We start from the raw sequence: 50319 nt of genomic DNA on the forward strand, positions 1-50319 counted from the left end.
CACCACCCGGGGCAGAACGGGACGGCGGCCGTCCCCCTCACGGTCGAGCCGGCGACGGTACCGCGGCAGTCGGAGGGGGCGTCCGAGGAACAGGATGCCGATCCCCGGCCGGGCCCGGCCGAAGCCCCCGCCGGAGCGGCCCCGGGCACGGCGGCCGACCCGCTCGACCATCCCGATCCGCTGATGGCCGCCGACGCGGGAGCGGTCGAGAACCTCCTGCGCTGCTGGGTCAGGGAGAACGACCTCCCCAGGCCCACCGAGGGGCACTTGCGCATTCCGCTCCACGCCAGCGGCACGGCCCTGCTCGTCCCCGTCCTCCACTGGTCCCTCACCGGCTGGCACCGTTTCGGACTTCCCCGACTGGAGGGTGCTCCGGCGGAGGCACCTCCGGCCGACGCCGTCACCGTCGCGGTCCTCCTCACCCGTGAGCCGGGCGCCGACGGCAGCGCACCGGGATCCGGGAGCCGTGTACGAAAGGACGGTGAAGGCCGCCGGTCCGAAGCGGTCGACCTCGCCGGACGCGTCGCGGACTCCGTCCGCCGTACGGCCGGCTTCATCGACGACCGGCGGCGGCGCCCCGCCCCTCGGCACGGAGCCGACCTCTTTCTGACCGCCGAACAGTCACTGATCCTGGGCCATCCGCTTCACCCCACTCCCAAGAGCCGCGAAGGGCTCTCCGACGCCGAAGCCCGGCTCTACTCACCGGAGTTGTACGGCTCCTTCCCTCTCCACTGGCTGGCTGTCGACCGGGACGTGCTGTCCGGCGACTCGGCCTGGACCGAAGAAGGCCGCACGGTGCCCGCCGAACAGCTCACCTCCCGGCTCGCCGGAGACCTCACCCTCCCTCCCGGAACCGTTGCCCTGCCGCTGCATCCCTGGCAGGCCCGCGAAGTGACCCACCGCCCCGAGGTGGCCGCGCTGTTCGACGCGGGACTGCTCCACGACCTGGGTCCCGCCGGTGAACCCTGGCACCCCACCTCGTCCGTCCGCACCGTGCATCAGCCCGGCGCACCGGCCATGCTCAAGCTCTCCCTCGGCGTGCGCATCACCAACTCCCGCCGTGAGAACCTCCGCAAGGAACTTCACCGAGGTGTGGAGGTCCACCGCCTCCTCCGCAGCGGCCTGGGCGCACAGTGGCGGACCGCGCACCCCCGCTTCGACATCGTCCGTGACCCCGCTTGGCTCGCCGTGGACACCCCGGACGGAGCGCCGCTGCCCGGCATCGACGTCATGATCCGGCACAACCCGTTCGGCGCCGGCGACGACGCCGTCTGCCTCGCGGGCCTCACCGCTCCCCGGCCCTGGCCGGGCCGGACGGGCAGCCACTCGCGTCTCGCCGAGGTCATCGGCGGCCTCGCCGCCCGCACGGGCCGCCCCACCGGTGCCGTCGCCGCCGAATGGTTCCTGCGCTACCTCGACCAGGTCGTGCGCCCGGTGCTGTGGCTCGATGCCACGGCCGGCGTCGCCCTCGAAGCCCACCAGCAGAACACCTTGGTGATCATCGATCCGCAGGGCTGGCCCGTCGGCGGCCGCTACCGTGACAACCAGGGCTACTACTTCCGAGAGTCCCGCCGCGCCGAACTCGACCGCCGGCTTCCCGGCATCGGCATCCGCAGCGAGACCTTCGTCGACGACACCGTCACGGACGAACGCTTCGCCTACTACCTCGGCATCAACAACGTCCTCGGCCTCGTCGGAGCCTTCGGCTCGCAACGGCTGGCCGACGAACGCGTGCTCGTCGCCGCCTTCCGCCGCTTCCTCGACTCCGTCCGCCACCTCGGCTCGCCGCTGCCCGCGCAGCTCCTGGAGTACCCCACCCTGCGCTGCAAGGCGAATCTCCTCACCCGGCTGCACGGCCTCGACGAGCTCGTCGGTCCCGTCGACACCCAGTCCGTCTACGTCACCATCACCAACCCCCTCCACTCCTGAACGACATCAGTCCCGGCGGAGGTCCGGTCTCCGGAGGAACCGGCCGGCCGTGACCGGCACCACCGACGACCGACCTGTCCGAACTGCCGAGAGGAGAGCGCCACCCATGCCCCCCACCGACGCGAGCGCCGACGCCAGCGGCTCCATCCCCTCCACCGGCGGAGAGGTGGAGGACACCCTCGAACTGCGGCTGCCCGAGGAACTCTCGGCGCTCTTCGAACAGGACCGGCAGCCGGGATCCCGGACGGCGGTGGACCAGGGCCCCCCGGCCGCGACGCCCGCGGAGGGTCCCGAGGGCAAGCACCCCGACCACGCGCTCTTCCCCGGCGAGGACCTGCTGGACGCCCTCTCCGACTGGGGGGCCGTGCCCACCCCCATCGGCTCCTTCCGGCTCGTGCCCGTCCGGATCGAGCGCGATCTGCGGCTGATCAGCCGTTGGATGAACGACCCCGCCGTCGCGGCCTTCTGGGAGCTGGCCGGACCGGAGTCCGTCACCGAGGCCCACCTCGGCAGTCAGCTGGCGGGGGACGGCCGCAGCGTCCCCTGCCTCGGCGTGCTCGACGGTGTGCCGACGGGCTACTTCGAGATCTACCGGGCCGACCTCGACCCGCTCGCACGCCACTACCCGGCCCGGCCCCATGACACCGGCATCCACCTGCTCATCGGGGGCGTCGCCGACCGCGGCCGCGGCGTCGGTACGACCCTGCTCCGGGCCGCGGCCGATCACGTGCTCGACCACCGGCCCCGCTGCGGACGCGTCGTCGCCGAACCCGACCTGCGCAACACCCCTTCCGTCTCCGCCTTCCTCAGCGCCGGCTTCCGCTTCTCCGCCGAAGTCGACCTGCCCGACAAGCGAGCCGCGCTCATGGTCCGCGACAGAGCGCTGAGCAAAGTGCTGTGACCGACCCGCTGTCTCACGTACACCGCTCGAACCGCATCGGTTCCATCCGAGGAGTCCCCGTGCCGAAGTCCCCTGCCACCTCAGACTCCGACGAGCCGTCCGCCCTGCTCGCGCCGGCCGAGCTCAACCCGGAGACCTGGCAACGGGCATCCGTCCGCCTGCTCGCCAAGACGCTCGGTGAATTCGCCTACGAAGAGATCATCGAGCCGCTGCCCCAGGGCCACGACGACGGCTACGCACTCCGCCTCGACGAAGGGGAGAACCTCACCTTCCGGGCCCGGCGCGGCGCGTACGGCAGCTGGAGGGTCGACCCCGACTCCGTCCGGTGCGACGGAACCCCGTTCACCGATCCACTCCGCTTCCTGACGGCCGCCCGCCACCTCCTGGCGCTCGACGGCGCCACGCTCGGCCACCTCGTACGCGAGCTGAGCACGACCCTGGCCGCAGACTGCAGGCTCGACCACACCGCACTTCCCGCCGCCCGGCTCGCCGACCTCGACTACGCCTCCCTGGAGGGCCACCAGACCGGCCACCCCTGGCTGGTCCTCAACAAGGGCCGCCTCGGCTTCTCCGGCCGGGACGCAGCCCGCTGGGCCCCGGAGGCGCGGAATCCGGCCCGACTCCCGTGGATCGCCGTCAGTACCCGCCTCGCCGCCTACCGAGGCGTGCGGGGACTCGACACCCCCGAGCTCCTCTACGCCACGGAGCTCGACGCTCCGGTGCGCGGGGCCTTCACCGCCAAGCTGAGGGACCGCGGCCTCGACCCCTCCGACTACCTCCTGCTGCCCGTGCACCCCTGGCAGTGGGACCAGGTGCTCCTGCCCCTCTACGCCCCCTCGATCGCCCGCGGCGAGATCGTCCCGCTCACCACGGACGGCGACCTGCGGCTTCCACAGCAGTCCATCCGCACCTTCCTCAACACCAGCCGCCCCGACCGGCACACCGTCAAGCTCCCGCTGTCCGTGCTCAATACACTCGTCTGGCGGGGACTGCCGACCGAGCGCACACTCGCCGCGCCTGCCGTCACCTCATGGGTCCACGGACTGCGCGACCACGACCCCTTCCTCCGCGACGAGTGCGGAGTGATCCTGCTGGGGGAGGTGGCCTCGGTCACCGTCGAGCACCCGCACTACGACCGGCTGCCCGAGGTGCCCTACCAGTACAAGGAACTGCTCGGCGCCATCTGGCGGGAGCCCTTGCGGCTGCCCGCCGGGGAGCGCGCCCGCACCCTCGCCTCGCTCCTGCACACCGACCCCGCGGGGCGGGCCTTCACCGCCGAACTGGTCGAACGCTCCGGGCTGGCCCCCGCCACCTGGCTGCGTCACCTCTTCGCCGCCCTGCTCCCGCCCCTGCTGCACTTCCTCTACCGCTACGGCACGGTCTTCTCCCCTCACGGCGAGAACGCCATCGTGGTCTTCGACGACCACGACGTGCCCGTACGTCTCGCGATCAAGGACTTCGTGGACGACGTGAACGTCAGCGCCAGGGCCCTGCCGGAGCTGGGCACCATGCCCGACGACGTGCGTGCGGTCCTGCTCACGGAGGAGCCCGCCTTCCTCACCCAGTTCATCCACTCCGGTCTGTTCGTTGGGGTGTTCCGCCATCTCGCCCCGCTGTGCGAGGAGCAACTGGGCCTACCCGAGGCCGAGTTCTGGTCCCTCGTCCGTGCGGAGATCCTGCGGCACCAGTCGCGCTTCCCCGAGCTCAAGGACCGCTACGAGCTGTTCGACCTGCTCACTCCGCGTATCGAGCGCCTCTGCCTGAACCGCAACCGGCTCCACCTCGACGGCTACCGCGACCGCCCGCAGCGCCCGCACGCCGCCGTACACGGCACGGTCCGCAACCCTCTGAGCATGTGACGACGCAGTGCTCCGGCCGGGAGCGGACCGCACTGTCAGCGGCGCCCCGTAGGGTGGGCGCTCTATGACGAAGCCATCCCTCCCCGAGCTCCTCCACGCCGCGGTCGCCGCCGTCGGCGGCGTCGAAAGGCCTGGCCAGGTCACCATGGCCGAGTCCGTCTCCCAGGCCATCGACGACGGGTCCCATCTGCTCATCCAGGCCGGCACCGGCACGGGCAAGTCCCTCGGGTATCTCGTGCCCGCCCTGGCCCACGGGGACCGCGTGGTGGTCGCCACGGCGACGCTCGCGCTGCAGCGCCAGCTTGTGGAGCGGGACCTTCCGCGGACGGTGGACGCCCTGCATCCGCTACTCCGCCGCAGGCCGGAGTTCGCCATGCTCAAGGGCCGGTCGAACTATCTGTGTCTGCACCGCCTCCACGAGGGTGTGCCCCAGGAAGAGGAGGACGGGCTCTTCGACCATCCCCTGGCCTTCGGCATGGGGGACCCCACCTCGGCGGCCGCCCCCACCAGCAAGCTGGGCCAGGACCTGATGCGCCTGCGCGACTGGTCCGACGAGACCGAGACCGGCGACCGGGACGACCTCACCCCCGGCGTGTCCGACCGGGCGTGGTCCCAGGTCTCCGTGTCCTCCCGGGAGTGCCTCGGCGCGAGCAAGTGCGCCTACGGGGCGGAGTGCTTCGCGGAGATGGCGCGGGAGCGTGCCAAGCTCGCCGAGGTCGTCGTGACGAACCACGCCCTGCTCGCCATCGACGCGATCGAGGGCGCCCCGGTGCTTCCGCAGCACGAGGTGCTGATCGTGGACGAGGCGCATGAGCTGGTCTCGCGCGTCACCGGCGTCGCCACGGGCGAACTCACTCCCGGTCAGGTCAATCGTGCGGTGCGACGCGCCGCCAGACTGGTCAACGAGAAGGCGGCCGATCAGCTGCAGACGGCCGCCGAGGGCTTCGAGAGGCTGATGGAGCTGGCGTTGCCCGGCCGCCTCGAGGAGATCCCGGAGGACCTGGGGTACGCACTGCTGGCGCTGCGCGACGCCGCCCGCACGGTGATCTCGGCGCTGGGCGCCACCCGCGACAAGTCCGTCCAGGACGAGGACGTCGTCCGCAAGCAGGCGCTTGCCTCGATCGAGTCCGTCCACGAAGTCGCCGAGCGGATCAGCCACGGCTCCGAGTACGACGTGGTCTGGTACGAGCGCCACGACCGCTTCGGAGCGTCCCTGCGCGTCGCCCCGCTCTCGGTATCGGGTCTGCTGCGGGAGAAGCTCTTCGCCGACCGCTCGGTGGTGCTCACCTCGGCGACGCTGAAACTGGGCGGCGATTTCAACGGTGTGGGCGCGTCGCTCGGGCTGGCCCCCGAGGGCGCCGAGGGCGAGGAGCTTCCCGTCTGGAAGGGCGTCGACGTCGGCTCGCCGTTCGACTACCCGAAGCAGGGAATCCTCTACGTCGCGAAGCATCTGTCCCGTCCGGTGCGGGACGGCGGACGGGACGACATGCTCGACGAGCTCACCGAGCTGATCCAGGCCGCCGGAGGCCGCACGCTCGGCCTGTTCTCCTCCATGCGGGCGGCCCAGCTCGCGGCCGAGGAGCTGCGTTCCCGCATCCCCGAGTTCCCGATCCTGCTCCAGGGAGAGGAGACGCTCGGGGAGCTGATCAAGAACTTCGCGGCCGATCCGAAGACCTGTCTGTTCGGCACGCTCTCCCTCTGGCAGGGAGTCGACGTCCCCGGTCCGAGCTGCCAGCTGGTGGTGATGGACAAGATCCCGTTCCCGCGCCCGGACGACCCCCTGATGAGCGCCCGCCAGAAGGCTGTGGAGGACGCGGGCGGGAACGGCTTCATGGCCGTGGCGGCAACCCATGCCGCGCTGCTGATGGCCCAGGGCGCCGGCCGGCTCGTACGGGCCACGGGAGACCGCGGTGTGGTCGCCGTGCTCGACCAGCGGCTGGCCACGGCGCGGTACGGGAGCTATCTGAAGGCGTCGCTCCCCGATTTCTGGTACACGACGGACCGTAATCAGGTGCGCCGCTCCCTTGCGGCCATCGACGCGACGGCGAGGGCGGACGGGAAGTAGGACAGGAGGAGCGGCGGACAGGCGCCGGGTCGCTTCGCGAGGCGGCGCGGGCGGTCCCTTGCGACGGGGACGTCAGACGGTCCGGCTCCCGTGGACACAACAGGGCCCCGGAACCGGCGCAGTGGGTCCCGGGGCCCGGCCAGAGCCGACGGAGTGTGCTCACACCCGCCGGAGTACCGCCACCACCTTGCCGAGGATCGTCGCCTCGTCCCCGGGGATCGGCTGGTACGCCGCGTTGTGGGGGAGCAGCCATACGTGGCCGTCCTCGCGCTTGAAGCGCTTGACCGTGGCTTCGCCGTCCAGCATGGCTGCCACGATGTCGCCGTTCTCGGCGACCGGCTGACGGCGGACCGTGACCCAGTCGCCGTCGCAGATCGCGGCCTCGATCATCGAGTCACCGACGACCTTCAGGACGAACAGCTCGCCGTCGCCGACCAGCTGCCGGGGGAGTGGGAAGACGTCCTCGACCGACTCCTCGGCGAGGATGGGGCCACCGGCGGCGATACGGCCGATCAGGGGTACGTACGAGGCGGCGGGCTTGCCCGTGGTGTCCGTGGGCTGCGTGGCCGGCTGGTCCGAGCCGCGCACCTCGTAGGCCCGCGGCCGGTGGGGGTCGCGCCGGAGGAAGCCCTTCCGCTCCAGAGCCATGAGCTGATGGGCCACGGACGACGTGCTGGAGAGGCCAACCGCCTGGCCGATCTCACGCATCGACGGCGGGTATCCGCGGCGCTGCACCGAGTCACGGATGACCTCGATGACCCGGCGCTGGCGGTCCGTGAGGCCGGAGCTGTCCGCGCGGATCCCTGGAGGTCGACCGGGCAGCGAACGAGCGGGGCGCCCGGGCTCTGCGCCCTCCGGGGGCGTGGCTGCGTCATTCATGGCATGCATCGGCTCGAATCGGTTCTGGGAGCGGTCCTGGGTGGTGATGGTGGCACTGTCAGCGGTGGTGGTCACGTCGGCCCCTCTCGAGATGGTCTCCCTAGCTGGACAACGGTAATTGCTTTCGAAAGGTTGCGCCAAACACACGTTCGAGTGAAAAACCGCAGATCACCTTACGCTCGCATGTGGCTGGGTGTATAGGCGGTCGCGCCGGTGGTCCGGGTCGCCGCGGCCGCCCTCGCGGCCGGGCGTGAGCCGCGGGGCCGTCCATCGCCAGTCTGTCATCCGGGGCGCCGGAAAGCGGTGACCGCGGCCCCCGGAATCGGATGCGCCGGGCCCCTCCCGTAATCTCGTGGCCGCCCCGCCGGGGCGGCCACGAGATTACGGGGCGCACGCTCCCGAAGCGCGACACGCGTCGGTGCGGGATTGGCGGCCGAACCCCAGATCTAGTGGTTGGATTGTCCCAGCCGCCTAGAAGTTGTGGTCCCGGGTCCATCAAGGTCGCGGCGATCGCCTATGCTTGTGGCTGCTTCGAGGGGGCCGACGCGCCCCTGCGGGGCTGTTCAGTCGTGCTGTCGAGGAGGGTTGGGAACCATGCACTGCCCCTTCTGCAGGCACCCTGACAGTCGTGTCGTCGACAGCCGGACCACCGACGACGGCACGTCGATCCGGCGCCGCCGCCAGTGCCCCGACTGCTCCCGTCGATTCACGACGGTCGAGACGGCGTCCCTGATGGTGATCAAGCGCAGCGGGGTGACCGAGCCCTTCAGCCGCAACAAGGTTATCTCCGGCGTGCGCAAGGCGTGCCAGGGGCGGCCCGTCACCGAGGACGCCCTCGCCCAGCTCGGCCAGCGGGTCGAGGAGGCGGTGCGCGCCACCGGCAGTGCCGAGCTGACCACCCACGACGTGGGTCTGGCCATACTCGGCCCCCTGCAGGAGCTCGACCTCGTCGCGTACCTGCGCTTCGCGTCCGTGTACCGAGCGTTCGACTCGCTCGAAGACTTCGAGGCCGCCATCGCGGAGCTGCGCGAGCAGCGGCAACCAGCAGAGGAGAGCGGGCCCGGTGCGACCCACGAGGTCCCCGAGCCCGCCAGAGCCGCCGACTGATCCAACGGCCCCGCGGGGGCGGGGGTCGGTCGCAGAGCGGCTGAGGAGACCTGTCACGGGTGCTGCGCGCGGCGCTGTGTCCGTGATGACAGACAGAAGACCGTGCCACGGGAAGAACTGGGCACTTCAGGGCGTTTTCGCCCGTATGGGAGGCGGCATGACAGAGACGACGAGCGGCCCGGCACGAGGGTCCCGAGCCAAGGGATCCAAGGCTGCCGCGGCCCGGCAGGGCCTGCGTGTCGAGCGCGTCCACACCACACCCGGCGTGCACCCGTACGACGAGGTGGTCTGGGAGCGCCGTGACGTCGTCATGACCAACTGGCGCGACGGCTCGGTCAACTTCGAGCAGCGTGGCGTCGAGTTCCCCGACTTCTGGTCGGTGAACGCGGTCAACATCGTCACCAGCAAGTACTTCCGCGGGGCGGTCGGCACCCCGCAGCGCGAGGTGAGCCTGAAGCAGCTCATCGACCGCATCGTGAAGACGTACCGCAAGGCCGGTGAGGACTACAAGTACTTCGCCTCGCCCGCCGACGCGGAGATCTTCGAGCACGAGCTGGCGTACGCCCTTCTGCACCAGATCTTCAGCTTCAACTCGCCGGTGTGGTTCAACGTCGGCACGCCCCAGCCGCAGCAGGTCTCCGCCTGTTTCATCCTGTCCGTCGACGACTCCATGGAGTCGATCCTCGACTGGTACAAGGAAGAGGGCATGATCTTCAAGGGCGGCTCCGGAGCCGGTCTGAACCTCTCCCGGATCCGCTCCTCCAAGGAACTGCTCTCCTCCGGCGGGAACGCCTCCGGACCGGTCTCCTTCATGCGCGGGGCCGACGCCTCCGCCGGAACGATCAAGTCCGGTGGTGCGACGCGGCGGGCCGCCAAGATGGTCATCCTCGACGTCGACCACCCCGACATCGAGGACTTCATCGAGACCAAGGTCAAGGAGGAGGAGAAGATCCGCGCGCTGCGCGACGCGGGCTTCGACATGGACCTGGGCGGTGACGACATCACGTCCGTCCAGTACCAGAACGCCAACAACTCCGTCCGCGTGAACGACGAGTTCATGAAGGCCGTCGAGGCCGGCGGGAAGTTCGGCCTGCGTGCCCGGATGACCGGCGAGGTCATCGAGGAGGTCGACGCGAAGTCGCTCTTCCGCAAGATGGCCGAGGCGGCGTGGGCCTGTGCCGACCCGGGCATCCAGTACGACGACACCATCAACCACTGGCACACCTGCCCCGAGTCGGGCCGGATCAACGGCTCGAACCCGTGCAGCGAGTACATGCACCTGGACAACACGTCCTGCAACCTGGCCTCGCTGAACCTGATGAAGTTCCTGAAGGACGACGGCAGGGGCAACCAGTCCTTCGACGTCGAGCGCTTCCAGAAGGTCGTGGAGCTCGTCATCACGGCGATGGACATCTCCATCTGCTTCGCGGACTTCCCGACCCAGAAGATCGGCGAGAACACCCGCGCCTTCCGTCAGCTCGGCATCGGCTACGCCAACCTGGGCGCCCTGCTGATGGCGACCGGCCACGCGTACGACTCCGACGGCGGCCGGTCCCTGGCCGGTGCCGTCACCTCGCTGATGACGGGCACCTCCTACCGGCGCTCCGCCGAGCTCGCCGCGGTCGTCGGCCCGTACGACGGCTACGCCCGAAATGCCGAACCGCACCAGCGGGTGATGAAGCAGCACGCCGACGCCAACGGCACGGCCGTCCGCGTGGACGACCTGGACACCCCGATCTGGGCCGCGGCCACCGAGGCCTGGCAGGACGTGGTGCGCCTCGGCGGGAAGAACGGTTTCCGCAACGCGCAGGCGTCCGTCATCGCCCCGACCGGCACGATCGGTCTCGCGATGTCCTGCGACACCACCGGTCTGGAGCCGGACCTCGCACTGGTCAAGTTCAAGAAGCTCGTCGGCGGCGGCTCGATGCAGATCGTCAATGGCACCGTGCCGCAGGCGCTGCGCCGTCTCGGCTACCAGGAAGAGCAGATCGAGGCGATCGTCGCCCACATCTCCGAGCACGGCAACGTGATCGACGCTCCGGGTCTGAAGCCCGGGCACTACGAGGTCTTCGACTGCGCGATGGGCGAGCGCGCCATCTCCCCGATGGGCCACGTCCGGATGATGGCCGCGATCCAGCCGTGGATCTCCGGCGCCCTGTCCAAGACGGTCAACATGCCGGAGACGGCGACCGTCGAGGAGGTCGAGGAGATCTACTTCGAGGCCTGGAAGATGGGCGTCAAGGCCCTCGCGATCTACCGGGACAACTGCAAGGTCGGCCAGCCGCTCTCCGCCAAGAAGAAGGAGGAGAAGCAGGAGATCGCCGAGAAGGCCGAGGAGGCCATCCGTACCGCGGTCGAGAAGGTCGTCGAGTACCGCCCGGTCCGCAAGCGCCTGCCCAAGGGCCGTCCCGGCATCACGACCTCCTTCACGGTCGGCGGCGCCGAGGGCTACATGACCGCCAACTCCTACCCGGACGACGGTCTCGGCGAGGTCTTCCTGAAGATGTCGAAGCAGGGCTCCACCCTCGCGGGCATGATGGACGCCTTCTCCATCGCCGTCTCGGTCGGCCTGCAGTACGGCGTGCCGCTGGAGACCTACGTCTCGAAGTTCACGAACATGCGCTTCGAGCCGGCCGGCATGACGGACGACCCGGACGTGCGGATGGCGCAGTCGATCGTCGACTACATCTTCCGCCGCCTGGCGCTCGACTTCCTGCCCTTCGAGACCCGCTCGGCGCTCGGCATCCACTCGGCCGAGGAGCGCCAGCGGCACCTGGAGACGGGTTCGTACGAGCCCGCCGAGGACGAGGTGGACGTCGAGGGCCTGGCCCAGTCCGCCCCGCGCCAGCAGGAGAGCCTGAAGCCGGTCTCCGACCCGAAGGCCGGGACTCCGGCCCCGCAACAGGCCCACACCTCCGCCGAACTGGTGGAGATGCAGCTCGGCATCAGCGCCGACGCGCCGCTGTGCTTCTCCTGCGGCACGAAGATGCAGCGTGCGGGTTCCTGCTACATCTGCGAGGGCTGCGGTTCGACGAGCGGCTGCAGTTGACACCGGGCGGCCGGCGCCGGGTGTGACGCCCGGCGCCGGCCGAACCCGAGGCGTGGGATCCGGGGGAGGGACACCGGCGACGAGCCGGTGTCCCTCCCCCGGTCCCCGCCCCTCGCCGTCGCACGGGCGGACCGGGCCGGCCCGGTCCGCCCCTCCGGCCGGCGGTGGGCGACGAGGGACGGGTAGCAGCGGTCGCCCGGGGCGGGTGCCGCGGCCGTGGCCGGGCCCGCCGCGGAGGCTCCCCTCAGGTCGGCGTGCCCATCAGCTCGGCGAACTCGGCCGGGTCGGCGCTGAAACCGCGCAGGACCGGACGCAGTTGCCACGCTCCCGCGTCGTCCCGGGTGAACTCCGCGATCGTGGCGGCCGAGGCGTCCGGGACGCCCGACAGGTCGTGGCTCGCCAGCTCCACCGGACCGTCGAGTATCCGGACTCCGGTGTTGGGGACGTCGGCGAAGGACTTCTCCGCGTTCCGCTGCTGGATGACGACGCCGACAACGACCCTCGCGTAGGCAGCCGCCAGCCGTTCGAGTTCGAGGGTCATCACCTCGTCCGCGCCGAAGCCCTGACCGGTACGGCTGTCCCGGTCCAGGGTGATGGTGCCGTCGGGCGACCGGCTGTCGAAGTGCACGAGATAGGCGGGCGCGCCGTGCGGGGCGTCCGCCCTGTAGGTGGCGGCGACGATGTCCAGGTCGTGGGCGGCCGCTCCGATGGGGCTGGGGTCCCACTTGAGCGTCACCTGGACCTTCCGGAGCCCTTTGCTGAGACTGCTCACCCGAATTCCCTTCCTCTCGGACGGCGGAGGCCCGCCAGGACCGTGGTCCGGCCGTCAACTCCGAGCGTCACGTGCGAGTTGTCATCGTGTCATGTGATCGGTGACGTCCGTGGCCGCCCGGGAGGGGCGGCTCGAACCGGTCGGGCCGTTGACCGGAGGCGTACCTTCACCCGGGAGAGTGACCAAGGCCACGTCCTCTGGCCGTACGATGGCGCGGTGCTGGTCAAGTGGATTCGCTGCACTGTCGTGGACCGTCGGGGGTTCGAACGCGGGCAGCGGAAATGGGCGGGGCTGCTGGGGGAGCCGGGCTTCCGGGGGCAGGGTGGCGGCTGGAGCAGAGGGCGGCCGGATGTCGCGCACGTGTTCGCGTTCTGGGAGTCCCGCGCGTTCTACGACTCCTTCATGGCGCGGTCGCACGACCGCCTCGCGTCCGCCCAGTCGGGCACGTACAGGAACCCCCGGGCGAAGCTCTTCGACCACCGCTTCGACGTGAAGACCGGATTCGAGCCGCGCTTCACGGATGCCGACGTGGTGCGCGTGGCGCACTGCAAGGTGCACGAGCACCGGGTCGAGCACTTCTCCCTGATGCAGGAGAAGGTGTGGAACCCTGCGATGGCGGGGTCCCCGGGAATGGTGCGGGGGCTCTTCGGCGAGGCTCCGGGGAACGAGTTTCTGGTGCTGTCCATGTGGCAGTCGGCCGCCGAGCACGGCAAGTACCGGGTGGAGCGGGTGGAACGGCTCTCCCTGAGAGCGCAGACGGAGGCGGACATCGCGGCGCTGTCCGGCGACGTCGTGGAGCTTCAGTCGTCCTGGACCGTGTGACCGCCCGAGCGGGCGGGGACGGACGAACCGCCGGCGGACGCCGCCACCGCGGACGGAGCGGAAGACCGTTGCCCGCCCCGGACCGGCCCGGCCCCGTGGATGTGTGCGCGTCATGTGAGGACACGCCGCAGCCGTGCGGTCGGGCTCCGCGTGCGGGGCCGCTCCGATCTAGGGTTTGTCCTATGGCACGACCACGGCGCATCGTCCTCGTCCGGCACGGCGAGTCGGAGGGCAACGCCGACGACTCGGTCTACGAGCGCAAACCCGATCATGCGCTGAGCCTCACCGACCGGGGGTGGCACCAGGCCGAGGAGACCGGCAACCGGCTGCGCGGGCTGTTCGGCCATGAGCGCGTCAGTGTCTATGTGTCGCCTTATCGACGTACCCACCAGACCCTCCACGCGCTCCGGCTCGACCCCCGGCTCGTCCGGGTCAGGGAGGAGCCGCGGCTGCGCGAGCAGGACTGGGGGAACTGGCAGGAGAGGGACGCCGTGCGGTTGCAGAAGGCCTACCGCGATGCCTACGGCCACTTCTTCTACCGCTTTCCGCAGGGCGAGTCGGGAGCCGATGTGTACGACAGGGTGGGGGCGTTCCTGGAGAGCCTCTACCGGAGCTTCGAATCGCCCGAGCACCCGCCCAACGTCCTGCTCGTCACCCACGGACTGACCATGCGCCTCTTCTGCATGCGCTGGTTCCACTGGACGGTGCCCGAATTCGAGTCGCTGTCGAATCCCGACAACGGAGAGACGCGGGTGCTGCTGCTCGGCGAGGACGGCCGGTACACGCTGGACAGGCCCTTCGAGCGCTGGTGCACTCCCGAGTGGTACGGGATCACCGGTTAGAGTGGCGGTGCGATGACCGCTGACTCCTCTCTCGACCGGCGCCTCGACCGCGCCCTGGCCAGCCTGCGCGGGCTGTCCGTGGGAGACGCCCTGGGCTCCCAGTTCTTCGTACCCTCCAACTATCCGCTGCTGAAACGGCGCGCGCTGCCGTCGGGACCCTGGCAGTGGACCGACGACACCGAGATGGCCTGCTCGGTGGTGGCCGTGCTGGCCGCCCACAGCCGGATCGACCAGGACGCCCTCGCGCGGTCCTTCGCCGACCACCACGACTTCGACCGGGGTTACGGGCCCGCCGTGAACCGGATGCTGCGGCTGATCCGCGAGGGCGGCGACTGGCGCGAGCTGGCCTCGCAGCTCTTCAACGGCCAGGGCTCGTGGGGCAACGGCGCGGCGATGCGTATCGCCCCGCTCGGCGCCTGGTACGCCGACGACCCCGAGCAGGCCACCCATCAGGCGGAGATCTCCGCGTACACGACGCACCAGCACCGCGAGGCCGTCGTCGGCAGCATGGCGGTCGCGGCGGCGGCGGCGCTCGCGGCCGCCCCGGGCGGGCCTCCGCCGCCCGCCGACCTGCTCGACGGCGTGATCGCGCTCGTGCCGCGCAGCGCGGTGGGGCAGGGGCTCCGGCGCGCGCGCGACATGCTCGACTACGGCGATGCCGGCACGGTCGCGGCGGTGCTCGGCCGGGGACGGCGCACGAGCGCGCACGACACCGTTCCGTTCGCGCTCTGGTCCGCGGCACGGGCGCTCGGGGACTTCGAGAAGACCTTCTGGACCACTGCTCAGGTCGGCGGCGACGTCGACACGACCTGCGCCATCGCGGGGGGAGTGGTCGCGGCGGCCGGGGCCGGGGCTCCGCCCGCGGCCTGGCTGGCGCAGACCGAGGCCCTGCCGGACTGGCTGCCCGCCCAGGTTGCCTGACCGGCGGAGGCTCCCGGGTGGGGGCCTTGCTCCCGGCCGTCCCGCCGCTCTGTCACGGTCCTGCCACAACCCGGCCGCGACGGGGCGTCCCCCGGTGTCCGGGGCTAACGTGTCGGCCACGCCGCAGCGTTGATCATGACGGGCGTGCGCCGATGAGACGCCGGGACGGCGGGACGGCGGGACGGCACTGGCTGCCCCACCCGCGGTGCCCGGTCGGGAGGGGGTCCCGTGCCAGACGTACCGTCCACACCGCAAACCCCGGACACCGGGCCCGGGTCGGAGGAGCGAGCCGGATCCGGGGAAGAATCGTTCGTCCAGGACCGGGTCCCGGAGCGGGACGACGATCCCCGCGACGGCTCCGGGCCGCCTGCGGATCCCGCGGATCCGGTCACGGCCCTGACGCCGGCAGGGAAGCGGGAGCGGCATCGGGACGGCGGTCGCGAGCGGACCACGCACGAGACCGGTGACGCCCGGCCTCGTGGAGACGGGGGAAGGCCACCCGAGTCGGGACGGTCACCGGAGTCGGGCGGGCCCGCGGAGACAGCCGGGCCCGCGACCGGCGGTGCGCCGGCGGAGGGAGGTCCGCTCGGTTCCGCGCCCCGCGATGCCGTCGGCGGTGCTCCGGGCTCCGGGGCCCCCGGGCCACCGGGCATGCCCGGGGCCGCACAGGGCCACGGTCCGTCGGCCGGCCCCGGCCGCGCCCAGGCGCACACGCAGCACGGACAGCCCTGGCGTCCACCGGTCGAACGGCCCGAGCCCCGGCTCGCCTCCATCCGCCCCGCCCGGCGCGAGCCCGCTCGTGTGGCGACGCTCTGGTGTGCCCTCGCCACCGCACTGCTCAGCGCATTGCTGCTCGGTGACGGGCTCGGGGTGAACCTGCTGATCGTCGCGGCGCCGGCCACGCTCGCCGCGTACTTCGCCGCCCGAGCCGCGGGCCGACGGCTGCGCCCCTGGACGGCCGTCTGGGCGGTCGGCGGCCTCGCGCTGCTGCTCGTCCCGGCCCTGCGCGACGCGGGCTGGCCGACGTTCCTGGCCGTGGTCTCGGCGATGGCCGTCGGCTCGCTCGCCCTTCACGGGGGCCGCACCTGGCCGGGCGTCGTCCTCGGCCCGGTCGGCGTGCTGGACTCGCTGGTGACCGGTCCGGTGTGGGGGTGGCGCGGACTCCGCGAACGTGCGGCCGGTTCGAGGGGCCGCTGGGGTCCCGTGCTGCGCGCGAGCGCGGTGGCCGTCTTGCTGCTCCTCGTGTTCGGCGCGCTGTTCGCGGGCGCCGACGCGGCGTTCGCCGATCTGCTCGGCCAGCTGACACCGGACGTCTCGGGTGTCCATGCCCCCTGGCGCTTCCTGCTGTTCCTCGTCGGACTGGCCGGGGCACTCGCGGCGGCGCACACCGCAGCGGCGCCGCTGCGCTGGGACCGCCTCACCCTGCGACAGGGCAGAGCGAGGGGCAGGTTCGAGTGGGCTCTTCCCCTGATCGTCCTGGACCTGCTCTTCGCGGCCTTCATCGCCGTCCAGCTGGCCGTCCTCTTCGGCGGGTACGACAAGGTGCTCCGCGAGACGGGACTCACCTACGCCGAGTACGCGCGGCAGGGTTTCTGGCAGCTGCTGTGGGCCACTCTGCTCACCCTCGTCGTCATCGGGCTGGCGCTGCGCTGGGCGCCGCGCGGAGAGGCCCGCGACAGCGCCCTCGTCCGCGCGGTGCTCGGCACGCTGTGCGTGCTCACCCTGGTGGTGGTGGCCTCGGCGTTGCGCAGGATGGACCTCTACGTCGACGCGTACGGGCTGACGCGGCTGCGGATCTCGGTCGCCGCGATGGAGCTGTGGCTGGGACTCGTACTGGTGCTGATCATCGCCGCGGGGCTCCTCGGGAGCCGCTGGCTGCCGCGCGCCGTCGCGGGCAGTGCCGCCGCCGCGGTCCTGGCCTTCGGCCTCGGCTCGCCCGACGCGCTGGTCGCCGAGCGCAACGTCCAGCGCTTCGAGAGCACGGGGAAGATCGACGTCCGGTACCTGCGCGATCTTTCGGCGGACGCCGTCCCCGCTCTCGACGCGCTTCCCGAGCCGGTGCGCTCCTGCGCGCTGAAGGACATCGAAAGCGCCCTGCGGGAGTCGGAGCAGTCCTGGTACGACACGAGCTGGGGGCAGGCCCGGGCGAGGGAGATCCTGGAGAAGCGGCCGGCATCGGCGGGCGGTTCGTCCTGCCCGGAGTACGGGCGGTACGGAGGGGGCGGGGACGAGTACACCCGTGACGGGTACGGGGAGGACGCCGACCTCGACGACTTCGACCCCGGTACCGGCATGGACTGACGGTGCCGTCCGCCCGGGCGCGTACCTGGCGCTGCCCGGTGCGCCGTCCGCCCGCACGATCCGCCTTGCCGCGAGGTGCGGTCCGCTCCCCGTCGGCGCGAGCGACGTCGGCGAGGCGATCGCGCCCCGGCGCTCTGGAGCACTCGCGCCGAGAGCAACTGCCGGGGCCGCCGGGCGAGTCCGCCCAGCAGGCGAGGCGAGCGTGACGACCAGAGGCCGGTCGTGAACACCCGGCGCCGCCCGATGACACCGCCGGCCCGGCACCCGGTCGCCGACGCCTCGGAGGCCGGGCTGCCGTTCGCCGGGAGACGCGCCGGATCACGGAAGCGTTCGTGAGGACCTCTGCCAACTGGCCTGCCGCACACGGGTGGTGACGTAGTCGGCGGCCGGATGCGGCCTGCGCGCGGTCCTTCACGAATGCGATACGTCGACGGTCGAGCGCTTCCAAGGGCTGATCGTCAGCGGCGCCATCGAGTCGTCGACGCATCTCCTCCGGTAGGTGCACGGCGGGGTGCGGCCCGGGATGACGTGTGTTCGGACGCGATGGACGAGATGGTCTTCGGCGCGATTCCGGCGATGATGACGCACCGATCCAAAGTGTGCGGAAGCGAATGGTGGGACGGTGGCATCGCCGGCATGCTCGATCGGGCCGCGAGGCCGCCGCTGCGCCGGCGCGGCGGTGGACGGCGGGCGCGTCCGGGAGAAGGGGAGCCGGGGTGTCGCGGCAGCGCCGCGCGGCGTAATCTGTCTGGCGCCATGCCGTACGAACCACCCACCCACACCGTTGAGCGCTCACTCCGCGCCACCACCGGTGCCAAGATCATCGCTGGTGTCGACGAGGTCGGGCGAGGGGCGTGGGCAGGTCCTGTCACGGTGTGCGCGGCCGTCACGGGTCTGCGCAGGCCCCCCGAGGGGCTGACCGACTCCAAGCTGATCACTCCCAAGCGCCGCGCCGTCCTGGCCGCGGAGCTGGAGAGATGGGTCACCTGTCATGCGCTCGGGCACGCCTCCCCGGAGGAGATCGACGACCTGGGAATGACGGCGGCCCTGCGGCTGGCGGCCGTGCGGGCTCTGGACGGGCTTCCCGTCCGGCCCGACGCGGTCATCCTGGACGGCAAGCACGACTACCTCGGCGCGCCCTGGCGGGTCCGGACGGTCATCAAGGGCGATCAGTCCTGTATCGCCGTGGCGGCCGCCTCGGTGATCGCCAAGGTGCGGCGGGACGCGCTGATGGCCGAGCTCGGACTGGAAGCGGCGGCCTTCGAGCCGTACGCCTTCGGAGAGAACGCCGGCTACCCGTCGCCCGTGCACAAGGCGGCGCTGCACGAGCTCGGTCCCACCCCCTTCCACCGGCTTTCCTGGGCCTACCTCGACGCGATGCCGCGCTGGCGGCATCTGAGGAAGGTCCGGCTCCCGGTGGAGACGGCCGCACTGGAAAGCGGGGGCCAACTCGGCTTCGACTTCTGAACCGGCCGTACCGGGAGTACTGTGCCGACCGGCCTCACGACCGGTCGCACTTATGTGCCACCCGCCGGTGCTCGTCGCACCGGCGTTTGATAGATATCCACCCATGCCTCTCATCCCCGAGGAGCCTCAGATTCACGAGAGTGCCCAGGGTCCCCGCGCTGCATCGGCCGCAGGCCGCACCGCGCCGACCCCTCGTCCCGTACCCGGTCCGCGTGGCGCGGCCGCACCCCGTCCCGGGCGCCCCGGCCCCGGTCCGGCCAGGCCCGCTCCGCCGGCGCAGCGCGCGCACGGCTCCACCGCCACGGCGTCGCCGCGGCAGGAGAATCGTTCCGCGCCGCAGATCCAGCTCATCCCCGCCTCCGCCGACGGCGCGCTCGACGCCGCCGGTGAGGCCGTCGACCTGCTCCTCGACTCGGGGCGCGCCCCGGGCGAGATCCTCGTGCTGACCACGGGTGAGCAGCACCCCTGGGCGGCCCATGAGCTGTCCTTCGGTGAGACGGCCTACTGGGCCCAGCACGACGCCGCCGACGACGTCTTCTACGCGGACGCCGCCTCGGTGGACCGTGCCTCGTCCCGGCCCGTGGTCGTCGTCGCCGTGAACGGCGGCAACGACGACGACGCGGAGCGGACGCTGCCCATCGCCATGGGGCGCGCGCGTGCGCTGCTGATCGTGTGCGGTGATCCGCAGCGGATCAACGCGGCGCTCGGCGCGGGCGTCTGAGCCGGACGGCGGCGCGCACATCCGGACCGGGCGCGACACACTGCCCGTCCGGGTGCGACGCTCTCGCCCGGTGCCGTCGTCCGGCCCTGCGCGGTGCGGGGCGTACCGTGCGGCCGTGCTGTGCTCCCTGCGCGGCACCGCCGACGGGTGGGCGCCGGCTTCCCTGCCCGCGGGTTGCGCCCCCGCACGCCGCCGAGTCGCGCGTACGGGGTCGTGGCCGTCGAACGGGGACGGTGCACCGGAACGCCGTCCGAGGCCCGGTCGCCGGCGCGGAGCCGGGAAGCAGGCTGTTCGCGCCTGTCAGCGGGCCGCCGTACGGCGCAGCGCCTCGGCGGCGCCGCTCGCCGTACGCAGGGGTGCGCCCCCCGTCCCCGGAACCAGATCCGCGAAACCGTTCGACCGCGAGTCGGAGCTGGGCCGACGGCCGCCGCGTCCTTCGCCCAGCACCTGCCACCCGCCGCGCGTCAGTGTGATGTAGGCGCCGCAGCGCAGGCCGTGCAAGGTGCAGGCGTCTCGCAGCCCCCACATCCAGGCGCCGTCCTCCTCCGTCCAACGCTCGTCGCCCTCACGGCAGTAGAGCAGCACGGCGGTGCGGACCGGTGAACGGCGGCGCAGGTCGTGCGGGATGACCCGCCGCAGCTGTGCCAGCAGCGCGTTGCGGAAGTCCCAGCCGTCGGCCGGGGCGGCCCGCCGGGCGAACGAGGCGCTGGCGATGAGCCGTTCCTCGGGATCGAGCACGGCGACGACGGCCGTCGACGGCGTGGGCTCATGACGGACGTGCAGGCCGCTCACGATCTCGCGTGGGTTGCGCAGGAGAGGTATCCCCGCTTCCGCCCACTCCGCGGGTTCCAGCAGTCTGGCAAGGCGACTGGCGGAGCCGGCCGATCCATCGAACGCAGTGGCTGCGGACGAGGCGAATCCGAAGGTCACGGTCCTCCCTTCGCATACGCGCCCACAATGCGGGCAGGGTCGGGTGAGGGCGCACCGCGGCATAGCCCTTTGTGGACCGCGATCGGACCGGGCGGGGGCGGTGGTTCCAATTCTTGCGGGCTCAGGGGCGGGCGGCAACGAGCAATTGAGGCCGCTGACGGGAATGCGTGGAAATGGTGCTCATATCCCTGCCCGCCGCTGCGCGGTGTCACGCTCCCCTCACGCCTGAACTGCCAGGACCAGCGGAAACACCCCCTCAGCTCCCGCTCGCCGCAACAGACGTGACGCGACGGCGAGGGTCCAGCCGCTGTCCGAAAGATCGTCCACGAGCAGCACCGGACCGCCCGCCTCGACCACCGTCCGCGCCAGCTCCGTTGGGACGACGAGGGATTCGTGCAGTCCTCGCACCCGCTGAGCGCTGTTCGTACGCGAGATGTGCCGGTCCTCCGAACCGGCCGTGTACTCGACGGCGCCGAGGAGGGGCATCCTCCCGACCTCCGCGATGCGGGCTCCGAGCGAGCCGACGAGGCGCGGTCTGCGGCGCGAGGCGACGGTCACCACACCGACGGGACGGGCCGGTGCGTCAGCGGCTCCGGAGGACCAACCACCCGGGCCCCTGGCCCAGTCGGCGAGGACGCTGACGACCGCATCGGCCACATCGGCGGGCACCGGACCGTCCGGAGCCTGCGCGGCCATCATCGGCCGCAGCCGGTTGCCCCAGCCGATGTCGGAGAGCCGGCCCAGTGCCCGGCCCGTGAAAGCCTGTTCGCCCATGGGAATCCGCCCCTTGAGGTCCACGCCGACCGCCGGAAGACCGGTGGGCCACATCTTGCGTGGCTCCACCTCCACGCCGGGGCGCCCCAGTTCACCGCGCGCGGCATCCAGCGCGGCCGCGGACACCGAGGCGTCGAAGCGGGAGCCGGCGCAGTTGTCGCAGCGGCCGCACGGGACGGCCTCCTCGTCGTCCAGCTGCCGGCGCAGGAACTCCATCCGGCAGCCCACGGCCGAGGCGTAGTCGCGCATCGCCTGCTGCTCGGTTTCGCGCTGACGCGCCACCCACGCGTAGCGCTGGGAGTCGTACACCCACGGCCGGCCGGTCGTCGTCCAGCCGCCCTTGACCCGGCGCACCGCTCCGTCCACGTCGAGGACCTTGAGCATCGTCTCCAGCCGTGTGCGGCGCAGCTCGACGAGCGGTTCCAGCGCGGGCAGGGACAGGGGCCGCCCGGCCTGCGCCAGCACGTCGAGGGTGCGGCGCACGAGGTCCTCCGGAGGGAAGGCGACCGAGGCGAAGTACTGCCAGATCGCCTCGTCCTCCTTGCCGGGCAGGAGCAGCACCTCGGCGTGCTCCACGCCGCGGCCGGCCCGGCCCACCTGCTGGTAGTAGGCGATGGGCGAGGAGGGCGACCCGAGGTGCACCACGAAGCCGAGGTCCGGCTTGTCGAACCCCATCCCGAGCGCGGAGGTGGCGACCAGGGCCTTGACCCGGTTGGCGAGCAGGTCGTCCTCCGCCTGTTGCCGGTCCGCGTTCTCCGTGCGGCCCGTGTACGACGCCACCGTGTGCCCGCAGTGCCTCAGATACGCCGTCACCTCCTCGGCGGCGGCGACCGTGAGCGCGTAGATGATCCCCGAGCCGGGGAGCTCACCGAGATGATCGGCCAGCCAGGCCAGCCGGTGGGCGGCGTCGGGGAGTTGGAGCACGCCGAGGCTGAGGCTCTCCCGGTCCAGCGGCCCGCGCAGCACCAGCGCGTCGGTACCCGCACCCGTGCCCAGTTGCTCCGCCACGTCGGCGGTCACACGAGCGTTGGCCGTCGCGGTCGTGGCCAGCACCGGGACACCGGGCGCCAGATCGGCGAGCATCGTGCGCAACCGCCGGTAGTCGGGGCGGAAGTCGTGGCCCCAGTCCGAGATGCAGTGCGCCTCGTCCACCACGAGCAGGCCGGTCGCCGCGGCGAGCTTCGGCAGCACCTGGTCCCGGAAGTCCGGGTTGTTCAGCCGCTCGGGACTGACCAGCAGTACGTCGACCGCGCCGGCGGCCACCTCATCCTGGACGGTCTCCCACTCCTCCGTGTTCGACGAGTTGATCGTCCTGGCCCGGATACCCGCCCGAGCGGCGGCCTCCACCTGGTTCCGCATGAGCGCGAGCAGCGGCGAGACGATCACCGTCGGACCGCTGCCCCGCTCACGCAGCAGTGACGTGGCGACGAAGTACACGGCGGACTTGCCCCAGCCGGTCCGCTGCACGACCAGCGCCCTGCGCTTGTCGGCGACGAGCGCCTCGATGGCCCGCCACTGGTCCTCGCGCAGTTGGGCGGCGCCGGTGGCGTCCCCGACGAGACGTGCGAGTACGGCGTCGGCCGATGCCCTGAGTTCTGCGCGGTCTGCGTTGGTCATGCCCCCATGCAACCCGATGGCAAGGACAATCCGCGAACGAGCCGGTCAGCCTGTGGATAACGTTATCCACAGGGGTCGCGGTGCCGGGGTGGTCCGCGGGACCGTCGTGCCATGAACAAGCACCACGAACCCACCGGGCCGGCCGACGGCGAGCAGCAGCAGATCACCTTGCGCGGGCCTGCCGAACTCGTCGACGCCCTGCCGTACATGCTGGGCTTCCACCCGACCGACTCGATCGTGCTCGTCGCGCTCCACGGCAGGCAGGGCCGCTTCGGCGGGCGGCTCCGCCTGGGCATCCCCGAATCCCCGCGCGAGTGGCTGCCCGTCTCCCGGCAGCTCGCCGAGTGCCTCGTCGAGGGCAGCGAGCGCCGCGGCTCGAGGCCGGACGGAATCGTCGTCTTCCTGTGCCAGGACCCCGCGGAGGGGGAGACCGGCCGGGCGGTGATGGAGCGGCTGCGCCCCCTGGCGCAGTGGCTGCGCACCTCCTGCGGCGCGCTGGACGTCCCGGTCCCCGAGGCGCTGTGCGTTTCCGGCGGCCGCTTCTGGAGCTACTGCTGTCCGGATTCCCGCTGCTGCCCGGCGGAGGGTACGGCGACGGCGATCTCCGGCACCTCGGTCATGGCCGCGGCCGCGGCGTACGCGGGCATCCAGGTCCGGGGCTCGCTGCGGGAGATGGAGTCGCGCCTCGAGCCGCTGCGGACCCCGTCCATGGCCGACCAGGAGCGGGCCCTGGACTCCGCGGGTGCGGCCCTGCTCCCGAGGATCCTGCACGGAGGGAGCAGGGGGCAGGTCGGGGCCGAGACCCTGAGGCTCGCCCGTCGGCTGATGAAGCGCCTGGGGGAGAGGGCGACGCTCGACATGGGCCCGTCCTCGGCGGACACCCGCGACGACAGGCTGATCTCCCACGCCGAGGCGGCCGCGGTGATTCTCGGGCTCCAGGACCGCGAAACCCGGGACCGGGCCGCCGCGTGGATGGAGGGTCCGCAGGCCCATCGCGCGCTCAGGCTGTGGCGGGCGCTGGCCCGTCGTTGCGTCGGACCCTACGCGGAGCATGCGGCCGCCCCGCTCTCGCTGGCCGGCTGGGTGTCCTGGTCCACGGGCGACGAGCCGAGCGCGCGGGTCGCCCTCAGCCTCGCCCTCCGGGTGGATCCGGAGTACGTCTTCGCGCGCCTGCTCCACCAGGCGTGCAACGACGGGGTGGATCCCGAGGAGCTGCGCCGCTGCCTTCGGACCCACGGCACGGTGCCGGTGCCGGGTGCTCCGGCACCGGTGACGTCCGAGGGCGGTTCCGCAGGCGGTTCGGCGGGGAGCGAATCGGGCGCCGCGGGGCTCACGGCCGGTTCCGCGGGGTGCGGGCCGGCTGCCGCCCAGCTCACGGCCGGGGGCGAGCCGGCTTCCGCCGGACCCTCCACGCAGTCGGCCGCGGCACGGGCGGCCGCATCCCATTCCACGCCCGCGGCCGCCTCCGCGCGGGGCTCCGCACCCGGGGCCGAGCCCTCCGCTCCGGGCCAGGACACCACGGTCGGTCGGTCCGCTCGTCCGGGGCCGGCTCCGGACGCGGCTCTGGACGCGGCGGCGCACGACGCGTCGCGGGCGCCCGGCCCGATGCACCCCCCATGTCACGGGACCGAGGGCGCGCGCCGGCCCGGGTCCCGCCCCCGCCTTTCGCGTCCGGGGTCCCAGGTGCGGCCGGGGGGCCGGAAGAGGGGCATCGCGCCCGGCCCGGCTGCTCCGGGAGCGGCCTTGCCCACCAGGCGGCGCGTTTCGAACGCCGAGGGCGGCGCCGAGGCACCGAGCCCGGCCCGCCAGGGCGGGCCGGGTACCGCGGAAAGGGAACCGGCGGGGGAGCGTGATCGGCCGGCGTCGCCGCGGGTGGCTCCGCCCGGGGGAGCGGCGCCGTCGTAGGGGCCGCGTTGCCCCGCCGCCCGGTCCGCGAGGCCGAGCCAACCGGTCCCGGTCTTCTCCGTCGCCGTACCGTCCCGTCACCGCCCAGCCCCGGAGCCCTGCCCTCCCGGCCCGTTCTGGCGCGGTTCCGTGCCGACCTTCACCGGCTCCGTCCACTTCCGACGTGTCGCCGGGTCCGGCCGGGCCAGGGCCGGACCGGGCACGGCCCCGTCCGGGCGGGGCCGGCGAGGACCGGAGCGGCTCGGAGTCCGGATCGGCGGAGCCGGTCCCCGGAGGAGGGGAGAGCCACCGCAGGGGCGTAGTTGAGGGGTGACGACGACCGGCCCGGCACACGGCGGGGCCGCCGATCCGGAGCACCAAGAAGTCGTGGTTCTGATCAGGAAGGGAGTGTTTATCGTCAGGAAGACGACTATGATCGCGGCATGCCCTACGACCCGTCGGCCTTCCCGCCCTTCGCTGTCACCGTCGACCTGGTCGTGCTCACCGTGCGGCGCGACGCGCTGTGCGCTCTGGTCGTGCGACGCGGCGAGCAGCCGTACCAGGGGCGGTGGGCGCTGCCCGGAGGATTCGTCAGGGCGGACGAGGACCTCACGGCCGCGGCGGCGCGCGAACTCGTCGAGGAGACGGGGCTCTGCGTGCACGACCCCCACTCGCCCGCGCCCGACAACGGTGCGCACCTCGAACAGCTCGCCACCTACGGCGATCCGAAGCGGGACCCGCGGATGCGTGTGGTGAGCGTCGCGCATCTGGCACTCGCGCCGGACCTCCCCGCGCCGCGCGCCGGCGGTGACGCGAGCAATGCGCGCTGGGCGCCCGTCGAGACGCTGCTGGGTCCGGAGGGGGGTGCGCGCGACGAGGACCAGTCCGGCCGGCTGGCCTTCGACCACACACAGATCCTGGCGGACGGCGTGGAGCGGGCCCGTTCCAAGATCGAGTATTCGTCGCTGGCCACGGCGTTCTGTCCGCCGGAGTTCACGGTCGGCGAGCTGCGGCGGGTGTACGAGGCGGTGTGGGGTGTCGCCCTGGACCCGCGCAACTTCCATCGCAAGGTGACCGGCACCCCCGGCTTCCTGGTGCCGGCCGGCGGCACGACGACCCGCCAGGGCGGGCGTCCGGCACAGCTCTTCCGGGCCGGCGGCGCGCCCCTGCTCAATCCGCCGATGCTGCGTCCCGAGGTCTGACGTCCGGGCGGCCGCGCTCGTGAGCCGCACCGTCGCCCTGACACCCGGCGTCACGAGGCTGCCGAGAAAGTCCGAAATGTCGCGTTATCGTGCTGCGGTATCCGCACCCGTCGTGCACCCGCCCAGCCGCCGAGCGGTCTCACCTCCGCAAGGGAAGCGATGCTCCAGGCCATCGGACTCACCAGCACCTCCCGCCGGTACCTCGCGCCCGCTGTGGACGATCTGACCTTCGAGGCGAGACCGGGCGACGTCACCGCCCTTCTCGGAGCGCGGGGTTCGGGTAAGAGCACGGCCCTGCGGCTGATGCTCGGACTCGAGGAGGGCCGTGGCGTCACCTACTTCCGCGGACGCCCTCTCCATGGCATCGCGAGCCCCGCCCGGGAGGTGGGCGTGCTGCTGGGCGATGTCCCGGGGCATCCCGCCCGTACCGCGCGGGGTCAGCTCCGGATGCTCTGTGCCGCTGCCGGGGTGCCGGTGTCCCGAGCGGACGACATGCTCGACCTCGTGGGTATCGCCGCGCTGCGGGACGCACGCCTCGGTTCGCTGTCCCTCGGCATGGATCGCAGGCTGGGTCTGGCCGCCGCGCTGGTGGGGGACCCGCACACCCTGCTGCTCGACGCCCCCTCCCGGGACTCTCACCGCGCGAGCACAGCTGGCTGTTCGGCCTGCTGCGTGCTCACGCCGCACACGGCGGGACGGTCCTCTACGCGACCGCTGACCCCAAGGAGGCGGCCAGGACCGCGGATCGGGTGGTCACCATCGACAAGGGCCGGCTCGTCGCCGACCAGGACGTGGCCGACTTCGCCCGGACCCGGCTCCGGCCGCGCGTCGCCGTCCTGAGTCCGCACGCCGTCCGGCTCGCCGCGGCGCTGAGTCATGAGTCGCGGGCCGCACGCCGCTCCGTCGAAGTCGTCGCCGAAGGCGGCAACCGGCTCTCCGTGTACGGGAGCAGCTGTGCGGAGATCGGTGACGCCGCCTTCCGCCACGGCGTGCTCGTCCACCAACTCGCCGACGAGATCGGTGACGCGGGGCCCCGCGCGGTACCCCCGCGCGCTCCGGGCTCCGATGACCTGACCGGCGCCGTCCCCGGTGTGCCCGCTCCCGGCGCCGCGCCCGCCCCGGGCGGTGCCGCCGGTCGAGGGCTCGCCGCACAGGACACCTCCGCTTCGCGGGTATTCCCCGACGGCGCCCAGGCGCATGCGGCCGCGCACGGTCCGGCACCTCGTCCCGCTGCCCCGCACGCCCCCGGCCACCCCCCGGCCGCGCCGCACCCGGTGAGTGCCTCCTTCCCGGCCGGGCACCGCTCCACCCTCGCCCCGGCCCTGGCCGCCCCGCCCCTTGCACGCCCGCCCCTTGCGCGCCCGCGCCGCGGCGCATCCCGCGCCGGGCGTGCTCCGTCGCAGCCGCTCCAGCCGTTGCGGTACGAACTGCGCCGCATGCTCGGGGTCCGGACGACGTATCTGGTCACGGCGGCCGTTCTCGTCTCATCCGCCGTTCTCTCCGTCCTGCTCGCGTACGCGGGCCGCACCTCGCTCCCGGACCTGCTCGCGGCCTGGCCCGGGGCATGGCCCCTGCCGCCCGCCGCCTTCGGCGCGGGGGTCCTCGGCGCCCTCTCCTTCGGGGACGAGTTCCGCTATCCCGCGCTGGCGGCCGCGCGCGGGACCGTTCCCCGCAGGCTGGGCCTGCTCCTCGCCAAGCTCACGGTGACGGCCGTGGCGGCTCTCCTGCTCGGTGGTGCCGTCGTCGTGCTCGACGCCCAGGCGCTGTGGCTCCTCTACGGGGCCGATCCCCTGCCCGTGATCCGGAACTGGCCTGTAGTCGCTCTGAGTTGGGCCGGGCTCCTGGTCGGCTGCGCATGGTCGGGCCTGCTCGCCGCGGGAACCTTCCGCCTCACGGCCGCGGGTGTGGCCGCCGTCCTCGCCGTCCCGGTGGCGGTCGTCCCCCTCGTGCAGCGGGCGTTCGCGAGTGCGTCGGGGCGCTCGGTCACGGGATTCCCGGCGCGCTTGAGGGAGCTGACCTGGCTGCAGTGGCCGTATGAGGTGGACCGCTGGTTGCTCGCGGTGCTGCGGACGCTCGTCCAACCAGTGGGAACGGCACTGGCGTTGTCCCTCTCCGCCCTGTTCTGCTCGTACCTGGTCGTCGGTCTCCGCAGTAAAGTTCATCGATGACAGAATTCGATCACGATGCGATGAGCTGCCCGTAACTCCCCGAAGAATGACCGTTTCTTCCCGATAAGGCGTCAATTGTAGGGTGAGCGCCGATCACCCTTTCGTGTGCTTTTCACCAAAGACCTCAAGGGTGGCTGAGGGCGCGCCGACAAAGGATGCGTGAGTACCCTTGCGCACACCATGATGACCGCCGCCCGCCCCGTCGAGTCCGGCCTCGCCGGCCCGGGCGATCTCGACCGATACCCGTACCCGGAGGTGCCCGGCGTCGACCGGGTCGGCCCTCCGGCCTGGGACACCGCGGAAAGCGAGTTGGGCCGCGTCGGCCGCCGTGCCGCGGGCAGCCGGGGCCGCGGGCTCCACGGTCAACTCGTCCAGCAGCTCGGCCAGATGATCGTCTCCGGGGATCTCGGGGCCGACCGTCCGCTCGTGCCGGAGGAGATCGGCCAGCGCTTCGAGGTGTCCCGCACCGTGGTCCGCGAGTCGCTGCGGGTCCTCGAGGCCAAGGGTCTCGTCAGCGCCCGCCCGAACGTCGGTACCAGGGTCCGTCCGGTCAGCGACTGGAACCTGCTGGACCCCGACATCATCGAGTGGCGCGCCTTCGGTCCCCAGCGCGACGACCAGCGCCGTGAGCTGACCGAGCTCCGCTGGACGATCGAGCCGCTCGCCGCCCGGCTGGCGGCCGGGCACGGCAGGGAGGACGTCCAGCAGCGCCTCGGCGACATGGTGGAGATCATGAGCCACTCGCTCGCGCAGGGTGACGGGATCACCTTCACCCGCGCCGACGCCGAGTTCCACTCGCTCCTGATCCAGGTCGCGGGCAACCGCATGCTCGAGCACCTGTCCGGCATCGTCGCCGCCGCCCTCCAGGTGTCGGGAGGGCCCGCTGCCGGCTGCGACCGCCCCTCCGAGGCATCCGTCGCGCACCACGCGCGGATCGTCGACGCCCTCGCCGCCGGCGACGCGAACGGTGCGGAATCGGCCATGCGGCAACTTCTCACGACCCACCCCGAGGTGGAGCGCGTGGTCCCGGCTCCGCGCGAGCACTGATCCGCGGCTGCGGCCGGGGCGTTCGAGGCGTACCCGTCGTGTGTCGCCGGACCCCGGGGTCCGGCGACACGATTGTGTAGCCGAATGCTGATTGAACCCTCATTTGGTCGTTTTGTCGCCAATGGGGTGTGACTCGGGCCACGCGGATTGGGCGTAACACTCCTCGAGACAGTGCGATGACCTAAGAGGTGACAGCCGAGGAGGGAATACAAGCGCCGATCGCGGCGCTGTTCACTCTCCGAGGTCCAGCCCGCGCCGTCGGTACATCCCCAGCCGGCGGTCGTCGGCTCCGGCCCGATCATGGGCGGGGCCGGAAGCCGTTTCCATCGTTCCGAGAGGTTGTTCGTGTCGGCCAGCACATCCCGTACGCTCCCGCCGGAGATCGCCGAGTCCGAGTCTGTGATGGCGCTCATCGAGCGGGGAAAGGCTGATGGGCAGATCGCCGGCGATGACGTGCGTCGGGCCTTCGAGGCTGACCAGATTCCGCCAACCCAGTGGAAGAATGTTCTGCGCAGCCTCAACCAGATCCTCGAGGAAGAGGGTGTGACGCTGATGGTCAGTGCCGCGGAGTCGCCCAAGCGCACCCGCAAGAGCGTCGCAGCTAAGAGCCCGGCGAAGCGCACCGCCACCAAGACCGTCGCGGCCAAGACGGCCACGGCCAAGACCGTCGCCGCCTCCACCGCGTCGTCGGCCACCGCCGCCGACGACGAGAGCACCGCGGTGGCCGCCGGCGAGACCGCCGCGCCCGCGAAGAAGGCGGCGGCCAAGAAGACCGCCGCCAAGAAGGCGACGGCCGCGAAGAAGACCGCCGCGAAGAAGACCGCGGCGAAGAAGGCGACGGCGGCCAAGAAGGACGCCGAGGAGCTGATCGAGGGCGAGGAGGCGATCGAGGAGCCGCAGGCCGGCAAGGCCGGCGAGGAGCCCGAGGGTGCCGAGAGCGCCGGTTTCGTGCTGTCCGACGAGGACGAGGACGACGCCCCCGCGCAGCAGGTCGCCGCGGCCGGCGCCACCGCCGACCCGGTGAAGGACTACCTGAAGCAGATCGGCAAGGTCCCCCTGCTCAACGCGGAGCAGGAAGTCGAGCTGGCCAAGCGCATCGAGGCGGGCCTGTTCGCCGAGGACAAGCTGGCGAACTCCGACAAGCTGGCCCCGAAGCTCAAGCGCGAGCTGGAGATCATCGCCGAGGACGGCCGCCGCGCCAAGAACCACCTGCTGGAGGCCAACCTCCGGCTGGTCGTCTCGCTGGCCAAGCGCTACACCGGCCGCGGCATGCTCTTCCTGGACCTGATCCAGGAGGGCAACCTCGGTCTGATCCGTGCCGTCGAGAAGTTCGACTACACCAAGGGGTACAAGTTCTCCACGTACGCCACCTGGTGGATCCGTCAGGCGATCACCCGTGCCATGGCCGACCAGGCCCGCACCATCCGTATCCCGGTGCACATGGTCGAGGTCATCAACAAGCTCGCGCGTGTGCAGCGCCAGATGCTCCAGGACCTGGGCCGCGAGCCCACTCCGGAGGAGCTGGCCAAGGAGCTCGACATGACCCCGGAGAAGGTCATCGAGGTCCAGAAGTACGGCCGCGAGCCGATCTCGCTCCACACCCCGCTGGGTGAGGACGGCGACAGTGAGTTCGGTGATCTGATCGAGGACTCCGAGGCCGTCGTTCCGGCCGACGCCGTCAGCTTCACGCTGCTTCAGGAGCAGCTGCACTCGGTGCTCGACACGCTCTCGGAGCGTGAGGCCGGTGTCGTCTCCATGCGCTTCGGTCTCACCGACGGCCAGCCGAAGACGCTCGACGAGATCGGCAAGGTCTACGGCGTGACGCGTGAGCGCATCCGCCAGATCGAGTCCAAGACGATGTCCAAGCTGCGGCACCCGTCCCGGTCCCAGGTGCTGCGGGACTACCTGGACTAGGACGAGGACGACACTCGTACAGGCGGAGGGCCCGGCATCCCGAGGGAGCCGGGCCCTCCGCCTGTACGCTCCCCCGGGCGTTCTCCGGGCACGGAAGCGGGGTCGACCGGTCTCCTCGCCCGGCGTGTGCCGCCTGCCCGCCTTCGTGCCCGGGTCTCGTTCGGTCAGGAGTCCGCCCGCCGGTTCCCCGGGTGCTCGCGCGCCGCACTCGCGGGGGTGCGGACCGTGTCCGGTTGTTCGACGCTGAGTGGACGGAGAGCACCGGAGAGTCAGGAGAGCGCATGCGACGTCCCATCACCCGACCCTTGACGGCGGCCTTGGCCCTGGCCTCCGCTGCGGCTCTGACCCCGCTCGTCTCTCCGATGCCGGCGGCCGCCGACAGCGTGATCATCGGAGGGTCGACGGTGCGGTCCTCGGAGATCCCCTGGGTCGTCGCCCTGTCCAGCCGTGACCGGTTCGGGGGTATCAGGGCCGGGCAGTTCTGTGGCGCCGTGGTGGTCGCGCCGACGAAGGTGCTCACCGCGGCACACTGCCTCAGCCGAGAGGTGCTGGGGGCGCCGGTGGGCGAGGTGCGCGATCTGCGGGTGATCGCGGGGCGTGAGGACCTGCGCGGCCCCGGTGGCCAGGAGATCCCCGTGAGGAAGGTGCAGTTCGCGCCCGGGTACGATCCCGAGACCAGTTCCTCGGACCTGGCCGTGCTCACGCTCGGCAGCGCGCTGCCCGCGCAGTACGCCATCGCGACGGCCCGTCGGGGCGACGAGGCGTACCGGCCGGGCACGGCGGCGACGGTCTACGGCTGGGGCGACACGACGGGGGCCGGCACGTACGCCCGGACGCTGCGTGCCGCGCAGGTACAGGTGCAGCCGGACTCGGTGTGTGCGCAGGCGTACCCCGGCAGTGTGATGGGGGGTCGGTACCTGCCGGCCACGATGATGTGTGCCGGGGACGCCAGGGGCGGTCACGACGCCTGTCAGGGCGACAGCGGCGGCCCGCTGGTGGCGCAGGGCCGGCTGATCGGGATCGTCTCCTGGGGCAGCGGATGCGGCCGCGCGGACTCTCCCGGGGTCTACACGCGGGTCGGTGAGGTGCTGCCGACGGTGACCGACAAGCAGTGAGAGGCACGCCAGTTGGTGGATAGACCGAACGATTTCAGCCAATGGGGCGGCGTGAACTCCCGCCCTGGCGAGCGGTCGGAAAGCCGGTCCGCGGTCGCCGGGAGTGCTGGCGTGCGCGCCCCGCGTCACCGAGTGGCACACGGGGCAACGAGAACGGGCGGCCACCCCTTCCGGGGGTGGCCGCCCGTCGGCCGGTCCTGGACCGGCCCCTGGCTCGTCGTGGGATGCGACCTCAGCGCTCGTCGTCTCCGGCGCCGGCCGGTACGGCCGTCAGGCGGTCCGTCTCATCCTGTATCTCAGCGGCGATCTTCTTGAGTTCCGGCTCGAACTTGCGCCCGTGGTGGGCACAGAAGAGCAGCTCACCGCCGCTTGTCAGGACGACGCGCAGGTACGCCTGGGCGCCGCAGCGGTCGCAGCGGTCAGCGGCCGTCAGCGGGCTCGCGGGGGTCAGAACAGTAGTCACGTCGCCTCTTCTCTAGCTCGACGAGCTGTCGTACCAGGGTCAACATCCAACCAGGCCGAAAACGTTCCCGCTCGTGCCTTTTCCCTGAAACTTCTTCGTCAAGGTGGCTGTCTGCTGCCGGTTGGCGGCGAATGTGCCGTATTGCTTAGCTTTACGGTTTCGCTTGCTTCTCTGGGCATTGGGTCCTCCCGGCTGGGTTGCCGGTTGTTCATGAGGACGTGCCCGGAGCCTAAATGGTTCATGCCTGGAAGGGAACGTGATGTGCGCGTCACTCCATCGAGGGATCGAACGTGTATGCGACTCTGGACTAGCATGTTGAATCATGAGGGTGGCGTTACATCGGCTCTACCAGGCCTCGGTACCCTCTGACCGGCGACCGACGCCGGGCCATTACCCCCACACGGCCACATTCAAATTCAGCGAGGAGCGAACCGCGTGACCGCCGAAACGTCCGTGCCGTCGAGTGCGCTGCTGACCGCAGACCGTGACGGTTCCAACTACACCGCGCGGCACCTGCTCGTCCTCGAGGGGCTCGAGGCCGTTCGCAAACGCCCGGGCATGTACATCGGCTCGACCGACAGCCGCGGCCTGATGCACTGCCTTTGGGAGATCATCGACAACTCGGTCGACGAGGCCCTCGGGGGCTACTGCGACCACATCGAGGTCGTCCTCCACGACGACGGCTCGGTCGAGGTGCGCGACAACGGTCGTGGCATCCCCGTCGACGTGGAGCCCAAGACCGGGCTGTCCGGCGTCGAGGTCGTCATGACCAAGCTGCACGCCGGCGGCAAGTTCGGCGGCGGCTCGTACGCGGCGTCCGGCGGTCTGCACGGCGTGGGCGCCTCCGTCGTCAACGCGCTCTCCGCCCGCCTCGACGTCGAGGTCGACCGGGGCAGCGCGACCCACTCGATCAGCTTCCGCCGCGGAGTCCCCGGCATCTTCACGGAGTCCGGCCCGGACGCCCCGTTCGACCCGGCGAACGGGCTGATCAAGGGCAAGCGGGTACCCAAGAACCGCACCGGCACCCGGGTCCGCTACTGGGCCGACCGGCAGATCTTCCTCAAGGACGCCAAGCTCTCGCTGGAGACGCTCCACCAGCGCGCCCGCCAGACGGCGTTCCTCGTGCCCGGCCTCACCATCGTGGTGCGCGACGAGCGCGACCTCGAGGGCGAGGGCAAATCGCAGGAGATCTTCCGCTTCGACGGCGGCATCAGCGAGTTCTGCGAGTACCTCGCCCAGGACAAGGCGGTCTGCGACGTTCTGCGCCTGAGCGGTCACGGCACGTTCAAGGAGACCGTGCCGGTGCTCGACGACCGCGGCCACATGACCCCGACCGAGGTCACCCGCGAACTCGGCGTCGACATCGCGCTGCGCTGGGGCACCGGCTACGACACGACGCTCAGGTCGTTCGTGAACATCATCGCCACCCCCAAGGGCGGCACCCACGTCACCGGCTTCGAGCGCTCCGTCACCAAGACGATCAACGAGGTGCTGCGCTCCGCCAAACTGCTGCGTGTGGCCGAGGACGACATCGTCAAGGACGACGCCCTCGAGGGGCTGACCGCCGTAGTGACCGTCCGGCTCGCCGAGCCGCAGTTCGAGGGCCAGACCAAGGAGGTCCTCGGCACCTCTGCGGCCAACCGCATCGTCGCCAACGTGGTCGCCAAGGAGCTCAAGGCGTTTCTGACCTCGACCAAGCGCGACGCCAAGGCGCAGGCACGGGCGGTGCTGGAGAAGGCCGTCGCCGCCGCGCGCACACGGATCGCCGCCCGCCAGCACAAGGAGGCGCAGCGCCGGAAGACGGCCCTGGAGTCGTCCTCGCTGCCCGCCAAGCTCGCGGACTGCCGCAGCGACGACGTCGAGCGCAGCGAACTCTTCATCGTGGAGGGCGACTCGGCGCTCGGCACGGCCAAGCTCGCCCGGAATTCGGAGTTCCAGGCGCTGCTGCCGATCCGCGGCAAGATCCTCAACGTGCAGAAGTCGTCGGTCTCCGACATGCTCAAGAACGCCGAGTGCGGCTCGATCATCCAGGTCATAGGGGCTGGCTCGGGTCGCACGTTCGACATCGACGCCGCTCGCTACGGCAAGATCGTCCTGCTCGTGGACGCCGATGTCGACGGCGCGCACATCCGCTGTCTGCTGCTCACGCTCTTCCAGCGCTACATGCGGCCGATGGTCGAGGCCGGCCGGGTCTTCGCCGCCGTCCCCCCGCTGCACCGGATCGAGCTGATCCAGCCCAAGAAGGGCCAGGACAAGTACGTGTACACGTACTCGGACAACGAACTCCGCACCACACTGCTGGAGTTCCAGCGCAAGGGGGTCCGTTTCAAGGACTCCATCCAGCGCTACAAGGGCCTCGGTGAGATGGACGCCGACCAGCTCGCGGAGACCACGATGGACCCGCGCCACCGCACGCTGCGCCGGATCAACATCGGGGACCTGGAGGCGGCGGAGCAGATCTTCGACCTGCTCATGGGCAACGAGGTCGCGCCGCGCAAGGAGTTCATCACCAGCTCCGCGGCGACCCTGGACCGCTCGCGCATCGACGCGTGACACCCCGCCCGGGCGGAGCGCCGGCCTCCGTCACCTGATGGGGTGAAGAGCGCGAGAGAAGAGTCCGGGATCTCCCCGTTCTGTCCATCCTTGGGCACGCGGCCGTAACGGTTGCTGACAAGGAGAGCTGAGCGTGGAGAAGCAGCAAGACCGGGACGACGGTGCGGTCCGCATCGACGACCCGTGGTACGACGCGCTGGCCTCCGGCTGGGGCGAGCCGGGCGGTGCGGACGATGCGTCCGTACCCCCGGCGGCCCCGACCGGGGGCGCCGGCGGCCACCGTCACCGGGCGAGCGACGTCTATGTGGAAGTGCACCGCAGCGCGGCCTTCCAGCAGGTCCGCAGCCGCTACCGGCGGTTCGTCGTGCCGGCGACCACTGCGTTCTTCATCTGGTACGTGGCGTACGTGGTCACGGCCACCGCCGCACCCGCGCTGATGGCCCGGCCGGTGATCGGCGCCGTGAACGTGGCGATGGTGGCGGGGCTCGGCCAGTTCCTCAGCACCTTCCTGCTGACCTGGGCGTACGCCCGTCACGCCCGGCTGCGCAGGGACCGTGCGGCACTGGATCTGCGCTGGGCGGTCTTCGACCGGACACGGGACGCCGAAGCGGTGCCCGGCGTCGACTTCCGGAAGGCCGGTCCCGCCGAAGGTCTGCCACCGCCCGGGCAGGCCGACGCGTTACGGGAGAGCGACCGGTGACGGGCGATCACCAGACCCTGGCCCTCGTGCTGTTCAGCGTGTTCATCGCGGTCACGCTGGCCATCACCACCTGGGTCAGCCGCAACAGGCGCGGCTCGGCCGAGGAGTTCTACGCCGGCGGGCGGCTCTTCTCACCGATGGAGAACGGCTTCGCCATCGCAGGCGACTACATGTCGGCCGCTTCCTTCCTCGGCATCTCCGGGCTCATCGCCCTATACGGCTACGACGGCATGCTCTATTCCGTGGGCTTCCTCGTCGCCTGGCTGGTCGTGCTGTTCCTGGTGGCGGAACTGGTCCGCAACTGCGGCCGTTTCACTCTCGCCGACGTCGTCGCCAGCCGGATGAGCGAGCGCCCCGTCCGTATCGCGGCGGGAACCTCCTCGGTCGCCGTGTCCGTTCTGTATCTGGTCGCGCAGATGGTGGGGGCGGGCAGCCTGGTGGCCCTGCTCCTCGGCGGGACGAGCGAGGCCGCGCGCTCGTGGACCGTCATCGGCGTCGGCGCGCTGATGGTCGTCTACGTGTCGATGGGAGGGATGCGGGCCACCACCTGGATCCAGATCGTCAAGGCCGTACTGCTGATGGCCGGCGCCACCGCGCTCAGCGTGCTGGTCCTGACCCGCTTCCACGGCGACCTCAACGAACTGCTGGACACCGCGGCCGCACAGAGCGGACACGGCACGGACTTCCTTTCGCCGGGCCTGAGATACGGCACGGACTGGACCGCGCGCCTGGACTTCATCAGCCTCGGGCTCGCCCTGGTGCTCGGGACCGCCGGCCTGCCGCACATCCTGTCCCGCTTCTACACCGTGCCCACGGCCCGGGCGGCCCGCCGCTCGGTCGTCTGGTCGATCGGGCTCATCGGCAGCTTCTATCTGATGACGATCGTGCTCGGATTCGGTGCGGCGGCCATTCTCGGCACCGAGGAGGTGCGCTCGTCGAACGCCGCGGGGAACACGGCGGTCCCGCTGCTCGCCCTCGACCTCGGCGGGGGAGCGGGCTCAACCGGGGGCACGGTGCTGTTCGCCGTCGTCGCCGCGGTCGCCTTCGCGACGATCCTCGCCGTCGTCGCCGGCATCACGCTCGCCTCGTCGGCGTCGGTCGCCCACGACCTGTACGCGTCGCTGAGGAGGCGGCACGGCAAGGGATACAGCGAGGTGGCGGTGGCACGGGTCGCCGCCGCGGTCATCGGCGCTGCGGCGATCGCGCTCGGCCTGCTGGCCCGTGATCTCAACGTGGCGTTCCTGGTGGGCCTCGCCTTCGCCGTCGCCGCGTCGGCGAACCTTCCGGTGCTGCTCTACTCGCTGTTCTGGCGGAAGTTCACCACCCGCGGCGCCGTCTGGTCGGTGTACGGCGGCCTGCTCCCGGCGGTCCTGCTGGTGCTGCTCTCGCCGGTGGTGTCGGGCAGCCCCGAGTCGCTGTTTCCCGATCTTGACTTCCGGTACTTCCCGCTGCAGAACCCGGGCCTCGTCTCCATCCCGCTCGGCTTCCTCGCCGGCTGGCTGGGCACCGTCACGTCCTCGGAGGAGCCGGACGAGGCGAAGCACGCGGAGACGGAGGTCCGGTCGCTGACGGGCGCGGGCGCGGTCTGAGCCGGTCCGGGTGCCGACCGCGTCAGCGGCCGTCGCCGGGCCGGCCTCGGCCACCCGGACGCTGCCGCCCTGTCGTTCCGCGAAGCGCCGGACCAGCGCCAGTCCGAGCCCGCGCTGCCGTGCACCAGCGGCTCCTTCGTGAACCAGCCCTCGGCGAAGATCAGTTCGCGCCGGCTGTCGGGCACTCCCGGTCCGCTGTCCGAGACCGCAGACGACCGTGCGGTCCTCGAGGCGCACCTCGATCGCGATGCGCGGGTCCTCGGACGTGGCGGCCGCGTCCAGCGCGTGGTCGACGAGATTGCCGACGACGGTCACCAGACCGCGCGGGTCGACGAGCCGGTCCGGCAGCAGCGTGCCGGACGCGATCCGCAGCGAGACACCCCGCTCGGCCGCCACCGTCGCCTTGCCGACCAGCGCCGCCGAGCTCGAGGCGTTCCGCGCCGGGACGGCCGCCCTGCGCCGGCTGCCCGACGAGGTGCGTGCCGCCCTGCCGGCCGTCGCACGGACCTGTGCCCCCTCCGGGCCGCCGGCCGGACTGCGCACCGCGCTGTCCCTGCTGGGGGCGTCGGCCGGGTTCCGGCCGGTGTACGACCTCGGCCCCGAGGAGCGGCTGGCCGACTCGCTCGCGGCCTGCTCCGCCGTGCCCACGCTGCTCACGGCCCTGCACCGGCTGGGCCGGGGCCTGGAGCCGGTGGAACCGCGCGAGGACTTGCCGTACGCCGCCAACTACACGTACATGCTGACCGGTTCGGAGCCCGACCCGGCCCGTGCGCGGGCCGTCGAACGCCATCTCGTCTCCACCGTCGACCACGGATTCAACGCGTCCACCTTCACGGCGCGGGTGATCGCCTCGACCGGGGCCGACGTCGCGGCCTGTCTGGTCAGCGCGATGGGCGCCCTGTCGGGGCCGCTGCACGGGGGCGCGCCGAGCCGCGCCCTGGACACGCTCGACGCGATCGGCACCCCGGACCGCGCCGATGCCTGGATCAGGCAGCGCGTCCTCGCCGGGGACCGGATCATGGGCTTCGGGCACCCCGTCTACCGCACCGAGGACCCCCGCTCGCGCATGCTGCGCTCCATCGCGGAGAGCTTCTGCGGCCCGCTGGTGGAGCTCGCCGTGGACGTCGAGGCGCGGGTCGAGGCGATCCTGGCGGAGCTGAAGCCCGGCCGGGAGCTGCACACCAGCGTCGAGTTCCACGCGGGCGTCGTCATGGAGTTGTGCGGACTCCCGCGGGAGATGTTCACGCCCACCTTCTGCGCGGACGGGTCATCGGCTGGAGCGCCAACATCCTGGAACAGGCCCGGGATTCGAAGATCATCCGACCCGCCGCGCGCTACGTGGGGCCGCAGCCGCGGCAGCCGCTCCCGGAAGCCTCCTGAGCGGCCCTTGTCCTGCCCATATCCTGAGGGCCGACGTGCACGAAAGCCCCAGGAGGTCCCGTCTTGAGCAGTCCGCAGATCCCCGTCGTCGTCCTCGCGGGCTTCCTGGGATCGGGCAAGACGACGCTGCTCAACCATCTGCTGCGAGCGAGTCGCGGCACCCGGATCGGCGCGATCGTCAACGACTTCGGGGCGATCGAGATCGACGCCATGGCCGTGGCCGGCCAGCTCGGCGACTCCACCGTGTCCCTCGGCAACGGGTGTCTGTGCTGTGCCGTGGACGCGAGCGAGCTGGACGTCTTCCTGGACAGGCTCACCCGGCCCGCAGCCCGCCTCGATGTGATCGTCATCGAGGCGAGCGGGCTCGCCGAGCCCCAGGAACTGGTCAGGATGGTCCTCGCCAGCGAGAACCAGCGGATCGTGTACGGCGGCCTCGTCGAGGTCGTCGACGCCGCCGAGTTCGACGCCACCCGGGAGCGGCACCCCGAGATCGAGCGGCACCTCGGGATCGCCGATCTGGTCGTGGTCAACAAGGCGGACCGGGTCGGCCCGGGAGCGCGGCAGCGCCTGAGGGAGCGGATCACCGCACTGGCCTGCGGCGCGGCCGTGATCGAGGCGACGTACGGACGCGTCGACCCCGAGCTGCTCTTCGAATGCCGTCCGCCCGGTGAGCGGGTGGGGCAGCTGTCCTTCGACGACCTCCACGAGGACGGCGAGGACGGCGAGAACGACGTCCAGGGCCACCACGAGCATCTGCACGCGGCCTACGACACCGTGTCGTTCGAGACGTCCGAGCCCCTGCACCCGCGCAGGCTGCTGGACTTCCTGGACTCACGGCCCGAAGGGCTCTACCGGATCAAGGGGTTCGTGGACTTCGGCGAGGCCGACCCCCGCAACCGCTACGCGATCCACACGGTGGGCCGCTTCCTGCGCTTCCGCCCGGAGCCCTGGCCCGCGGACGGCACCGCGAAGGCCACCCGGCTCGTGCTCATCGGCTCGGGCACCGACACGGGGGCGCTGCTCGGCCGGCTCGGCGCGACCAGGGCCACCGGCGCCGACGACCGCCCGGAGGAGCACAGCATGTGGGGCGTGCTGCGTTATGTGCCCGACCAGCGGGACGCCTCGGAGGAGCTGCACGGGGACTGATCCGGGCCCGGTCGGCGCCACCGGAGCGATCCGCCCCCTTCCGCTTTCGGGCGGAAGGGGGCGGATCGCCGCGTTCGGGGGCGACCCGGAACCACGGCCGCGGGCGGTCGTGCGCCTACGGCAGCGGCCCCGCCACCGCCGCGACCGGCTTGGCCAGCGGTGTGCCCGACCCGTCCCGGCGGGGGTCGATCTCCGGAAGCTCGGCCGGCGAGCCGTTCTTCTGCGCCGCGTGCGCCACGGTCGCACCCGCCCAGGCGAAGACCAGCCTTTCCTCGCCCTTGAGGAAGCGCTGGCAGCGCACGCCGCCGGTCGCCCGGCCCTTGCGCGGGTACTGGTCGAACGGCGTCAGCTTCGCCGTCGTCACCGAGTCGTCCAGCGTCCCGGCGGCTCCCGCGGCCGTGAAGACCACCGCCTCCGCGGCCGGGTCCACCGCGGTGAAGGAGATCACCTCGGCTCCCTCCGCGAGCTTGATGCCCGCCATGCCGCCCGCCGGCCTGCCCTGCGGCCGGACCTGCGACGCCTGGAAGCGCAGCAGCTGTGCGTCGGAGGTGATGAAGACCAGATCCTCCTCGCCCGTGCGCAGTTCGACGCCGCCGACGATCCTGTCGCCCTCCTTGAGCGCGATGACCTCGAGCTCGTCCTTGTTGGCCGGGTAGTCCGGCACCACCCGCTTGACCACGCCCTGCAGCGTGCCCAGTGCCAGCCCCGGGGAGGACTCCTCCAGACCGGTCAGACAGACGACCGTCTCGTCCGCCTCCAGCGACAGGAACTCCGAGACCTGGGCCCCGCCCGAGAGGTTCGGCGCCTGGGCCGTCTCCGGGAGCTGCGGGAGATCGATCACCGACAACCGGAGCAGCCGGCCCGCCGAAGTGACGACGCCCACGTCGCCCCGTGCGGTCGCCTCCACCGAGGAGACGATCACGTCGTGCTTGGTGCGCCTTCCCTCGCCCGCCGGCGGCTCGCCGGTGACCGTGCGCGCCAGCAGGCCCGTGGAGGACAGCAGAACCCGGCACGGGTCGTCCGCCACCTGCAGCGAGGCGGCCGGGGCCGGGGTGCCCGCGGACTCCAGCAGGACCGTGCGCCGGGGGGTGCCGAACTTCTTGGCCACCGCGGCCAGTTCGGAGGACACGAGCTTGCGCAGCTCCGCGTCCGACTCCAGGATCGTCGTCAGGCCGGCGATCTCGTCCTTCAGCTTGTCGCGCTCGGCCTCCAGCTCGATCCGGTCGAACCTGGTGAGCCGGCGCAGCGGCGTGTCCAGGATGTACTGGGTCTGGACGTCGCTGAGGGAGAAGCGCTCGACAAGCCGCTCCTTGGCCTGCGCCGCGTTCTCGCTGGAGCGGATGAGGCGGATGACCTCGTCGATGTCGACCAGCGCGACGAGCAGGCCCTCGACCAGGTGCAGGCGGTCCCTCTTCTTCCCGCGTCGGAACTCGCTGCGGCGGCGCACCACGTCGAAGCGGTGGTCGAGGTAGACCTCCAGCAGCTCCTTGAGGCCCAGGGTCAGCGGCTGGCCGTCGACCAGCGCCACGTTGTTGATGCCGAAGGACTCCTCCATGGGCGTCAGCTTGTACAGCTGTTCGAGGACGGCCTCGGGGATGAAACCGTTCTTGATCTCGATGACCAGGCGCAGCCCGTGCTCGCGGTCCGTGAGGTCCTTGACGTCGGCGATGCCCTGCAGCTTCTTCTGGCCGACCAGGTCCTTGATCTTGGAGATCACCTTCTCCGGGCCGACGCTGAACGGCAGTTCGGTGACGACGAGTCCCTTGCGGCGCGCCGTCACGTCCTCCACCGTGACCGTGGCACGGATCTTGAACGTGCCGCGGCCGGTCTCGTACGCGTCCCTGATCCCGGACAGGCCGACGATCCGGCCGCCGGTCGGCAGGTCCGGACCGGGCACATGACGCATCAGCGTCTCCAGGTCAGCGCCCGGGTGCCTGATCAGATGACGGGCGGCGGCGATGACCTCGCCCAGATTGTGCGGCGGCATGTTCGTCGCCATGCCGACCGCGATCCCGGACGCGCCGTTCACCAGCAGGTTCGGGTACGCGGCGGGCAGCGCCAGGGGTTCCTGCTCCTGGCCGTCGTAGTTCGGCGCGAAGTCGACCGTGTCCTCGTCGATGGACTCGGTCATCAAGCTCGTCGCGTCGGCCATCCGGCACTCGGTGTAGCGCATCGCCGCCGGAGGGTCGTCATTGCCCAGGGAGCCGAAGTTCCCGTGGCCGTCGACCAGCGGCAGCCGCATGGAGAAGGGCTGGGCCATGCGCACCAGGGCGTCGTAGATCGACGCGTCGCCGTGCGGGTGGAGCTTTCCCATCACCTCGCCGACGACGCGGGCGCACTTCACATAGCCCCGGTCGGGGCGCAGCCCCATCTCGTTCATCTGGTAAACGATCCGGCGGTGCACCGGCTTCATGCCGTCGCGGGCGTCGGGCAGGGCGCGGGAGTAGATCACCGAGTACGCGTACTCGAGGAAGGAGCCCTGCATCTCGTCGACGACGTCGATGTCGAGGATCCTCTCCTCGAAGTCGTCGGGCGGCGGCGTCTTCGTGCTGCGGCGGGCCATCGCTGCTGCGGCTCCTTCACCAACATGAACCATGAACGGGATCTGACGCCGACCATTGTGGACCGTCGCACCGACAACGCGGACCGCGACCCGGAACAGGGAGTGGAAGCCGCGGGAACTTCGCCGCTTACCTGCACGGTTTGCATACAGTGGCAGGACATCCTGCAACGCGATCGAAGGGACCACATGCCCATGGGTCACACGGCCACAGCCCGGGCCGGCTCCGGAGGCCTGACAGCGACCGAGCACCGCCTGGCCAACGGCCTGCGCGTGGTGCTCTCGGAGGACCGCCTGACCCCGGTCGCCGCGGTGTGCCTCTGGTACGACGTCGGCTCCCGCCACGAGGTCGAGGGCCGCACCGGCCTGGCCCACCTGTTCGAGCACCTGATGTTCCAGGGCTCCGCCCAGGTGCCGGGCAACGGCCACTTCGAGCTGGTGCAGGGGGCCGGCGGCTCGCTGAACGGCACCACGAGCTTCGAACGCACCAACTACTTCGAGACCATGCCCGCCCACCAGCTCGAGCTCGCGCTGTGGCTGGAGGCCGACCGCATGGGTTCCCTGCTGGCCGCCCTCGACGACGAGTCCATGGAGAACCAGCGGGACGTCGTCAAGAACGAGCGCCGCCAGCGCTACGACAACGTTCCGTACGGCACCGCGTTCGAGAAGCTGACCGCGCTCGCCTACCCCGAGGGCCATCCGTACCACCACACCCCGATCGGCTCGATGGCCGACCTGGACGCGGCGACGCTGGAGGACGCGCGGAACTTCTTCCGCACCTACTACGCGCCGAACAACGCGGTGCTGTCCGTCGTCGGCGACATCGACCCGGAGCAGACGCTCTCCTGGATCGAGAAGTACTTCGGGTCCATCCCCATGCACGACGGCAAGCAGCCGCCGCGCGACGGTTCGCTCCCGGAGATCATCGGCGAGCAACTGCGCGAGGTCGTGGAGGAGGAGGTTCCGGCCCGGGCGCTGATGGCCGCGTACCGTCTGCCGCACGACGGCACCCGCGAGGCCGACGCGGCCGACCTGGCTCTGACCGTCCTCGGCGGCGGCGAGTCGTCCCGGCTGCACAACCGGCTGGTCCGCCGCGACCGCACGGCCGTCGCCGCCGGCTTCGGCCTGCTGCGCCTGGCAGGCGCCCCCTCGCTGGGCTGGCTGGACGTGAAGACGTCCGCAGGTGTCGAGGTCCCCGACATCGAGGCCGCGGTCGACGAGGAGCTGGCCCGCTTCGCCGCCGAGGGACCCACGGCGGAGGAGATGGAGCGCGCCCAGGCCCAGCTGGAGCGCGAGTGGCTGGACCGCCTCGGCACCGTCGCCGGCCGCGCCGACGAACTGTGCCGGTACGCCGTGCTGTTCGGCGACCCGCAGCTGGCGCTCACCGCCGTCAAGCGGGTGCTCGACGTCACCGCCGACGAGGTGCAGGCCGTCGCCAAGGCCCGGCTGCGCCCGGACAACAGGGCGGTGCTCGTTTACGAGCCCGTCGCCGGAGCCGACGCCGGGAACGCCGAGGACAACGACGACGCAGAGGGGGCGGACCAGTGACCGACGCTGCCGTGACCATGGACCTCCATCCGCAGCCGCAGCCCGGCGAGGCCAGGCCCTGGGCCTTTCCCGCGCCCGAGCGGGGCACGCTCGGCAACGGGCTGACCGTGCTGCGCTGCCACCGTCCCGGCCAGCAGGTCGTGGCCGTGGAGATCTTCCTCGACGCACCGCTGGACGCCGAGCCCGAGGGGCTGGACGGCGTCGCCACGATCATGGCCCGCGCACTGTCCGAGGGCACGGACAAGCACTCGGCCGAGGAGTTCGCTGCCGAACTGGAGCGCTGTGGCGCCACGCTCGACTCCCACGCCGACCACCCGGGGGTGCGGATCTCCCTGGAGGTGCCGGTCTCGCGGCTGCCGAAGGCCCTCGGCCTGCTCGCCGAGGCGCTGCGCGCCCCGCTGTTCGCCGACAGCGAGGTGGAGCGGCTCGTGCGCAACCGGCTGGACGAGATCCCCCACGAGACGGCGAACCCGGCCCGCCGGGCCGCGAAGGAGCTCTCCCGGCAGCTGTTCCCGGCGTCCTCCCGGATGTCGCGGCCGCGGCAGGGCACGGAGGAGACCGTCGAGCGCATCGACTCCCCCGCGGTCCGGGCCTTCTACGAGGCGCACGTCCGCCCGGCCACGGCCACGGCCGTGGTCGTCGGTGACCTCGAAGGGGTGGACCTGGACGCCGTGCTGACCGACACGCTCGGTGCCTGGACGGGCGACTCGGCCGAGAGCCGCCCGATGCCGCCGATCACCGCCGACGACACCGGCCGCGTCGTCGTCGTCGACCGACCCGGCGCCGTGCAGACCCAGCTGCTGATCGGCCGGATCGGCCCCGACCGTCACGACCGGGTCTGGCCCGCCCAGGTCCTGGGCACCTACTGCCTCGGTGGCACGCTCACCTCGCGCCTGGACCGCGTGCTGCGCGAGGAGAAGGGCTACACCTACGGGGTGCGGGCCTTCGGCCAGGTGCTGCGCTCGGACACCCCTGCGTCTCCGGGCGGGGCCTCCGGCGCCGCGATGCTGGCCATCAGCGGCTCGGTCGACACCCCGCACACCGGTCCCGCGCTCGACGACCTGTTCAAGGTGCTGCGCACCCTCGCCGCGGAGGGCCTGACCGACGCGGAGCGCGATGTCGCCGTGCAGAACCTGGTGGGCGTGGCGCCGCTGAAGTACGAGACGGCTGCCTCCGTGGCGGGCACGCTGGCCGACCAGGTCGAGCAGGGGCTCCCGGACGACTTCCAGGCCCAGTTGTACGCACGGCTGGCCGGGACCGGCACGGTGGAGGCGACCGCCGCGGTCGTCAGCGCCTTCCCCGTGGACCGGCTCGTCACGGTCCTCGTCGGGGACGCCTCCGAGATCGAGGAGCCCGTCCGGGCGCTCGGAATCGGTGAAGTGACCGTTGTCACGGGCTGATTGATTGCCCGCGCTCCGGCGCACGCGAAAGGGCTCCGCCGGTTTCACGCCGGCGGGGCCCTTTCTCGTACCCGGAACGACCTTCCCCTATGTCCGGTTTGATGGGGAGGAGTGGTGTCTGCCCTGTGGCGTGCACTACAAATATCCGTGTCTGTTTGGTGATTGGGCGAAGATCGGCTTAGCGTCTTCTGCGCTGTCCGCCAGTTGCACGCGCCGCACCCGCGGCATCGGGCAGCCATCGCCGAGTCCCCGTCCGGCGCGAGCCTGGGGAGCCGGGGACCCGTATGTCCCTGGGGTGAATCGGGCGCCTTCGCCGTCGTGCGGAGGGGTCCGTAGGAGACCTTCCTGCTCCGAACCCGTCAGCTAACCCGGTAGGCGAGAAGGAAGGAAAGGATCAGCCACTTCATGGCGTTCACCCGTGCCACCGGGAAGCACCGTGGTCCGAGCCGCCTGTCGCGCAAGAGCGCGGGCGTCGCCTCCGTCGCGGCCATCGCCACCACCGGCGTCATCGGCACTCTCGCCTCCCCGGCCTTCGCCGCCGAGGCCGAGGCCTCCGCCCCCGTCGAGGACACCGGCCTGACCCAGGCCGTCGCCGCCGACTCGCTCGCCGAGCAGATCGACGCCCAGGCGGAGGCCCAGCAGCAGGAGGCCGCACTGGTCGCGGCCCAGGAGAAGGCCGAGGCCGAGGCCAAGCGCAAGGCCGAGCTCCGGGTGGAGGCCGCCCGTGACGCCGCGGAGCGTGCCGCCCGCGAGGCCGAGCGCAAGCGGCTGATGACGTACACGCTCCCGGTCGCCGGCTCCTACGTGAGCACCGACTACCACGCCGGGGGCGCCCAGTGGTCCTCCGGAAGCCACACCGGCGTCGACTTCCACGCCGCCTCGGGCACCGAGGTCGTCGCCGTCGGCATGGGCACCGTCGTGGAGGCCGGCTGGGGCGGCGCCTACGGCAACAACGTCGTCCTGCGCATGCACGACGGCACGTACACGCAGTACGGACACCTGTCCTCGATCAGCGTCTCGGTCGGCCAGCGGGTCACCCCGGGCCAGCAGATCGGCCTCGCCGGATCGACCGGGAACTCGTCCGGACCCCACCTCCACTTCGAGGCCCGCACCGGCGAGGACTACGGTTCGGACATCGACCCGGTCTCGTACCTGCGCTCGCACGGCGTCCGCGTCTGACGCGCACACCATTCCGCCCGAGGCCCCGGCTCACTCCGAGCCGGGGCTTTCGGCGTATTCAGGCCAAAAGATATCCATGGATTACCATGGGTCTTCGGAAAATCCGGCCACCTGCCATAGAGTCACCGAAACAGACGTCGCTCGACGGGGTTTCGCGGCGATTAAAGCGGAGGTTCGGTATGCGCATTCCCGCGCGTTCGGTATGCACGGCGATCCGCGACGACATCGTCTCCGGCGTGTTCGAGCGCGGCGGCCGTCTCACCGAGGAGCAGTTGGCGCGCCGCTACGGAGTCTCGCGCGTCCCGGTCCGGGAGGCCCTGCGCACCCTGGAGTCGGAGGGCTTCGTCGTCACCCGCCGGCACGCCGGAGCGTGTGTGGCCGAGCCCACCGAGCAGGAGGCCGCCGACCTGCTGGAGATCCGGCTGCTGCTGGAGCCCCTCGGTGCCGCCCGGGCCGCCCAGCGGCGCACCGAGGCGCACCTCAAGGTGTTGCGCGGGCTGGTGAGACTGGGTCAGGACCGGGCCCGGCGCGGTCAGGGCGAGGATCTGCGCTCGCTCGGCGCCTGGTTCCACGAGACCCTGGCCCAGGCGTGCGGGAGCCCTGGGCTCACCGCGCTGCTGACCCAGCTCCGGCACAAGATCGCGTGGATGTACGCGGTCGAGCGTCCCGCCCGTCCCGTCGAGGCGTGGGCCGAGCACGGCGCGATCGTTGACGCGGTGGCACGCGGCGACGCGGAGCGTGCCCGCGCGCTCACGGCGCTGCACGCCGAGCGGACGACGGGCGCGCACCGGCTGCGGATCCCCTCGGGCGTGAGGGTTTCGCAACATTCCGTAAACACGGCGGGCGACCGTATTTAACAGTCGCGCCGTATACAAAGAGAGGCATTGTGTGCGGGGGGCTTTTTCGTGCTGCCGGAAAACAACCCGGACAAAGCCCGGGGGGAAATGCGCGGGCCGCGGTGCCGGAAAATCTCCGGTGCCGCGGCCCGAGTATGAATTCATCGCTCTCAGACGGTCTCGGGAAGCTCCTCGAGGCCCTCGGCGACGAGCTTCGCCAGACGCTCCAGGGCGGCCTCCGCGCCCTCCGCGTCCGAGGCGAGCACGATCTCCTCGCCGCCCTGTGCTCCGAGGCCGAGTACCGCGAGCATCGAGGCGGCGTTGACCGGGGTGCCGCCGGCCTTGGCGATCGTCACCGGAACGCCGGAAGCCGTGGCGGCACGAACGAAGATGGACGCGGGGCGGGCGTGCAGGCCCTCGGCCCAGCCGACATTGACGCGGCGCTCAGCCATGGTGGTGCCCTTCGAGTCTCAGGGGGGAAGCGTTGGCGTGTTGTCTAGACCAGTCTCTCATGTGGTGCGGAGTGCCCGGTCACCGGCCCCGGCTGGTCCGGGACCGTGATCGGCCCTCCCAGCCTGCCCGCGCACTTCGGGGAACGCGACCCGTGCCGGAGCCTTACCCTTGCCCCATGCAGACCCCGTCGGATCACGTGTACCCCGACCACTGGGAAGCCGACGTGGTGCTGCGTGACGGTGGTACCGCGCACATCAGGCCCATCACCACCGAGGACGCCGAGCGGCTCGTCAGCTTCTACGAACAGGTCTCGGAGGAGTCCAAGTACTACCGGTTCTTCGCGCCCTACCCACGGCTGTCGGCCAAGGACGTGCACCGGTTCACGCACCACGACTACGTGGACCGGGTGGGTCTCGCGGTGACCGTCGGCGGCGAGTTCATCGCGACCGTCCGCTTCGACCGCATCAACGCGCAGGGCCTGCCGGCGTCCGCCCCGGCGGACGAGGCCGAGGTCGCCTTCCTGGTGCAGGACGCCCACCAGGGCCGGGGCGTCGCCTCCACCCTGCTGGAACACATCGCGGCCGTCGCGCGGGAACGCGGGATCAGACGGTTCGCGGCGGAGGTGCTCCCCGCCAACAACAAGATGATCAAGGTGTTCACCGACGCGGGTTACACCCAGCGGCGCAGCTTCGAGGACGGCTCCGTCCACCTCACGCTCGACCTCGAACCGACGGCCCGGTCCCTCGCGGTCCAGCGCGCCCGCGAACAGCGGGCCGAGGCCCGCTCCGTCCAGCGCCTCCTGGCTCCCCGTTCGGTGGCGGTGATCGGCGCCGGCCGTGCGCCCGGCGGGGTGGGGCGGGCCGTGCTGCGCAATCTGATCGACGCCGGGTACACCGGGCGGACGTACGCGGTGAACCGTTCCCTCGTCCTCGACATGGACGAGATCGACGGGGTACCCGCCCACCGCTCGGTGGGGGAGATCGTCGCGGCGACCGGCGAGCCCGTCGACCTGGCGGTCGTCGCCGTCCCCGCCGAACGCGTGCCCGAAGTCGTCGCGGACTGCGGCGAGCACGGCGTGCAGGGACTCGTCGTGCTCGCCGCGGGGTACGCGGAGAGCGGCCCGGAAGGGCTGGAACGGCAGCGCGAACTGGTACGCCAGGCGCGCTCGTACGGGATGCGGATCATCGGGCCGAACGCGTTCGGGATCATCAACACCGCGGACGGGGTGCGGCTCAACGCCTCACTCGCCCCGGAGCCGCCCGCGCGCGGCCGGACCGGGCTGTTCACCCAGTCCGGTGCCATCGGTATAGCGCTCCTGAGCGGACTGCACCGGCGGGGCGCCGGGCTGTCGTCCTTCATCTCCGCGGGCAACCGGGCCGACGTGTCCGGCAACGACTTCCTCCAGTACTGGTACGACGACCCGGACACCGACGTCGTCCTGCTCTACCTCGAATCGATCGGCAACCCGCGGAAGTTCACCCGGCTCGCGCGGCGCACGACGGCGGTGAAGCCCGTGGTCGTCGTGAAGGGGGCCCGGCACACCGGCAGCGCTCCGCCGGGGCACGCGGTGCCGACGACCCGGGTGCCGCACGCGACGGTCTCGGAGCTGCTGAGGCAGGCCGGTGTGATCCGCGTCGACACCGTCACCGAGCTCGTCGACGCCGGGGCGCTGCTGGCGAGCCAGCCGCTGCCCGCGGGACCGCGGGTGGCGATCCTGGGCAACTCCGAGTCCCTGGGGTTGCTGACGTACGACGCCTGCCTGACGGAAGGGCTGCGGCCGCTGCGGCCGCGCGACCTGACGACGGCCGCGACGCCGGACGACTTCTGCGGGGCGCTGGCCGGGGCGCTGCGGGACGACGCGTGCGACGCGGTCGTCGTCAACGCGATCCCGTGGGTCGGGGAGAACGGCGTCACTGAGTCCGGCGACGGCGAGGTCCTCGCGGCGGCCCTCCGCGCCGCGACGGCCTCCGCACCGGCGAAGCCCGTGCTCGTCGTCCACGTCGAACTCGGCGGACTCGCCGACGCCCTCGCCGCGGCGAGCAGCTCGGCCCCCGCCTCCCCGTACCGCGGCCCCGACACCGCTGCGGACCCGGAACCGGCGCCCGTGGGCGCCGCGCCGCGCCCCGGCCCGCGCGCCGCGTCCGGTGGTGTGGAAACGGGCCCCGCACCGGCACCGGGCGCCCAGGCCCGTCCGAGCGGCTCCCCGACCGCCCGCGGGCCGTGGCC

Annotated in this window: 35 protein-coding genes, 3 pseudogenes and 1 riboswitch (1 of these 39 cut by a window edge); of the genes and pseudogenes, 29 read left to right on the plus strand and 9 right to left on the minus strand. The window is 71.7% G+C overall.

Going from position 1 to position 50319, the window contains the following annotated elements; genetic code table 11:
* The 4 genes from QMZ92_RS26785 to QMZ92_RS26800 form a co-directional block, all read left to right on the plus strand.
* Positions 1–1929 carry the 3' portion of an IucA/IucC family protein gene (locus QMZ92_RS26785; protein ID WP_283300068.1) on the plus strand. It extends 57 nt beyond the left edge of the window, so the window shows 1929 of its 1986 coding nt (coding positions 58–1986); the start codon falls outside the window, past its left edge; it ends in the stop codon at positions 1927–1929.
* Positions 1930–2035: 106 nt separating this feature from the next.
* Complete coding sequence (locus QMZ92_RS26790; RefSeq protein WP_283300069.1) at positions 2036–2830, plus strand: GNAT family N-acetyltransferase; 795 nt, start codon at positions 2036–2038, stop codon at positions 2828–2830.
* 59 nt (positions 2831–2889) lie between these two features.
* Positions 2890–4689 carry an IucA/IucC family protein gene (locus QMZ92_RS26795; protein WP_283300070.1) on the plus strand — a complete coding sequence of 600 codons (1800 nt, stop codon included), beginning with the start codon at positions 2890–2892 and terminating at the stop codon, positions 4687–4689.
* Between the two features lie 64 nt (positions 4690–4753).
* Positions 4754–6754, plus strand: a complete 2001-nt coding sequence (locus QMZ92_RS26800; RefSeq protein ID WP_283300071.1) for an ATP-dependent DNA helicase — start codon at positions 4754–4756, stop codon at positions 6752–6754.
* A gap of 159 nt (positions 6755–6913) precedes the next feature.
* Here the strand turns inward: QMZ92_RS26800 and lexA are convergent, their stop codons facing one another.
* Entirely contained in the window at positions 6914–7708 is a 795-nt protein-coding gene (lexA, locus tag QMZ92_RS26805) for a transcriptional repressor LexA (protein WP_283300072.1), read from the minus strand.
* A 519-nt stretch (positions 7709–8227) separates the two neighbouring features.
* Here lexA and nrdR point away from each other — a divergent pair.
* Together nrdR and QMZ92_RS26815 are read left to right on the plus strand one after the other, a co-directional pair.
* Positions 8228–8740 carry a transcriptional regulator NrdR gene (nrdR, locus tag QMZ92_RS26810; RefSeq protein WP_138052713.1) on the plus strand — a complete coding sequence of 171 codons (513 nt, stop codon included), beginning with the start codon at positions 8228–8230 and terminating at the stop codon, positions 8738–8740.
* 157 nt (positions 8741–8897) lie between these two features.
* Positions 8898–11789, plus strand: coding sequence for a vitamin B12-dependent ribonucleotide reductase (locus QMZ92_RS26815; RefSeq protein WP_283300073.1), 2892 nt, complete (start codon positions 8898–8900; stop codon positions 11787–11789).
* A gap of 244 nt (positions 11790–12033) precedes the next feature.
* Here QMZ92_RS26815 and QMZ92_RS26820 read toward each other — a convergent pair whose 3' ends face one another.
* Positions 12034–12561, minus strand: coding sequence for a TerD family protein (locus QMZ92_RS26820; protein WP_283300074.1), 528 nt, complete (start codon positions 12559–12561; stop codon positions 12034–12036).
* 216 nt (positions 12562–12777) lie between these two features.
* Here QMZ92_RS26820 and QMZ92_RS26825 point away from each other — a divergent pair, with 216 nt between their 5' ends.
* The 4 genes from QMZ92_RS26825 (at position 12778) to QMZ92_RS26840 (ending at position 17447) form a co-directional block, all read left to right on the plus strand.
* A complete protein-coding gene (locus QMZ92_RS26825) occupies positions 12778–13383 on the plus strand; it encodes a YdbC family protein (protein WP_283300075.1) in 606 nt (201 codons plus the stop codon).
* Positions 13384–13565: 182 nt separating this feature from the next.
* Positions 13566–14225, plus strand: coding sequence for a histidine phosphatase family protein (locus tag QMZ92_RS26830; RefSeq protein ID WP_283300076.1), 660 nt, complete (start codon positions 13566–13568; stop codon positions 14223–14225).
* A gap of 12 nt (positions 14226–14237) precedes the next feature.
* On the plus strand, positions 14238–15146 hold the full coding sequence (locus QMZ92_RS26835; RefSeq protein ID WP_283300077.1) for an ADP-ribosylglycohydrolase family protein: 909 nt from the start codon (positions 14238–14240) through the stop codon (positions 15144–15146).
* A gap of 396 nt (positions 15147–15542) precedes the next feature.
* Positions 15543–17447, plus strand: a complete 1905-nt coding sequence (locus QMZ92_RS26840) for a DUF4153 domain-containing protein (RefSeq protein WP_502962148.1) — start codon at positions 15543–15545, stop codon at positions 17445–17447.
* A 96-nt stretch (positions 17448–17543) separates the two neighbouring features.
* Here QMZ92_RS26840 and QMZ92_RS26845 read toward each other — a convergent pair.
* Positions 17544–17713: pseudogene (locus QMZ92_RS26845) on the minus strand (MFS transporter); the annotation flags it as partial.
* A gap of 490 nt (positions 17714–18203) precedes the next feature.
* Between QMZ92_RS26845 and rnhB the strand changes: the two are divergent.
* The gene (rnhB, locus tag QMZ92_RS26850; RefSeq protein ID WP_283300080.1) at positions 18204–18914 is read left to right on the plus strand and encodes a ribonuclease HII; all 711 of its coding nucleotides are present in this window, start codon (positions 18204–18206) and stop codon (positions 18912–18914) included.
* 103 nt (positions 18915–19017) lie between these two features.
* Positions 19018–19635, plus strand: coding sequence for a hypothetical protein (locus tag QMZ92_RS26855; protein ID WP_283300081.1), 618 nt, complete (start codon positions 19018–19020; stop codon positions 19633–19635).
* 300 nt (positions 19636–19935) lie between these two features.
* Here the strand turns inward: QMZ92_RS26855 and QMZ92_RS26860 are convergent, their stop codons facing one another.
* Both QMZ92_RS26860 and QMZ92_RS26865 read right to left on the minus strand, forming a co-directional pair.
* On the minus strand, positions 19936–20565 hold the full coding sequence (locus tag QMZ92_RS26860; RefSeq protein WP_283300082.1) for a hypothetical protein: 630 nt from the start codon (positions 20563–20565) through the stop codon (positions 19936–19938).
* Positions 20566–20784: 219 nt separating this feature from the next.
* Positions 20785–22956 (minus strand): RecQ family ATP-dependent DNA helicase, encoded by a 2172-nt coding sequence (locus tag QMZ92_RS26865; protein WP_283300083.1) that lies wholly within the window; start codon positions 22954–22956, stop codon positions 20785–20787.
* A 111-nt stretch (positions 22957–23067) separates the two neighbouring features.
* On the opposite strand from QMZ92_RS26865, the gene QMZ92_RS36525 reads away from it, so the two are divergent.
* From QMZ92_RS36525 to QMZ92_RS26900, 7 genes are all read left to right on the plus strand, one after another.
* Complete coding sequence (locus tag QMZ92_RS36525) at positions 23068–24861, plus strand: DUF4192 domain-containing protein (RefSeq protein ID WP_283300084.1); 1794 nt, start codon at positions 23068–23070, stop codon at positions 24859–24861.
* 422 nt (positions 24862–25283) lie between these two features.
* On the plus strand, positions 25284–26042 hold the full coding sequence (locus QMZ92_RS26875) for an NUDIX hydrolase (RefSeq protein WP_283300085.1): 759 nt from the start codon (positions 25284–25286) through the stop codon (positions 26040–26042).
* Positions 26043–26201: 159 nt separating this feature from the next.
* Positions 26202–26882 carry an ATP-binding cassette domain-containing protein gene (locus tag QMZ92_RS26880; protein WP_283300086.1) on the plus strand — a complete coding sequence of 227 codons (681 nt, stop codon included), beginning with the start codon at positions 26202–26204 and terminating at the stop codon, positions 26880–26882.
* Entirely contained in the window at positions 26792–28210 is a 1419-nt protein-coding gene (locus QMZ92_RS26885) for a DUF8746 domain-containing protein (RefSeq protein WP_283300087.1), read from the plus strand. The genes QMZ92_RS26880 and QMZ92_RS26885 overlap by 91 nt, the downstream gene beginning before the upstream one ends.
* A gap of 159 nt (positions 28211–28369) precedes the next feature.
* Positions 28370–29257 (plus strand): FadR/GntR family transcriptional regulator, encoded by an 888-nt coding sequence (locus tag QMZ92_RS26890; protein ID WP_283300089.1) that lies wholly within the window; start codon positions 28370–28372, stop codon positions 29255–29257.
* Between the two features lie 345 nt (positions 29258–29602).
* Complete coding sequence (locus QMZ92_RS26895) at positions 29603–31171, plus strand: RNA polymerase sigma factor (RefSeq protein ID WP_283300090.1); 1569 nt, start codon at positions 29603–29605, stop codon at positions 31169–31171.
* 281 nt (positions 31172–31452) lie between these two features.
* Complete coding sequence (locus QMZ92_RS26900; protein WP_283300091.1) at positions 31453–32286, plus strand: S1 family serine peptidase; 834 nt, start codon at positions 31453–31455, stop codon at positions 32284–32286.
* A gap of 232 nt (positions 32287–32518) precedes the next feature.
* Here the strand turns inward: QMZ92_RS26900 and QMZ92_RS26905 are convergent, their stop codons facing one another.
* Entirely contained in the window at positions 32519–32749 is a 231-nt protein-coding gene (locus QMZ92_RS26905) for a DUF7455 domain-containing protein (RefSeq protein ID WP_269728010.1), read from the minus strand.
* 435 nt (positions 32750–33184) lie between these two features.
* Between QMZ92_RS26905 and QMZ92_RS26910 the strand changes: the two genes are divergently transcribed.
* The 3 genes from QMZ92_RS26910 to QMZ92_RS26920 all read left to right on the plus strand — a co-directional run bounded on the left by QMZ92_RS26910 (position 33185) and on the right by QMZ92_RS26920 (position 37591).
* Positions 33185–35302, plus strand: a complete 2118-nt coding sequence (locus QMZ92_RS26910; protein WP_283300093.1) for a DNA gyrase/topoisomerase IV subunit B — start codon at positions 33185–33187, stop codon at positions 35300–35302.
* 133 nt (positions 35303–35435) lie between these two features.
* Positions 35436–36002, plus strand: a complete 567-nt coding sequence (locus QMZ92_RS26915) for a DUF485 domain-containing protein (RefSeq protein WP_283300094.1) — start codon at positions 35436–35438, stop codon at positions 36000–36002.
* On the plus strand, positions 35999–37591 hold the full coding sequence (locus tag QMZ92_RS26920; RefSeq protein ID WP_283300096.1) for a monocarboxylic acid transporter: 1593 nt from the start codon (positions 35999–36001) through the stop codon (positions 37589–37591). Before QMZ92_RS26915 ends, QMZ92_RS26920 begins: the two co-directional genes overlap by 4 nt.
* Positions 37592–37696: 105 nt before the next feature.
* Here QMZ92_RS26920 and QMZ92_RS26925 read toward each other — a convergent pair.
* A pseudogene (locus QMZ92_RS26925) lies at positions 37697–37987 on the minus strand (histidine kinase); the annotation flags it as partial.
* Between the two features lie 19 nt (positions 37988–38006).
* On the opposite strand from QMZ92_RS26925, the pseudogene QMZ92_RS26930 reads away from it, so the two are divergent.
* Both QMZ92_RS26930 and QMZ92_RS26935 read left to right on the plus strand, forming a co-directional pair.
* Positions 38007–38971 (plus strand): annotated as a pseudogene (locus QMZ92_RS26930) (citrate/2-methylcitrate synthase); the annotation flags it as partial.
* A 63-nt stretch (positions 38972–39034) separates the two neighbouring features.
* Entirely contained in the window at positions 39035–40117 is a 1083-nt protein-coding gene (locus QMZ92_RS26935) for a CobW family GTP-binding protein (RefSeq protein ID WP_283300097.1), read from the plus strand.
* Between the two features lie 115 nt (positions 40118–40232).
* Here QMZ92_RS26935 and QMZ92_RS26940 read toward each other — a convergent pair whose 3' ends face one another.
* Positions 40233–42680, minus strand: coding sequence for a DNA gyrase/topoisomerase IV subunit A (locus QMZ92_RS26940; RefSeq protein ID WP_283300098.1), 2448 nt, complete (start codon positions 42678–42680; stop codon positions 40233–40235).
* A gap of 192 nt (positions 42681–42872) precedes the next feature.
* Between QMZ92_RS26940 and QMZ92_RS26945 the strand changes: the two genes are divergently transcribed.
* From QMZ92_RS26945 to QMZ92_RS26960, 4 genes are all read left to right on the plus strand, one after another.
* Complete coding sequence (locus QMZ92_RS26945; RefSeq protein ID WP_283300099.1) at positions 42873–44225, plus strand: M16 family metallopeptidase; 1353 nt, start codon at positions 42873–42875, stop codon at positions 44223–44225.
* Between the two features lie 17 nt (positions 44226–44242).
* Positions 44243–45625 (plus strand): M16 family metallopeptidase, encoded by a 1383-nt coding sequence (locus QMZ92_RS26950; RefSeq protein WP_502962149.1) that lies wholly within the window; start codon positions 44243–44245, stop codon positions 45623–45625.
* A gap of 229 nt (positions 45626–45854) precedes the next feature.
* A riboswitch (cyclic di-AMP (ydaO/yuaA leader) is annotated at positions 45855–46017 on the plus strand.
* Positions 46018–46030: 13 nt separating this feature from the next.
* Positions 46031–46804, plus strand: a complete 774-nt coding sequence (locus QMZ92_RS26955; RefSeq protein ID WP_283300102.1) for a M23 family metallopeptidase — start codon at positions 46031–46033, stop codon at positions 46802–46804.
* Positions 46805–46983: 179 nt separating this feature from the next.
* On the plus strand, positions 46984–47661 hold the full coding sequence (locus QMZ92_RS26960) for a GntR family transcriptional regulator (RefSeq protein ID WP_283300103.1): 678 nt from the start codon (positions 46984–46986) through the stop codon (positions 47659–47661).
* A gap of 149 nt (positions 47662–47810) precedes the next feature.
* Here the strand turns inward: QMZ92_RS26960 and QMZ92_RS26965 are convergent, their stop codons facing one another.
* The gene (locus tag QMZ92_RS26965) at positions 47811–48092 is read right to left on the minus strand and encodes an HPr family phosphocarrier protein (protein WP_027734018.1); all 282 of its coding nucleotides are present in this window, start codon (positions 48090–48092) and stop codon (positions 47811–47813) included.
* 176 nt (positions 48093–48268) lie between these two features.
* On the opposite strand from QMZ92_RS26965, the gene QMZ92_RS26970 reads away from it, so the two are divergent.
* A partial coding sequence (locus QMZ92_RS26970; protein WP_283300105.1) for a GNAT family N-acetyltransferase occupies positions 48269–50319 on the plus strand: 2051 nt, incomplete at its 3' end.

This window comes from Streptomyces sp. HNM0645, from assembly GCF_030056615.1.
In the GTDB taxonomy this organism is placed as follows: Bacteria; Actinomycetota; Actinomycetes; order Streptomycetales; family Streptomycetaceae; genus Streptomyces; species Streptomyces marianii.

Excerpts from the sequence above, each read along its gene's own strand:
- QMZ92_RS26790 (WP_283300069.1), top strand. The coding sequence starts at position 2,036 with ATGCCCCCCACCGACGCGAGCGCCGACGCCAGCGGCTCCATCCCCTCC.
- QMZ92_RS26800 (WP_283300071.1), top strand. The coding sequence starts at position 4,754 with ATGACGAAGCCATCCCTCCCCGAGCTCCTCCACGCCGCGGTCGCCGCC.
- nrdR (WP_138052713.1), top strand. The coding sequence starts at position 8,228 with ATGCACTGCCCCTTCTGCAGGCACCCTGACAGTCGTGTCGTCGACAGC.
- QMZ92_RS26815 (WP_283300073.1), top strand. The coding sequence starts at position 8,898 with ATGACAGAGACGACGAGCGGCCCGGCACGAGGGTCCCGAGCCAAGGGA.
- QMZ92_RS26830 (WP_283300076.1), top strand. The coding sequence starts at position 13,566 with ATGGCACGACCACGGCGCATCGTCCTCGTCCGGCACGGCGAGTCGGAG.
- QMZ92_RS26835 (WP_283300077.1), top strand. The coding sequence starts at position 14,238 with ATGACCGCTGACTCCTCTCTCGACCGGCGCCTCGACCGCGCCCTGGCC.
- rnhB (WP_283300080.1), top strand. The coding sequence starts at position 18,204 with ATGCCGTACGAACCACCCACCCACACCGTTGAGCGCTCACTCCGCGCC.
- QMZ92_RS26855 (WP_283300081.1), top strand. The coding sequence starts at position 19,018 with ATGCCTCTCATCCCCGAGGAGCCTCAGATTCACGAGAGTGCCCAGGGT.
- QMZ92_RS26865 (WP_283300083.1), bottom strand. The coding sequence starts at position 22,956 with ATGACCAACGCAGACCGCGCAGAACTCAGGGCATCGGCCGACGCCGTA.
- QMZ92_RS36525 (WP_283300084.1), top strand. The coding sequence starts at position 23,068 with ATGAACAAGCACCACGAACCCACCGGGCCGGCCGACGGCGAGCAGCAG.
- QMZ92_RS26875 (WP_283300085.1), top strand. The coding sequence starts at position 25,284 with ATGCCCTACGACCCGTCGGCCTTCCCGCCCTTCGCTGTCACCGTCGAC.
- QMZ92_RS26880 (WP_283300086.1), top strand. The coding sequence starts at position 26,202 with ATGCTCCAGGCCATCGGACTCACCAGCACCTCCCGCCGGTACCTCGCG.
- QMZ92_RS26900 (WP_283300091.1), top strand. The coding sequence starts at position 31,453 with ATGCGACGTCCCATCACCCGACCCTTGACGGCGGCCTTGGCCCTGGCC.
- QMZ92_RS26940 (WP_283300098.1), bottom strand. The coding sequence starts at position 42,680 with ATGGCCCGCCGCAGCACGAAGACGCCGCCGCCCGACGACTTCGAGGAG.
- QMZ92_RS26945 (WP_283300099.1), top strand. The coding sequence starts at position 42,873 with ATGGGTCACACGGCCACAGCCCGGGCCGGCTCCGGAGGCCTGACAGCG.
- QMZ92_RS26950 (WP_502962149.1), top strand. The coding sequence starts at position 44,243 with ATGGACCTCCATCCGCAGCCGCAGCCCGGCGAGGCCAGGCCCTGGGCC.
- QMZ92_RS26955 (WP_283300102.1), top strand. The coding sequence starts at position 46,031 with ATGGCGTTCACCCGTGCCACCGGGAAGCACCGTGGTCCGAGCCGCCTG.
- QMZ92_RS26960 (WP_283300103.1), top strand. The coding sequence starts at position 46,984 with ATGCGCATTCCCGCGCGTTCGGTATGCACGGCGATCCGCGACGACATC.
- QMZ92_RS26965 (WP_027734018.1), bottom strand. The coding sequence starts at position 48,092 with ATGGCTGAGCGCCGCGTCAATGTCGGCTGGGCCGAGGGCCTGCACGCC.